This is a genomic window from Microbulbifer sp. SH-1 (genome assembly GCF_011326135.1).
Taxonomy (GTDB): Bacteria; Pseudomonadota; Gammaproteobacteria; order Pseudomonadales; family Cellvibrionaceae; genus Microbulbifer; species Microbulbifer harenosus.
Window position 1 is genome coordinate 2,239,765 of record NZ_CP046948.1, and the last position, 57,671, is coordinate 2,297,435.

Sequence of the window (57,671 nt, forward strand, 5' to 3'; positions counted from 1 at the left end):
GTTGGTCAGGGTTACCGTGAACTCGACAAGTTCATTCGGCTCGAGCACCGCGTCGCCATTGGCGGCCGTGCCTGCAATGGCCAGCGCCACCTCCGGCTGCAACAGCTCGATAGTTTCCGCGGTGGTAACGCTGGCGCTGCCGGCGGCAGTCTCGAATACATACTCCGCGTTGTTGGTGAGCGGCATGCTGTTGGCCGGCCATGGGTGCACATCCCGGTTGAGAACGCGCGCCAGATAGTGAATCACGAACACATCGTTCGCCGCGTCGTTGTCACCCTGGTTGATCAGGTCATCGAGCGGCCAGCTGACCGTGGTGGGACCGGCGGCGGGATCACCGGACTGCACTGGCTCCATTACCTCGCTGTGGCTGAACGGTGCCACCGCAGCAAACGGCGCACTGGTATCGCCGTTAATGGAAACGGTGCGCTCGAACACCATGCCCTGCGGCAGGGTATCGGTAACCACGGCGTTGGGGTGGGCACCTTCCTGCAGGTTCACCCGCAGTTCAAACTCCACCAGGTCGCCCACGCGCAACTGTTTATCGGCTGCGTTGTAGCTGTCACCAATATGCCGTTTTTCCAGCGTGGTGGTGTTTGCGGTTACCAGTGCGGCGGTGGTGCCATCGATAAAGTAATCGTTGAGGCCACCGCTGCCGTTGCGCTCGTAAACACTGCTGTTGTCGTCGTCGAGACTCGTCCACTCCACACGGCTGACCGCGGAAAGATCTGCGCCCGCCAGCACGGTTTCCAGCACGCGAACATCAAATACCAGCGCTGCGCTACTGCCAAAGGCGATGTCGAGATTGGTAGTAGCCACATCCCAGCGCAGCGCCTGCGCCGCTGTCTGCCCGTCGCCGCTGATCACCGGATCGACAATGGTCGCGCCGGCAAAGGTCGCGCTTCCCGGCACGAACGCGAGGCCGAGGGACAGCTGCTCTTGCAGCAGCAGGTCGAAGGCGTCCGCACTACTATTGGCGATGCCGGCCTCGGTGAGACCCAGGGTAAAGCGCAACACGTCACCCGCAGCGGGCTCGGTACCCGGCGCAGTCTGGTTGACGACGGTTTTACCCGCGCTCAACTGCGGCTCAATCACCGTCAGTGTGGCTGCCGTTCCGGCACCACCGTCGATCTGGGTTCCACCATCGGTTTCCGCGTAGGTAAAGCTCGCCACGTTGTCGAAGTTGTGGCTTTCCTGCGCGCTTGCGTTGTTGGCGACACGCGCGCGAATTTCGATCTGCGCGCGGCTGCCCGCTGGCAACAGATCCAGCGCCAGCGCGATATTGTTGCCACTGGAATTGTCGGTAACCGGCAGCCCGCCCAGTTCCTGGATACTGATGATTTCCAGGCTCGGGTCGAGCACATCGCTGATGGTCAGGTCGTAAATGGCGGAACTGGTGTTGGTGGCCGGCACCAGCAACTGGTACACCACTTCTTCACCCACAGCCGCAGTGCCATCGGCCGGTGCCAGCAACAGTTTCTGCAGCGGGTCGAGACTGACCGGCGCCGTGGACATGAGGTACGGCGAAGGCAGAGTAACCGGAGCATATTTCTGCGCGTCATTCGGCGGCAGTGACCAGTACTCATCGATAACAAAGCTGTTCTGCCAGTTCCGGTCGCCACCCACATCGGCGTGGAAGCCGATATCGTAATTCACGGTGACACACAGCCCCGGATCCACCGGCACGTTCAGCGCGAACACCATATTGCCGTCGCGCGCTGCGGCGGGCGTGTAGGTGTAATCGCTGTCCGCCAGTACCGCGCCGTCGATGCTGACCTCGACATTCTGGATCGAAGTCTCATCCATCTCCCAGGCGAGATCATCGGTGAGCTGCATGCCGTATGCCGGTGCCGCACCGCTGTTGCACGCCTGCAAGCTGAAGAGCATGACGGTATTGGCGAGATCCGTGATCAGGTCCGGGCTGGCGCGGCCACCGCGATCCGCTTTGGTCAGGCTGCCGATCACCGGCTGCAGGACCGTCACGCTGGCCGCACTTTCCAGTCGCGCCAGCACCGCAGGATCGGTCGGCGGATTGCCGCTGCCATCGGTGTAGGTGAGATTTGCCGTGTTATCGAGCGCCGTGCTCGCCACATGGGGAATACCTCGGTCTTCGGTCACCCGCGCCACATATTCGATGATCAGTGGCGCGGCGGTACCCAACTCACGGGTCACATCGCCGAGGCTCCAGCTCAGCGAGGTATCGCCGGCCGCGGGCTGGCTCACCGGTGTGAATACGTAGCCGCCGGCGGCGTCGTCAATACTGAAGGATTCCAGTACCAGACCGGTATCCATGGTGTCGGTGACGACCACATTATTCGTGGTACCCGGCTGAACATTGAGTTCGAGGCGGTAGGTGACGGTATCACCCACGCGCACGGCGCTGTCGGCCGGGTCGGCGTAGCTGTCGCTCACCACCAGTTTCTGCAGACCGCTGTTGTCTTCGGTATTGATCGCCGCCTGCGCCGGTCCCGAACAGTAATTGTTGGGATCGGTAAAGGTTGGGCAGCCGAGGCCGTGGCGCTGGTAAATATCCTGGCCGATGACGTCATCATTGAGCGAGGACCAGTCCACGTAGGCTTCGTTCAGTACTGGCTGGCCGAACACCGACACCACATTGGCGCGGTAGGTGATTTCCAGCGTCTGCCCCAGCGGCAGATCCAGTCCGTTGTCACCGTTCTCCCGGCCCCATACCAACTGGTTCGACGCCGGCGTTGCGGGTGCCGCAACAAAACCGGCTACGGCCGAACCATTGACGGTGGCCGTCGGTGCGAAAGAGGATTCGAAGCGCACTTCCGGCGGCAGAATATCCAGCACATTCAGGTCGAAGGCATCGACTGTCGAGGCACCGGTGTGGCGGATGGTCAGTACATATTCAAGTACATCGCCGCCCTGGGCGAGGCCGGCGGATCCGGTGGTGTTGGTGACCGCCTTCAGGATTTCCAGATCCGGTTCCACCGCGGTAATTGCAGCGGTGGTGTCGGTGATTGCTTCTTCCGCACTGGTTTCGCCATTGCTGTAATTCAGCGTGGCATCGTTGCGCAGGCTATTGCCGTTCTGGGTCTCGACAATTTCATTATCGATACGGGCAAAGTAAGTGATGGTGATGGTCGGCACTACAGGGGCAACACCCGCATCGTCCTCACTCACGGTATCCACGGTGCCGATGTCCCACACCACATCGCCGGTCGCATCGGCGGCGGGAACGCCGTTGAAATTACATGCGCCATCGACCGGTGCGGCGCCGTTGATCAGCTCGATGCCGACATAAGTACAGCGGATATCGTAATTGGCATCGCGGGCCAACACATAACTGGTACCCCCCGCTGCCAGGCGGTCGGTGATCCGCACATTGTTGCTGACACCATCGGGCAGTACGACATCCAGCTGGAACTCGCGGTGTGCACCAATGGTGCGGTTCTCCGCCGCGGCGCCGTTTGCGGTGATGTCCTGTTTGGTGAATGCGAGCGCGGCCAACACGGTATCCACCGAATTGCTGCTCGCCTCGTAATCGTTGATGCCGTCACTGGCGTGGGGCAACTCGCCGATACGCTGGCCGTCCAGGGCGCCGTCGATACCGATCTCGCCGGTGGGGTTGAGCGCGGTGCTCTGTCCCGGCAGAGAGGTCCAGGCGGCATGGGCAATATTGCTCAGCTGCTGCAGTGGCTGGGCGGTGTCGTCGATGCGGACCTGGAAGCTGAACTCGCGGCTGGCACCGGGTGCCAGCGGGTTTTCCGGGTTCCACACAAATACCGGGCGATTCGCCCCGAAGGTGGTGATATCCACACTGTCCGGCACCGCGGCGCCGGTAACGCTGGTGTCGACGAACGTCATTTCGCTGTCGAGCAGATCGTCCCAGATGCGCAGGTTGTAGGCGTTGGCGGAGCCGTTGTTGGTCGCGGTCAGGGTGATGGTGATGAGATCACCGGCATCCATATCCGCCACGGCATTCCAGCTCTTTGTCAGCGCAACGAGCGGCTCGGTCACCTGCACTTCCACCTGGCCGTAATCCAGGCTGTGATCACTACCGCTTTCATCGCGCCACTCCAGAGTCGCGATGGTGGCTGGCTGGCCGTTGATCAGCGCCGTGCCGTCATTGTTTGCCGCACTGTTCTGAACGCGGGCAACGAACTTGAGTTCGAAGGTGAAGCGGTTCGGGTCGCGATCCGACGAGGGATTGGTAAGCACCACATCGCCGAAGGACCACTGCACCTGACTGTCGCTACAGACAGGCGCAACATCGCCCACATTCGAGAGATCCGGGCGTTTGAATCCGGCCGCGCTCCACGGCGCATCGGTACTCAGGTCGATGGTGGGTGCATCCGCACACACCAGGCCCGCAGGCAATTGGTCGGTAACCGTGAGGTTGCGCAACTGCGCCACCGGCAATTCGGCAGTAAGCGTGTATTCGATTTCCTCGCCGATTTTCACCGGCTGAACGCCACTTCCTGCCAGCGGCGTTTCCGACAGGCCGGTAATGGTTTTCGGCTCGGTGGTCGGCTCACTGAACGTCAGCGATGCTTCCGCTTCGGTGTTGACATCGGCCGCCGCGGGATAGGTGCGTGCGCCACCCAGTTCGCCGCTGTCGGACATAACGACGGTCTGGTTGCCGTGCTCATTGCCACTGCCTTCCAGCGAATCGTAATAGGTCACGACGACGGTGTTGGTGAGGACTTCCGACGGTGCAATGCGATCGTCCGGGTCTACCCGGTAATACATATATGCGCTGGCGCCCGACTCCAGGCGGCGCAGACCGGTACCGTCCACACCCTGGGTGTGCGAGAAAGTAATGGTGGTGCCGTTGCCGTCGTTCATGACGTTGCCGACGATGCTGCCTTCACCATCGGTATCGGCACCATCCACCAGGCCATCGCCATCGTTGTCGATGCCATCGGCATTCAGATCTTCGATGAACAGTAAATCCGGCAGCGTGTCTTCTACGGTCAGGTCGTATACCGGCGGCCGCGGATGGCCGTCAGCCGTGGCTTCACTGTTGACGGTCAGGCGGTAGATGTAGTCGTTGGTGGTCACAGCGCCCTGGTAATCATCCGTCCAGCCGGCGCCACAGGCCCCGCTTGCCGCGTTGAAATCAGAAGCCGCACAGATTTCCTTCACCACACTGATCAGCGGTTCGGTAACCACAACGTCCACGCGGCGGATGGGTTCCTTGGGGTAGCCCACGGTCTCACCGCCGCCATAGCTGCCGAACTCGTACTCTTCCCAGATACCGGTGTTGTTGTTAAAGAAAACTCCCTTAAAAGAAGAGTCCAGCACGTTGGCGCTGTCGCTGCCGTGCGCGTTGGGCGCGGCACGGTCGTTCAAGGTTTTGTTCAGCAACCGGCTCGTATTATTGATCGTGAACCACTGATCGATATCGATCACGTAGTCTGCGTTCGGTGCACCAGTGAACCCGGAAGGCTCGGTACCGGTAAAGCGCCAACCAAACGGGCTGGCCTCACCCAGTGCCGTTGTACTCGGATCATTCGGTGCCTGGGTGGCGCCGGCAATCTGCGGCGTCACCAGCGGCGCGGTGCTGGAGATATAGCTCTGGCCATTCGGGATCAGGTCCAGCACCTGGATATCGCGCACACCGATAAAGTTGAAGCCGCGGGAGTCGAAACCGAACCAGCCGCCGGTCTGGATGCGCACAGTACATTCCTCACCGATCTGCACATGCTCAGCGGGTTTGGTCTGGCCGGGAAAGGTGTTGGCCGGCGCGCGCGTGACGGCCGCGGTGTTTTCGTTACACACACCGAGATCCGGCAGGCCACCGAAATTGCCGGACGCGGTATCACCGGCAGTTACCTGGTCTTTTTTCAGGTTGAAGCCGATACCGCGGGACCAGTGCGCGTCCAGGGAGTAGAGGTTGCCGCGATCCACTTCGCCATCGGTGCGGCTGTTGCCGGCACTGCCCGGAGCCGGGAACCACAGCGGATGGCCATTGGTAATCCCGGTGGGATTATTGACGGTGATATTGGAAATGCTGCGGTTACCGCCATTGGTAACCTGATTTACATTGACGGTGTCGTAATTGATCTGCGCCGGCGTGATGGCGAAGTCGCTGAGAGTGAAGATTTCACCCACCACATCTGCGCGGAAGGTCAGGTCGTCGGCGGCAATACCCGCGGGGCTGGTGGTTTTGTTCACCTCGAACTCGAAGGTGGCGCTGGCGCCCGCGGCCAGTGCAGCATTGAACGGCGAGCCGTCCGGCTGACACTGGTACACGGTGCCATTGGTCGGCAGCAGCATATGCATTTTGTCGACCTGATCCGGCGCCGGGTTTACCGCCCAAACCTTATAGGGATCGGGATGTCCCATGGGGCGGCCGTTGCCATCCACACTGGTCTGCGCAATCGGTACCGCCGCACAGCTGAAGCCCATAGGCGGTGTATCGTTGACCACGTTGATAGTGGCACCGAAGCTGATAAACACTCGGAAGTCACGCGCCTCGTCGCCACCGCGATTGGTCACGGTGACGGACAGCGGCGTGGTCTGGCTGCGGTCGTCGGTGATGATGAACGTGGGCTGGTCGATATTGACGTCCAGCTCCTCCGGCGAGAACTGCACCGGGGTGCCGGCGCTGTTTGCGGCGAAGGTATCGTTCAGTCCATTGCCGGTCATGCGGGATTGCAATGTGCCCTGGGTGTTACACAGGGTTTTGATCTGCATTTCGACAATATTGTCGAAACCATTGAAGCCACTCAGGTCAGGGTCCGTACGCTCTCCGGGGCGCTTGAACAGGGCAACTGCCGGGTCTTCCTCCAATACATCCAGATCTGCCGCGCGGTCGAAATACTCCGCCGCTTTCATCACCACGGCAAAACGGATCACCACCACATCGCCGTGGCGCATCAGGCCGGTGCTTTCCTGGGCCTGGTCGGCATCGGTATCCGTGGTGGTACTGGTGAGCTTGAACTGCGGCTCCGAGTTGTTCAGGTAGCTGGTGCTATCACCGGTATTGCCGGGGATTGCACCCTGGGCGTTAACCCAGTCCAACGTGTCCACACGACCGGGGTAGGCGCCGTAAAGCGAGTTCTGGGTTTCGATTCTGGGCGCGTAGCTGGGGTCTACCACGTATTCATCCGGCAGCTCGTCGCGCAGATGCCAGGCCATGGAAGGATCAAACCAGACAGTGCCACGCCCTTCGTTGCGCAGGGTGATGGTCATCAGGCCGCGCATGCCGACGGGGCCTGTGCCGGTGATGCCGGTCAGTTGCCGTTCTACGCGCAGGGCATTCTGGTTTCCGCCGAGACCGTAATAGGTATCGAGACGCGCGGTCTCTGATTGATTGGAGTCGATACCACCGGGCGGCGACTGCACCGCGCAGCCGAATTCCACATCGTTGAAAGTATTGGTCAGTTGCCCCGCGACACAGGAGCCGTTATTGCGGATTTTGCCGACCACATACAGGTTGATGGACTGCCCAGCGCGAATATCAATGGCATCGCTGGAAGTACCGGAGGTCACCGCATTCACGGTATTCGCATAGGGATTGGGGATGTCGTCATTGTGGCCAAAGGGGGCATCCACATCCCAGTCGGCAAGTACCAATCCCGTGGTTGCATCGGTAGCCACGCAGTTCGAGCCACCAGGTAACACCCCGTTATTTGCGGCAACCGCATCGGCAGCATCCGCGGAAGGACAGACGTAGTTTGCCGTCATCACATCCGCGCGGCTCAGCAAATCGTCGATACGCAGATCCTGCAGCGGTGCGTCGCCGGTATTGCGGACATTGATTCGCCAGACGATATCGTCGTCGTTGTGACCAAACACCTGGTCACTGCGGGTATCCCGACGCTGGCCGCTGTCGTAGTTCCAGCCCTGTTTGTTCAGTGCAATACCCGGCTGCTGAATATAGACATTGCCGGTGTGTTGGCTGTCAGGGCGGTTGTAGTTCTGCCAGAAGTCGGTGGGATAATTATCAGGATCCTCCCATGGCGCACAGCTGTTGCCACCACAGCCGTCGTACCAGGTATTGTCATTGCGAAAATTCTCACGCAGGCCCGGGTTATCGTTACAACTGTCCGCCATCGTGTAGTTGATGGTGGCGGTGGCCTGGGGATTTGTGCCGTAAAGGGACTCAGGGCTGTTGGTGGGCCGGCGGTGCACCGGGATACGCAACGTCCGGGTCTCGCCTGGTGGCAGATCCGCCATATTGTTAACGGAAATGGTTGTGGTACCGCTGAGAGTTCCGCCCAACGGCAGCGATGCTGCAGCCCCCGTATACAGTTCCAGACCGTTGTTCAGGTCAATAGTCAAACCGCCGGAATTACTGAAGTTCAGGGAGGGGTTTGAGGAGCCGTAGTCGTTATTGCGACGGGTCTGGGTTCTGGTATCGCCAAAAATGGTAACGACGCGCGTTTCATAGGGCTGGTTGCCATCGGCGGCATTGGTGCCCCTTCGATAAGGGTTGGTGATCCGAACCTCGACATAGCCGTAACTACAGAATTCACAGTAACTGTTCTGGACCGTCACCAGTCTGCTAGGCGCGCTCTCCTGGCCAACCACACACATATTGGTGTACGCAGCCAATGCTTGCCCCGAACTCAACAACAGCGCAGCAGAGAGCAACCACCGCACGGAATGTCTCAGTGTCGCCAGTGCATTTCTGAAAGATTTTCGCCCAGTTACTTCAGACTTCATCGCGTTCCGCTGCCAGTCAATTTGGAATTTCGAGAACTGCCGCACAGGCGACAGCACCGGGGAAGGGGCCGGTCGCGGAACTTTATTGGAAGGGGGTAGTCGGCACCGTGAAGCAAGTCAAACTTGTTGCGCCGTGGAGGGAACTTTTTTCCGATTTGCCAAGTGGTTCTCGGGGAAAGTTGAGGTGAATTCTTAAGTCCACTTGCGAAATTCGCCATTCCCGCGACTAGACAGGGCCGCGAAACTCACGCGGGAATCCAGAACCCCAAGGTTACTGGACCCCCGCCTTCGCGGGGGTGACGGAAAACGAATTTTTGCCGGCCCCGCTCCTCTGTACGGGTTAGCAACCAGAAAGAGCGTTCAAAAAGCGGCCAACTCAACCGCGTTACGTGAAATGCCGGCAAACAAGCAGACCATTTAATTTTTGTAGCGATCTTTCCTGTATTCGAGAATCGTCAGGCCATCTTTGTCTACATCCGCAGGCCACTTGAATGGTTGGCATTCCGGGGAAACTGAATAATCACCGGTACAGGCCTCCTTTGCGTGATCGATTTCGGTCTGCAGCTCCGGCGAGGGGGTCAGGCGGATGCTTGAAATGATGTTCTGGATCAGATCCAGCATGGGTTTGGGACTGATTTTTGCGTCCTTGTCCTTCCAGTTGCCCGCGCAGCTCTGCCCATAGTCAAACTGAATAGTTAGCAACCGATCTCTGGATACAGGTATGAATACATAGCGTAGATGTCTGCCATAGGTTGACACCTCCTCTACGTCCAACTGGACTGCAGGTACAGGGAGCTGCTTAAGCGGCGTCCAATTAAGCGGTCCCTTGAGATAAGGAGTCAACTTATCTTCATCATAAACCTCATGCCCATGATATGCCGTCAAAAAACCCTGGATCGCGGATTCCAGCGCGACCGGGTACAAAAAATTTACCTTGGGATTTGCTTTCTCGGTGCTCACGACATCCATCGAAAAGCTGATATCTCCCATATAACCAGTAAACCAGGGACCGTAAAATGCCCAATTTCTTGAGCAAATTACAGCCTCCTCCCAGCTTCCACTGGGCATAAAAAGACTCCCAATGGAGGAAGTGCGCTCAAGGGTATAGCTTGTCCGCGCCCTACGTTGCTCTATTCCATACAGGCGCCGAGGATTATGACGCGGGGCCCGGAATTCCACGGTGCATTGCGGCAACCGCACCACCTCCACTTTGGCGCGCCTAAAAGAGGGACCACTGGGTATACACTGTCCTTCGTTCTCTCTGAATCGCAAAGATGAGTATTTGATAATATCCAGCATCAGAATTTGCTCGCGATTTCACTGTATTTTTTCGGTGCCCAAGCCTTCATAGCCTGTTGTCCCAGTTTTCCCGCAGTCGCCGCGGTAGCCACCGCACCGCCGAGAGCCGTCAAGAAAGCCCCCGCGGCCGGAGCACCCATTGAAAGTCCGGCGAGACCGGCGGCCCCCACCACAAAACCCAATGCATTGTGCAGCGTCACACCAGCGCGCACGGTGTCGGTAGCCCGATGTAACGCACTATAGCTTTCTCCTTCACGTTTACAGCGCTCACTGATTATCCGCAGATTATCCCGATTGCCGATATAATCCAGGGCGTTGGATTCCTTGAAGTTACGATCCAACTCAAGTCCTTCTACGGCGTGCATCGCCTTCTGTGCTTCGTGGGGAGAGGTGCTTGGGCGGTACAAAAAAGCCGTATGGCTTTTCAGCTTGACCTTTCGATCCGCAAGTATCCGCAACGCCTGGGTCAGCACCCCGGAACCGCCAAATTCCGCAATCCAACACACACCCTCAATATCTCGGGCCATATATATGGAGCGCGCCAGCAGAAGGGCCGATTCATGCAAGCGCCCATCATTTAGGGGGTTCACCGCATTCCTGTAATTTTCGAATCCTCCTATACGCTTTTTGCCAGGGGTAAAGTGCAGATCAAAACCACCCCCATCACCTGGCGATTTGATGATGCGTCCGCCCGCCATACCCGCTACAGCACCACCACCAGAAATGTATTCTCCTACTCTACGGGCTGCATCGAGATGATCAACATATCCGCTATCACTGATCGCAACCGTGCGCTGTGTTCTCTTTTCAATCCTTCCATCTCGTCTGGGAGTGGCGCGCCAGCGTTTTTTGTGGTGCTTCACCTCATAAAGCCCCGGCGCCTGCCCCTGCTCAATCAACTCTCCATAATTCAGATCTGCCTGAAAATGCAGCAGTTTATAACTATCATCGGGTAGTTTTTCCGCCGTCACTCGACATCCGGGCAATATCACCACGAACTCTTCTGTACCCCGCGCGGTGGGCCGGCCCCGGTTTGACAAAGATATTTTTCTGGCTGAGGCGGCCTGCCGCCAGCTGTTTGATGCCGTTCACACTCATCTGGGCCCAGTAATTGCCCTGATTAGCGAGCTTTACCAGTTCATTCCAGATGGGTTCGGCCTGGGGGGTAATGGTGATGCGTTTGCCGAAATGGCGTCCAGCGATGAGCTTGTCCGTGCTTGCGGGGGTGTAGTTGAACATTCGACTGAATCCCTTTAGTTCCGTGTTACACATTCTCCACACCAATCATTGGTGTGGTTACGGAATTCTACTTTGTGAAATCTGGCATTCCTATAAAACAGGCGTACCTATTAGCAGCGATTAGCCATGACTATCGCGGTATCCGGCCGAATCACTATTGAAGCTCGCCGCCTCTTCCCCCGAGAGGGAAAGAGGCGGCGTCAATGCGGTTACGCCGCGGGGAGGAAGTCGATCGGGTAGAGGATGGTAATGGTCGGCACGCCGGCTTTTTCGCCGAAGTTGAACCGCTTCACCCTCGCTACGATCTGCGAGTTGAGCGCGGGCGAATCCATATCGCTGCTCTCAACTTTGGCTGCGGATACCGAACCGTCTGGCTCGATGGTAATACGCAGTACCATCTTGCCCTGCAGCGCCGGGTTGTTGCGCAGCTCGCGATTGTAGATCCGGTAGAGTGCCGCTTTGTAGCGATCGAAGACGATCTGGATCTCTTCGTCGGTACGAGACGGACCTACGCCATCGCTGAGCGGTCGCTCTTCGCCGGCAAAGTCGCCCTCGGTGCCAATACCGCTGGATACCCGCGAGAAGCTGACACCGTCCAGTGCCGTACCGACACCACCGGCATTGCGGCTAAGCGCGGCCGTATTGATCCCGTCGGAACCGGATTTCGCCGCGGCGGTAATCAGGGAGCGCTGGCTGCGGCTCTCCTGCTTGCCGGCGGTGCTGAGCTGGGTCTGTTGGCCGAGGCGCTTGTCGAGATCGTCCTGGATCAGGTCCTGGAAGTTGTCCTTGAACGCCAGCACGCCGGCGCGCTCGACTTTCTTGCTCACCTGTTTCTTCTCAACATTGGATGGCTTGGGTTCTTCCTTCGCCACTTCCTGTTTCGGTTTCTCAGGTTCCGGCTTCTTCTCTTCCGGTTTCTGCACTACCTGTTCGGGCGGTGGCTTTGGCTTGGTTTTCTTTTCCAGAACCAACTTGGCCAGACGCTCGGGCACTTCTACCACTTCGTTTTCATCAGGCTCCGGCAACTGCCACACGTGGATACCGAAGCCGAGGAAGAACGCCAGCAGCAGACATGCGAGCAAGCTGATACGGAAGCGGCGCTCGTCTTCGCCGTTGGTATTCCACGGCATAATGGCGTTGCGGAAGGCGGAGTCGCCCAACTCGCGCGTGACTTCATATTCGTAATGGACATCTTCTTCGGCCTGGCGAATCTCTCGGAATTCTGCATCCAGGTCGAACAGGTCATCACGGCAGTCTTCTATCTGGTCCTGCAGCTTGCGCTTGCGCTCGTGCAGCAGATTCAGATTGGCCTGATAGATACTTACGGTTTTCTGCAGCCGATGAATCAGCGCCTTGGATGCGTCCTGCTTATAGTGCTCCGCCCAGAACAGGTCACCGGCACCAGCCTCTTCAAGCTTGCCAAGGCGATCGGAAATCTCGTCCAGCAACTGATGCTTGGCTTCATCCCGGCGCAGCGTATCCAGCTTGCCATCCACCTGACCGTACTCGCTTTCGAGCGCGGCCAACTGCTGGCGAACCGCTTCCTGCTTCGCTGTCAGTGCCTGTCTTTGTTGATGAAAATTATTCACAAACGCTCACTAACTCTGAGATGCTTTTTGAATGACCGCCAGGGAAATACGCGTGTATCCGGCATTGGTGCAGCTGGACATGACTTTTTTCAGCACGCTGAATGGCACACCGCGGTCCGCCAGAATGTTCACTTCCGGTGGTTCTTCCAGCAGTTCCGCGGCTTCTGCGGTGACGTCTTCACCGGCGGCGGCGCGCTCTGCCAGTTTGGCCTTGGCTTCTTCCAATTCAGTACCGGCCATGGTCATGGCCTTGCCCACTTCCTGGATCATCGCCTGCTGAATGGCTTCGATTACCAGCTCTTCGCTCTGGAACAGTTCCTCGGTGGTCATCACCGGCTTAGCTTCGATCAGCACTTCGTCGTGGGTGACCATCAGGGTGACGGTTTCCCGCGGCTTGGATTCCACCACCGAGTCCGGCAGGGTGATGACCTTGGGCGCTTCGATGGCCTCGTTGCTGGAACTGTTGGTGAGCAGGAAGAACACCAGAATGGTAAACACGTCCATCAGCGAGGTGAGGTTCATGCCCGGCGTTTTGCGCTTGCGGCTGCGCGCCATGCGCTTCATACGTCTGCTTTCACGTTTCACGGCGCGTCTCCCAGGGATATATCGGGAAAGAGTTCCATTGTTTCAGCCTTCGCGTCCGGATCTGGTACTGCGCCCTCTTCCGGTGTCGGCATGACCTGCGCACTGCGCACGGTATCCATGACGCCCACAAGGTGCTCATAAGCCACTTCCGGCTCCATCAGCAGTGTGGAATCGGTTTTGTCCGGATAGGTCTGCTTGATGCGGATCAGCTGCTCGCGCAGCTTCGCCAGGTCGTACACTTCTTCGGTGGGTGGAACAATGGGCAAGCCGTGTTCGTCCACGGGCGTTTCCGCCTGTGCCGCTTCATCTTCGCCCTCACCCGCTGCGGTTTGCCCCTGGTTCAGGTTGGGAAAACGCGCAATGACTTTGGAGCCATCGCTGATTTCCAGTACGTCTTTGCGCACCACCACTTCCAGGGTCACGCCGGGGTCGTCGGCTCCGCCACCGGCGCCGGTGGGCATATTGAGCTCGAGAATGGTGACCCTCGAAAACACTGCGGATACCAGCAGGAAGGGCACCAGCACCACCATCAGATTGAGGAAGGCGGTGATGTCCAGCTCCGGCGCTTCTTTGGATCTGCTGTGACGCCTGTTTCTCATTACGCGGATTCCGGTTTGGAATTTTTGTCGGCGCCGGCGTCAGCCGCGGCGGCGTTCTGCTGCGCTTTCTGGGTCTGCTCAATGTCGCGGTTGACGGGTTTTGCCGTCGGCGCTTTTTCTTCGGCGGACGCTTCGCTGCGGCGGCGGGTGCCGGAGGACATGATGTTGAGTGCTTTGACGGAGACCATTTCGAGGCTGTCGACGATCTGGCCGGTTAGGGAGTTGAGTAGTGCGTGCACGATGAGCAGCGCGATACCGACCATCAGGCCGAAGGCGGTGGTGTTCATGGCCACGGAGATACTGGCGGACAGGAGGTCGGCTTTTTCTGCGGGGTTGGCATTGGCTACGGCGGTGAAGGCTTCGATGAGGCCCATGATGGTGCCGAGCAGGCCGAGGAGAGTGGCGATGTTGGAGCCGAGCGCGACGTAGGGGGTGCGCTTTTCCAGCTGTGGGATGGTCTCCATGATGCTTTCTTCCATGGCGATTTCGATGTCTTCGCGGCGGCGTACGGCGCCTTGACGTTCGAGGCCCATGGCGAGCAGTCGGCCTACGCCGGTGTTGTCGTCTTTGACGAGGTTGCGCGCGCGGTCAAAGTCGCCGGTGTTGAGTACCGGTTGGAGCTTTTCCCAGGTGGCGCGGTTGGTGTGGCGTTCGTAGACGAGGCGGACGTATCGTTCGATCGCTACTGCGGCGCCGAGTGCGAATACCACCAGAATGGGGTACATGAATGCACCACCGGTCTGGAAAAACGCGACTACGCTGTTCAAGAAATCCATCATTTGCCCCTCTTGGTTTTCTTTCTCGGGTCCGCGGTTTGGTTCCGCTTTGCCTTGGTTTGACCTGTTGTGGTCGATTTTTGGTTAATTACTTCGTAGCTTTTCATTGAGCTCTGGTTAGGGCTCGGTGGCGGCGGGCCACCGGGGACGAGTTTTCAAAACCGCTGTGAATACATCCCTGTACGCTGCGTCGGCAACATCCCTGTTGCCGACGCTTTTGAAAACTCGCCCCCGATGTCCCTCCTTCAATTCGTATCATTGTGCTTCGTAAGCACTAATGGCTGCTCTTACTCATCCGTGAGGCTGAGTTGATAGAACTCGAGCTCTCTTGAAAATACTTCTTTGTCCAACGGCTGCAGCCTCGGGTCTAACAGACTGGAGTTGAGGCCGCTTTCAACGCCGACTTCCGAGCTCTTCCACGGCACGATGTAAAGAGACTTCGGAGCTTCTTTGTTGCCGATGATGGAGATGCCGGAGAGTTCCTTCACCTCCTTGTCGACTTTCGCTTCGCTTTCTTTCTGCTCTTCCTGTGCATTCACCGAAATCACGGTGAGCAGCAGGAAAACGGTGGCAATCGTCTGCAATGCGTTTTTCATCAGTTGGCTCTCCGCTTGAGGTCGGTTACCCAGATGGCGACTTTGGGATCTTCAGGCTGATACTTCAGGTACTGCTCGAATTGTGCGAGTGCACAATTCACATCCTGGAGATACAGGTCGCAGAGGATGCCGAGATTTTTGATGAGCGGCAGGTTTTCCGGGTGCAGCTGCAACGAATCACTGTAGGTTTTTTTGGCTTCTTCGAAGCGCCCCTGGCGGCGGTACAGCACGGCCAATTCGTTACTGGCTACCGGGTCCAGCGGGGCGGCGCGCAGGGCCTGGAGGAAGGATTCTTCCGCGTGCTTTTCGTCGCCGGTTCTGTAGTAGGCGATGCCGAGGTTGACGTAGGGGGCGGAAAGGCGTTGTTCGCGCTCGACGACGCTCTGTAGCAGTTCGATGGCTTCGGGGTAGCGCTCGCCCTGCAGGTATTCCACGGCCTGCAGGAAGTCGCGGTTGACGCTGCCGGAGACGCTGACGTTCATGGGGTCAACCGGGCGGCTGGAGGTTTGCGGGCCGCTGGCGCAGGCGCTTAACAGCAGTACTATTGCGCAGAGGGCGAGGCGCGGGATGTATGTGAATGGCATTAGCCCTGCTCCTCCTCGGTTGCGTTTTCGGCAATGACGGCCGGTGTAGTGCTTTCGCTTTCTTGCGGTTGCTCGGGTGCCGCATGCTCTGGAGCGGGTTCTTCCACAACCGGCTCCCCTGCCGCGGCCTCTTCCGCAACTTTGGGCACAGGCACAATGGTCATGACGATATTGCCGACGTCTTCCGGGCGCTCGTAGCGCGCGGGCATGAGGCCGGCGAGCTGGTCGATACTTTTGGCGACCCAGTTGTTGTAGATGCCCGCAGCCATCAGGTCGATGTTTTTCTCGTGTACAGATATGGCGCGTTCTTCGAACGGGTAGATCTGTTCTTCCAGCGCCAGTTCGTAATCCTCCAGCTCCATCGCGTCGAGATTGGTGGGCCGCTCGGAGTCTTTGAGGGCGCGGCTGAAGTGCAGATAGATTTCGCCGAGATAGAAGGTCGCCGCGGCGGTGACGTCGGCTACCTGGTAGTCGATCAGAGCGGTAAAGGCGCTGGTGGCGGCCTTCATGCGCGCGCGTTTGGTATTGAGATTCTGCTCCAGCGGTGCGACCAGCGCGATTTCCGCAAAGGATTCGAATTTGGGCTCCGCGAGTTTTAGCGCGGCGTTGCCCGCAAGATAGCGGGTGCGGTCATTGCGCTCGTCACCACCGCGCGCTTCAAGGCGCACCATGTCATCGAGGGTGTTGAAGTACGCTTTCTGATTGCCGCTGTTCTGGTAGATGTCCGCAATTTTCTGGCGGGTTTCCAGTGCTGGCTCCATGGGGCGCGGGAAGAGTTTGACGTAGCGGTTGAGAGCCGCCAGCGCCTTGTCGTAGCTCTTGGCCGCACTGTACAGGTCCGCAGCTTGGGTAAGCGCTTCGCGACGCACGTCTTCGTCTTCGGATTCGCGCTCGATGCGCTCGAACTCCGCGGCAGCGAGCAACAGCTGCCCGCTTTCCTGATACACCACCGCGAGCTTTTTGGTGACTTCTTTCTGCAGCTCGTGTTGCGGGTGGTTGTTGCGGAATGCTTTCAGTACATCCGCTGCGCGGGTCCAGTTTTCCAATTGGATCAGGGAGGCGGCGGCATCGTACTCGGCGGTAGCCAGGATGCTGGCGCCCGGTGCAGCATTGCGGATACGCAGGAAATGCTCCGCGGCCGCCAGGTGGTCTTCGGCTTTGCGCGCCTGATCGCCCTGCTGGTATATCGCGCCGGCGAGGTTGTCCACCAAATCCCCGCGGTCTTTGGCGTCGGCGGCGGTCAGGCCCAGCGCCTGGCGGTAGCCTGCTTCCGCATCGGCGTAGAGTTCGGTATCGAAGGAGGCGTGGGCCACCAACAGCCAGGCGGAACGGCGGATCTCGCGGTCTGCTGCGGGGAATTTTTCCAGCAACAGGCGGCCGTTCTGGATCGTTTCCGGGAAGCTCTTCAGCTTGTACAGATCGTCCACCGCGCCCAGCAGAATCTGGGGCGCCTTGTCGTGCTGCGGGAAGGTTTCCGCAAAGGTGAGGGACGAGCGGATGATTTCTTTCTGTACGCCGGTCTTCTGCGCGGTGCTGCCGTTGGCAAGATCGTTTTTCAGGTGTTCGCGGTAAGCGAACACGGCGGCATAACCCGCTTCGCTGGCGTTCTTATTTTCACTGTGTGCGCTGTACTGATACGCGGTGCGCTCATATTCCACCGCGGCGTTGAGGAAATCCTTGTTCTCCAGCATCAGGCCGGCGAGCTGGTAGTTGATTTCCGGCGCCTTGGGTTTATCCGCGAAGGACCCGAGGTAGCGGCGATACCAGTGGATGGCCTCGAGATAGTTCTCGCTGCGCTTCTTGGCGAATTCCTGATCCGTGGTTTTCACGTTCTGGTAGGCGGCGTGGTAGTGACTGGCCAGGTCGATCAGGTTGGTCTGCAGGAATTCCACCACGGTGGCGTATTCCTGAATATCGAATACGGTCCAGTACTGCGCATCCAGCGCGTAGGTATTGGCGAAGGCTTTTTTCGCATCCAGCACCAAACGGGGGAAGCCGCCCTTCTGGTAAATCTCGATCACGCGGATGGAAAAGTCGGGGGCCACCTTGTGCAGCGGGTTGCGCTCCACGAAGGCATTATAGGATTCCGCCGCATCCTGATAGCGACGCTTGTCGAGGTAGTACTCACCCAGGTGGCTGTAGACGTAGGACTCGTAATCCCGCGCGCCTTTGCGGGTGAAGTAATCCACGATGGATTCCGCACCCCCGAGATAGGAGAAGCTCAGGCTGATAACGCGGAAGGTATCCTCGATGTGCTTGCGCTCGGTCTCGTTGGTCTGCTGTTCGAAGTCGTAGCCCTGGGCCACTTTGTAGTCGAGCATGCGCACGAAGTCGTCGAGCGCCATCTCGTACATGTCCTGTTTGAACAGGGCCCAGCCGCGCTTGTACATGGCCAGTTCGTAGAAGCTGGATACCTCGCCCATGTCGATCACACGGCCGTAGGACTCTTCTGCGTCGAGGTATTTTTTGCGGGTGAAATAGTATTCGCCAAGGCGGAAATAGGCTTCATCCAGATGGCGGGAGGCCGGGTACTTGGCCACTAGCTGACGCAGGATAGCGACGGCCTCTTCGATTTCACCGGTTTCCTCGTAGGCCCGGGAGAGCTGGTACATGACCTGGTCGTTGCGCTCATACAGCGGATACTGCACCAGCAGTTTCTTGTACAGGGCAATCGCCTCGCGGGCGTTGGCGGCGAGCAGCGCATCCGCATTGTCGCCGGGCACGGTGACATCCGCACCGCTCTGCATTCCACTCAGATCCACGGCACCACTGGCGCGGGACTCGAAGTCGGACTGACTCTCGTCCTGGATATTGGCAACGCTATCCAGTGCAGCCTCGGATGCGGTTGCGCTGGAGGCTACACCAGCCACTTCCGGTGCATCCAGTTCCGCACGCGCCGCTACGGCCTTTTTGCTCGCGAGCTGGTTCGCCGCGGCAACATCTTCTTCCGACAGGATACGGGTTTCGGTACTGCTCGGCAGAATGCCCTCTTCCGCGCGGTGCGCCTGCTTGATCTTCAGGTCGGCAATACGGCGAATGGCCTCCGGCGTGAGTGCGGTTTCCGGAGTTTCCTGCAGGTATTTCTGGTAACTGGCGAGCGCCTTTTCCAGGCTGCCATCGATATGGGTTTCCTGGATCTTGATATCGACCTTCTGCAGGCTGCCGATGGTCTGGCCGCTGTTGCTGGCACAGGCGCTGAGCAACAGCGCGACGGAAGCGGCAGTGACGAGGCCGAAGGTATTGATCGCCGCGGAGAGCTGAGTTTTATTCATCGGCATCTCCCGTTTCGCGCTCCGGAGCCTCGAGTTCTGGAGGATTGTCCGTGGGCAGCGGTTCGCCATCGGGATTTGCGGCCGGCTCCGATGGCGGAACGTCGGGCTGAGCAGGTGCGGACTGTTTGAGTTCTTCCATCCGCTGCTCGTACTCCTCGATCTTGCGCTGATCCGCGCGCTGTTCCTGCAGCTCGTTGGCGCGGTCGTAGCTGTCGGCCAAGGCAAAGCGGGCCTTGATCTGGTAGCTCTCCAGCTGCGCGCGACGCTGGTCCAGTTCGTTGATCGCCAGCTGCTCCAGCATACGACCCTGGCGCGCCATCAGCAGCTCGATGCGATCCTGGGCGCGATTGAGCCCGGCGCGCAGGCTGGTGATCTGGTCGGTATAACCCTCGTAACTGTGGGTGGCAGCCTGGCGGGTGCGCACGTAACGCTGGTAGGTTTCCTGCAAGGTGGCGATGACTGCATCAAGTTCCTGCAGGTGTTTGTAGGCTTCGGTCAGGCGCTCATCGAATTCACGGGACAGGCGGAATTTCAGTACACCTTCGAGACGTGCGATGCGCGCTTCGGTTTCCTCGCTGTTGAGGCTGGGGTTGTAGGCGAGGATGTCGCGGATGCGCTCCAGAAGCAGGCGGGATTCGGTTTCGTCACTTTTCGCCAGCAGCTCGGGGCGGCGATTGACCAGCAGATTTTCGATACGTGCAGCGAGGTGCTGGCGCTGCTCCAGGCGCATCTTGATGCGGGCATCGACCTGGCGGAACTGCACATCCAGCCCCGGCAGGATCGGCTCGTAGTAGCCACGGCGCAGCGCAATGATTTCCTCAAACGCGTCCAGGCTCTGCAGCCAGTCCTTGTTGCGCTCCAGCAGGTCGTTCAGATCCTGATAGTTGCGCAGGAATTCCTGATAGTCGTTGGACGCCATCAGGTCCAGCAGGTAATGGGTTTCCGGGGCATCCGGCAGTTTGCGCAGCTCCACCACCCAGTTCTTCACCTGGCTCGCCTCTTTGCGGCGCAGCGCTTCCAGCAGCTTGCCCTCGCGGATGCTGCGAATGGAGCGGGTGAGCACATCCACCTGATTGCCGAACAGGTCCAGCGCCTGGCCGTAATTCACCGCCGCGGTGCTGTGTACATCCAGCTTGCCGTAGGCGTAGGGCACCGCGAGCATGGCCTCCTGCACCGCCGCATTGGTGGACTGGCGCTGGGTGAGCAGTTGCCACGGCACCAGCGCGCGATCGAAGCGGCCCGCGTTGGCCTCTACCCAGCCGGCGCCCAGCAGTGCCTGATTGGAAAAGGGGCCGGAAAGCTGCACGCGATCGAAATAGGTGCGCGCGCGCTCATATTCTTTGGCTTCCATCAGCTGGTAGCCGAGCAGCAGGTTGGTTTTGTCTTGCAATGCGCTTTTGGCATCGCCGCTGCCGGCGTTGCGTCCGAGGCCATCGAGTTCCAGTACACCTTTTTCGGTTTCGCCCGCTTTCAGCAGAGCGATCCCCAGGTTGTACTCCACAAACCCGGACAGGGATTTCTCGCCCTTCAGGTCTTTCAGCAGCACCACCGCCTCTTCGAAGCGGCCCAGCTGCATGTACACCCGCGCGCGCAGGAACTGCTCTTCCGCGCGCACGCGCTCGGGCACCCGCCCCTGGATCAGCTCCAGCGCGTGCAGGGCGTTGGCAAACTGCTGCTTGTGATAGTGAATCTTTGCCAAGCGGTAGGCGGCTTCGTTCTTGATGGGCTGCGGCACATCGCCGTTCAGCACCTGCTCCATGGCACGGCCGGCTTCCCGGTGCATGCGATAGGAAAGCTCGAGGTCACCCACCGCAAATTCCGCCTGACCAAAGTGCAGGCTGAATGGGTCCAGTTCCGGGTCGTCCAGCAGGCGAAACTGCTTGAGCTCCGTATCCAGGCCCGTGATCGCGTCGAAATAGTTGTCCTGATACGCGTCGAACAGCGCTTCGCCGAAAAACAGATCGCGCAGCGTCTTGGTCTGCAACGCGCTCGGATCGGAATCGACGGGGGCTTTGGCCTGCGCAGGCACGGCGCACAGCGCGGCGAGCGCAGCACCAGCGATCGCACTGGCCAGACGGGAGTTCATGCTTACCAGTCCTTGAAGTTGATGGCGGACTGGTTACCGGCGATCTGGATCTCAACGAATTTTGGACCTACCGCCTTCTCCACGCTGTAACTGGCGGTCGCGCGGTACTCCTTGCCGGACTTGGACTTGCCGAAATAAGTCACCTCCAGCGGGTGCGCACCGGTCTGCACGTTGGCGGTGTGAATACGCTGCACCCCGCCCTGCTGCAGGGCTTCGATTTCGCGGTAGGTGTAGAGGTGGTGGGCGACGATCTGGTTGTCGAGCTTTACTTCGACGGATTCCAGACTGAACTCCTTACTATCAGGCAGGGAGACAAACAGGGCAACCTGGGTGTTGGAGGGGAAGAGCAGTTTTTCTTCAAGACGGTTGAGCTCAGACGTGAGACCGATCACATCCTTCTTCACATCCTGGATCTGCTCATCGAGGCCACGGATTTCTTCCCGGCTGACTTCTTGCGCATTGGTCGCAACCGCCAGTATCAGCACGGCGGCTGCCATCAGAATTCTGTACATATCCCTTTTACCTCGAACCCCAACCCTGAATTGGATTTCGCTCGCCATAAATGTCAGGCAAGAGCGATTTGCGGTGGAATTGTATGGCAAGGGGGGCGCAGGGATATGTGAGGCGCTTCAAAACTCGCGCAGAGAGTTGGATAAGAATTTTTTCTTAAAATTCAAAGCACAAGAGAAAAAAGCTCGATTATGTGACAGGTTTCACGAGCGTTGCGCAAAGTACCCTTGTGCGCGCGGTCACGTTTTTGGATGCAACGGCGGAACCAAATCAAATTTCGTGCGGATAAATAGCGAGCACTTCAAATATTTCAGGGTCAAGCGCAAAAGCGAGTGCTCACTTCTGGCTGTGGAGAATTCGCTACCATTTTTTCAGGGCATCCTCGTCACTGTGGCGTGCCTGCACCCAGTGACCACTCTCTGCGCCTTGCCCGATCTCCTTTTTCCAGAAAGGTGCACGACTTTTCAGAAAGTCCATGATAAATGCACAGGCATCCAGTGCGGCCTGGCGATGGGCGGAGCTGGTGCCCACAAACACGATCTCCTCTCCAGCCCGCAACTGCCCGAAGCGATGTATCACCCGCACGCGCCCGAGCGGCCAGCGTTGGGCAGCCTGCCGTGCAATGTCAGTAAGCGCCGACTCCGCCATGCCGGGGTAATGCTCCAGCTCGAGTACTGCAACCGAATTGCCCTTACTGTTTTCGACTGGGGAGCCTACGGGCTCTATTGGCGAAAAGTCCCGCACGTTGCCCACAAACATGGCAGTGGCGCCGTCGGCGAAATTTTCGCTGCGCAGAGACCGGTATTCCTCGCCCGGATCGAATCCCTCGACCTGTACGGAAACGGAAATTATTGCGGCCACCTCAGCCTCCCGTGACCGGCGGAAAGAAGGCGACTTCGTCGCCGTCCTTGACGTCGGCGTGCATGTTAGCGAGTTGCTGGTTCACGGCCACCTGCAATTGTTCGCTGGCAAGAGCGGACTGCCATGCAGCGTCTTTTCCGGCGAGTCGGCTGCGCAGTTCGGCGATGCTGGCGATGTCCGCCGTATCCACGTCCAGTGCGTCGCAGCCGAGCTGCTCCCGCAGGCCGGCAAAGAACAGTACCTTGATCACGTGTTGGTCTCCGTATTTTCCGGTGTCCAGTGGCCGCGCTTGCCACCGGTTTTTTCCTGCAGTTTGGTGGGACCGATGACCATGGCCGGGTCGACGGCTTTGCACATGTCGTAAATGGTGAGCGCGGCCACGCTGGCGGCGGTGAGTGCCTCCATTTCCACGCCGGTGCGACCGGCGAGGCGGCAGAAGCTGGAAATATTCACGGTGCGGTTTGCTTCATCCAGTTCGAAATCCACCTGTACTTTGGTGAGGGCGAGCGGGTGGCACAGGGGAATGAGATCGGCGGTTTTCTTGGCGGCCTGGATGCCGGCGATGCGTGCGGTGGCGAGCACATCGCCTTTCTTGTTGTTGCCGGCTTGGAGCTGCGCAAAGGCGTCTGCGGACATGGCGACGGCGGATTGGGCGCGTGCGGAGCGGTCGGTGATGTCTTTGTCGGTGACATCGACCATGCTGGCTTCGCCTTTCTGGTTCAGGTGTGTGAGGGTCATGGTGTTGATTACTTAGTCAGATAGCCTACGAAGTTGCAGGGGGTGTGGCTGGCGGTGAGTTGTTCTCTTAGCAGTTTGGTCCAGCCGGTTTTGCAGGCGCCGGTGGAGCCGGGGAGGCAGGCGACGAGGGTGCGGTTGGCGATGCCGGCGAGCGCTCTGGACTGGATGGTGGAGGAGCCGATTTCTTCATAGCTGATGGAGCGGAACATTTCGCCGAAGCCGTCGATGTGTTTGTCGAGTAGCGGGGCGATGGCTTCGGGGGTGGAGTCGCGGCCGGCGAAGCCGGTGCCGCCGGTGGAGATGATGACGTGAATCTCTGGGTCGGCGATCCAGGCGGAGACTTTGGCGCGCAGGAGATATTTGTCGTCGATGACGATGGCTTTGTCGGCGAGGGTGTGGCCGTCTTCCTGCAGGGCTTCTACCAGGTATTTTCCTGAGGTGTCGTTTTCTTCGGTTCTTGTGTCGGACACTGTGAGGATTGCGATATTGAGTTTCTGGTTTTTATTTATAGGGGCATGAGACATTTTGGTTTTGTGCTCCGTAGCCTGTTGGTGCTCTGTTCTGGGTTCGTGGCGACCGGTCACCGGGTGTGGGTTTTCAGGACCGCTGTGAACCCATCCCTGGGCGCTTCGGCGCAAACATCCTGTTTGCGACGATCCTGAAAACCCACACCCGGCACCCGATCTTCAATTCAAATTTTTGTGCTTCGTAAGCCTTGAAAATATTGTGGTCAACCGCCGATTATCGAGAGATTCTGGGTTGCCCCCGTATTTCCCTGCTGCAGGTAGTGGCTGACTTCTTTGTTGCCGATCAGTGCTCTCACCTTTTCTGCCAGTGCGTCGGCGTCGCCGGTGCGGATGGTTTCTCTCAGGTCGAGGCCGGTGTCGGAAAACAGGCAGAGATGCAGTTTGCCCTGGGCGGAAACGCGCAGGCGGTTGCAGGTATTGCAGAAGTCTTTGCTGTAGGGGGTGATGAGGCCGATGCGACCGGCGTAGTCCGGGTGGACGTATTCCCGTGCGGGGCCGGCGTCGAGCGGGCGTGGTAGTAGTTGCCAGCCGGTTTCGATGAGCTGTTGTTCGATGTCGGTGCCGCGCAGGTGGTTGCTGGCGAAGTAGTCGCGGTTGTCGCCGGTCTGCATGAGTTCGATGAAGCGGAGGGTGACCGGGGTGGTTTTGAGCCAGGCCAGGAACTGGTGTAGGCGGGTGTGCGCACCATCGTTGAGCAGTACGGCGTTTACTTTGGTTGCAATGCCCAGTTCCAGTGCGCGGTCGATGCCGGTGAGGATTTTGGGCAGGCAGTCGTGGCCGGTGATGTGGGCGAATTCTTTCCGGTCGAGGCTGTCGATGCTGATGTTGAGCTGGTCGAGGCCGTTGTGGTGCCAGCGGTCGATGACGGCGGGGAGTTTGTAGCCGTTGCTGGTGACGGCGACGCGCTTTATGCCGGGGGTGGTTTTGGCGCTGTGGATAAGTTCCGGCAGGTCTTTGCGCAGTGAGGGTTCACCGCCGCTTAAGCGCACTTTTCTGGTGCCGAGCTGGGCGAAGGCGCGCATGACGGTGCTGGCTTCGGCGACGCTGAGGTCGGGCTGCTGGTGCCGGGCCTGGTAGCCGTGGGGCAGGCAGTAGTCGCAACGGAAGTTGCAGACGTCTGTCACGGACAGGCGCAAATAGTAGAAGCGACGGCCGTGGCCGTCTTGCAGTATGTCGTTCTGTTTCATCACCTTTCCAAATGCGGGAGGCCGTTCGGTTTCCCTTGCGACCCTGGCGGGCTGGCGTTGCCGCCCGCGGCCATCCGCGCGTATCCGGGATCGGATCCCGGGACTTAGCGCGGCTGGCTCGGTGTAATTCGACCATTAGCGGCCGGGTTTGGTTTATTCGGTCAGTCTAGTGGTCCTTTGAACAATGTTGGCCTTTGACTGGCATCGGCTGTAGACGGTCATCTATACCGGCTTCGGCCGCTTGCTGCAAATGTTCTCGTGCAGGTTTTCCCTATGCAAAATTTCAGCCATAACGCACCAGGGGCTACTCCACATCCAGGATCTTCAGGGTATTGGTGCCACCATGGGACTGCATCAGGTCGCCCCGGATCAGTATGACCTTGTCGCCACTAGAGACGATGCCGCGGTCTTTCAGCACTTCCAGCGCGCGCAGGTTCAGCTCGCGGTCGCCCTCCCCTTCACCTGGCACAAACAGTATCGATGTCACTCCGCGGTACAGCGCCATGCGCCGCTGGGCGAGCGGGTCGTGGGCGAGGCCGACAATGGGGAGGCCGGAGCGGATGCGCGAGGCGATGAGGGGGGTGTAGCCGGTCTGGGTCATGCAGGCGATGGCGGTGACGCCCTCCAGGTGATTGGCGGCGTACATGGCGGAGAGCGAAATGGTCTCGTCGATACGGGTGAAGCCCTGGTGCATGCGGTGGCCGGATTCCTGCGCGGAGCGCTCACGCTCGGCACCGAGGCAGAGTCGGTGCATGGCCTGTACCGCTTCCACCGGGAAGTTGCCGGCGGCGGTTTCGGCGGACAGCATCACGGCGTCGGTGCCATCGAGCACTGCGTTGGCCACGTCGAACACTTCGGCGCGGGTGGGCAGTGGTGCGGTGATCATGGTCTCGAGCATCTGGGTGGCGGTGATTACCGCGCGGTTGAGCTGGCGGGCGCGTTTGATCATGCGTTTCTGCACGCCGATCAACGCGGCATCGCCGATCTCCACCCCCAGGTCGCCGCGGGCCACCATCACCGCTTCTGACGCGCAGATGATATCGTCCAAAGTCTGTTCGTCCGCCACCGCTTCCGCGCGCTCCACCTTGGCGACTAGGCCGATATGCCGGCCCGCCTCACCCAGCAGTGTGCGCGCCTCCTGCATGTCCGCGGCGTGGCGGGGAAAGGACACGGCGAGGTAGTCCACACCGATCTCCACGGCGGTTTTCAGGTCTGCCCTGTCTTTGTCGGTGAGCGCCGCGGCGGAGAGGCCGCCGCCCTGCTTGTTGATGCCCTTGTTGTTGGAGAGGCGGCCACCCACGGTTACGGTGGTGTGCACCTCGGTGTCGCTGACCGCATCTACCGTCAGTACCACGCGGCCGTCGTCCAGCAGCAACACGTCGCCGGCGGCCACATCTGCCACCAGCTCCTTGTAATCGCAACCCACGCGCTTTTCGTCGCCCTCGTTGGTATCCAGCGCCATATCAAGCACGAAATTGTCCCCCTCGTGCAGGGTCACGGCGTTGTCCTTGAAGCGGGCAATGCGGATCTTGGGGCCCTGCAGGTCACCGAGGGCGGCGACGGTCTTACCCAGGCGCTCGGCAATTTCCCGCACTTTCTGCAGGCGGCTGCGGTGGTCTTCCGCCGTGCCGTGGGAGAAGTTCAGCCGCACCACATCCACACCGGCCTTCAGCATTCGCTCCAATACGCCGGGCTTGTCGCTGGCGGGGCCGAGGGTGGCGACAATCTTGGTACGACGCAGGGGGCTGGCGGTGCGCTGACCGCCGGGCAGTTGAGACATGAACACCTCTTAGATTCTATTTATCAGGCAGCACCAGAATAGCGCGAAAGTCGTTGACGTTGGTCCTTGTGGGGCCGGTGACGATCAGATTGCCGAGTTCCGCGAAAAAACTGTAGGCGTCGTTGTTGGAAAGATAGTTCTCGGGGCTCAGCCCCTGTGCGCGCGCTTTCTGCCAGTCTTCCGGTGAGAAACATGCGCCGGCATTGTCTTCGGAACCGTCGATACCGTCAGTGTCGATGGCGAGCCCGTAAATGCCCGGAGCGCCTTCGAGCGCGTTGAACAGACCCAGCAGGTATTCCACATTGCGCCCGCCTCGGCCATTGCCCGTCACCGTCACGCTGGTCTCGCCGCCGGAGAGAATCAGCAGCGGTTGCGCAGCCTGCTGCTGGCTCAGGAGTGCCAATGCCGCGTGAGAAGCCCCCAGCTCCCGCGCCTCGCCTTCGAGATTGTCGCCCAGCACGCGCACCTCAACGCCCACTGCCGCTGCCACATCGCGCGCGGCCTCGAGCGCATCCGCGGCCTTTGCCAGCATTACCGCCCTGTCACCGGAAAATTCCGCATCCGCCGGATCGGGTGCCGTGTTCGCGGCCTGCAGGTGTGCGCGCACTGGCGCGGGAATGTCGATGCCGTAGTGCTCGAGTATCGCCAGCGCGTCTGCCGGGGTTGAGGTGTCCGGCAGGGTTGGGCCGGAGGCGATCAGGGTGGGTTCGTCGCCGGGCACATCGGAAATCAGGTAAGTGATAACCCGCGCGGGATGTGCGGCGGCGGCGAGACGCCCGCCCTTGATGGCGGACAGATGGCGGCGCACGGTATTGATATCGCGAATAGGCGCGCCGCTGCGCAGCAGCGCGCGGTTGATGGACTGCTTCTGCTCTAGTGTCAGGCCCGGTGCCGGCAGGCTCATCAGTGCGGAGCCGCCGCCGGAAATGAGCGCGATCACCAGATCGTCTTCGGTGAGCCCTGCCACCGCATCCAGCATCCGCACGGCGGCCTGTTCACCCAGTTTGTCCGGCATCGGGTGGGCCGCTTCCAGCACCTCGATATGTGCGCAATGTGCGCCGTGCCCGTAGCGCGTCACCACCAGCCCTTCGATATCCGCACCGGGGTTGCACTCCAACCACGCGCGCTCCAGCGCCGCCGCCATCGCCGCACTGGCCTTGCCGGCACCGACCACCAGGGTTCTGCGCCCGGGCTCAGGCAGAGCTGCGGGAACGAGGGCGGGCATCAGGTTGTCCGGGTGCACCGCAGCGACGGCGAGTTCCGCCAGGTTGCACAGCCACTGGTTCAGGCTGGGGGCGTCCATATCGGCAGTGAGAGGCGGTAGCGGCTTCATTTTTATGTCTCCCTGATTGTCGTGCGGTTCTGCATTTCCACACCCCTGCAAAAATGGTTCCGCCCCCGGCAAGGCTCCACGACGGGTGTTACAGAAACGCGAACCTGGCGAGGAAAATCGCACTCAGAATATACAGGCTGGGGGAGATCTGCCGGTACTGGCCGGTAAACAGTTTGAGTACGGTATAGGTCAGGAAGCCCAGTGCGATGCCATTGGCGATGGAAAACGTCAGCGGCATCATGATCATCGTCACCAGCGCGGGGATAGCGTCGGTCAGCTCCTCCCAGTCCACCCTGGCGATCCCCCCCATCATCAGCATCGCCACATAAATCAGCGCGCCCGCGGTGGCGTAGGTAGGAATCATCGCCGCCAGTGGGGCAAAGAATATACACAGCACAAACAGCACACCGACGGTGACCGCGGTCAGCCCGGTGCGCCCACCGGCCGCCACCCCGGCGGCACTCTCCACAAAGCTCGTCACCGGCGGGCAGCCGAGGAACGCCCCCAGCACGCTGGAGGTACTGTCGGCCTTCAGCGCCCGGGGCAGCTTTTCGATACGACCATCCGGCTGGATCAGGTCGGCGCGGTGGGCAACGCCCATCAGGGTACCCGCGGTATCGAAAATATTAATGAACAGGAAGGCGAGCACCACGCTGATCATGCTGAGATCCAGCGCCCCGCGGATGTCCATCGCCATCCAGGTCGGCGCCAGGCTCGGCGGCGACGACACCAGTCCCTCGTATTGCACAAGACCTATACCAAAGCCGATGGCAGTGACCACAAGAATGCTTATCAGGATGGCGCCAAATACCCTCCAAAAACTGAGTACCCCGATCAATAGAAAGCACAGTCCTCCCAGTAGCGGCTGCGGCTCGCGGAAGGAGCCCAGCGTCAGCAGCGTGGCCTCACTGGGTACAACGATACCGGCGGACTTGAGCCCGATCAGCCCCAGAAACAGCCCCACCCCGGCACCCATGGAATAGCGCAGGCACATGGGAATGCTGTTCATGATCCACTCCCGCACCCGCGACAGGCTCATGAGCACAAACAGCACGCCGGCAATAAACACCGCGCCCAGCGCCACCTGCCAGCTGTAGCCCATCTCCCCGACTACCGTGTAGGCGAAAAAGGCCGTCAGCCCGATGCCCGGTGCCAGCCCCACCGGCCAATTGGCGTAAAAGCCCATCAGGAAACAGGCGATGGCGCTGCCAAGGCAGGTGGCGACAAAGATCGCACCGTGGTCCATCCCCGTGCCGGCGAGCATGTTCGGGGTCACAAACACCACGTAAGCCATGGTTACAAACGTGGTCAGCCCCGCCAGCAGCTCGCGGCGCGCCGTGGTGTGATGCGCGCGCAGGGCAAACAGGCGCTCAAAAACAGTGTTCGACAACGATTGCACTGACGACTCCGGCAATAATTTCGGGATTGGAGGGGGCAAGACTTACCCAATATTGTGGTCAATATCCACAAACCTGCCCAAACCCCGCCGCGCCCGGCCAGCCCTGGCGCACGTAATGGCTTCTCATCCCCCGGCCCGCCAGTAAAATTGCCGGCTTTCAATAATTCTTACTGATATCCAGCGATACCGGAGCACCCCATGGGCAGAGCCTACCAGAACCGCAAAGAGTCAATGGCCAAGACCTCGAACATGAAAGCCAGGGTCTACAGCCGTTACGGCCGCGAGATCTACATGACCGCGAAGTCTGGAGGCCTCGACCCCAACGGCAACCTGGCCCTGCGCAGCCTGATCGACCGCGCCAAGAAGGACCAGGTCCCCACCCACGTGATCGAAAAGGCCATCGAAAAAGCCAAGGGCGGCGCCGGCGAAGATTTCGCCCGCGCCCGCTACGAAGGCTTCGGCCCCGGCGGCTGCATGGCCATCATCGAATGTCTCACCGACAACCCCAACCGCACCTACGGCGACGTGCGCCAGGCCTTCACCAAGACCAAAACCAAGATCGGAACGGAAGGCTCCGTAAGCCACAGCTTCGATCACCTGGCGATCCTCGTGTTCAAACACGACGACGAAGAAGCCGTGCTGGAAGCGCTGATGGAAGCAGATGTGGATGTGACCGACATCGAGAACGAAGACGGCAAACTCTCGGTCTTCGCCCCGCACACCGATTACTTCAAAGCCAAGCAGGCGCTGATTGAAGCCTTTGGTGATATCGACTTTGAAGTGGATGAAATCCAGTTTGTGCCGCAAACCTATACCGAGATCAGCGGTGATGACGTGGCGCTGTTTGAGAAGTTTATGAATATGCTGAACGATTTGGAGGATGTTCAGGCGGTTTATCACAATGTGGAAAATGCAAATTCATAAGGCGCCGCAGACCATTTGCACTTTCGTGGGAAATACCCCGCGGAAGTGCCGCTAATGCGCGCTGATGCACTGGATACTCAATTCCTCGTCCGCTCCCCCGCGGTAAGAATCCAGGAAATAACAATTCCCCAGATTGACGACCGTTGGCACAAAGGTGTGTCCCATATACACGGCATCGATTCCCCGAACCTGAAATGGACGAACCAGCGCCGGCTCCGGAGCCAGCAGCCTGGACTTGCGATCCTCGAACGCCCTCTTATCCTCGGACACCGTTCTATTGCCGGAACCCAGCCCCAATACTTTCTGGTACAGGCGGGTAACCAGGGTTCTCTGCCACATCAACGGCCGCGTAACAAGCGCCAGGCGCTCATCGGAAAGCGGTGCGCCCGCTGACCAGGCCTGGCTGATATCGCCAAGCAGCTTCTTTACGAGTTCCCAGTCACTGCCGGGAACATCCGCATGCACCAGCCCAATCCGCTGCTCGCCCACTCCAATATCCAGAGCCCAGGGCCACTCCCTCACCTGCTCGACGATCGCCCGCTGCCGGCTCCGCGGCAACGCATAGAACCACGCCCCGCCATTGGCTTGATGTAATTCTACTAAGCCGGGGTCCTCGAAGCCCGCAATCAGCATCGCCTCGTGATTGCCAAGAATGCTGATATAGGTGCGCTGATCAATCATCTCCACAAGACCAGCGCTATCCGGCCCCCGATCCACGATATCACCCACAAAGAAAAGGCGATCAGCGCCGGGGTTAAACTCGAGGGCGTCCAACTGGGCTTGCAGTTGCGCCTTGTGTCCGTGCACATCCCCAACAACAAAATCCCGACCTCGGGAATTGCACTCGACACTCCAATAGGTACTCATCCCTGCCATTCTCAAAATGCTTGATTGCACAAGGGTAGCAAACCAAATGGCGAGCCCCGAGCAACGTCGAGAGTCGATTTGATGCCATCGAGGGAGAAAAATAATCAGATAGATATGAACGCCGCTTTGCTGATGTCGGGCTACCGAAAAGATACGGAAGGTCCAGAAATACAAAAGCCCCGCATTGCGGGGCTTTTGTAAGGATACCGGACTCATGAAAAATCCGGCTTTCAATGTGGTGTCCAGGGCGGGATATGAAACAGACTCTAAGCGATTGATTTACAAGGCCTAAAACTCGCCCGGAAAATCGGTACCCCCACAGGTTGGCTGTACCGCGGGTTCAAGTGACACACCCGATTTATCCACAGATTTCGGCTAAATATCACTCACTTTCGCCGCGTTTAGATCCTTCTCCCTTGTGAACTTTAAAGTGCTCACGGCGCTCTTCAGGAGTGTATTCCTCGATTTCATCGGGAAAGAGCTCCGCATCGCTCTTGTCCAGGCTGCCCGCATCACCGAAGATCGCTCCGCCGGTCTCGAAATCGGCAGGCTGGTGATCATCCCCGAGGATGTCATCCACGTGTCCCTTGGACTTCTTCTTCAGCCACTCCTTGAACTCAGGGGAGTCAATAGGAGGGCGCTTGTGATCGCTCATCTCACAGGTCCCTGTAGCAGAAGTTGCCGCGCTCATTGAAAGCGAAGCCGGGCTTGCTCAAATAGTGATCTTTCACTGCGGTGTTGACCGGATTCATGATTCGGAGCTGAGTCGCACCTATGGCATTGGCGTAGACCATGCCGGCCGCGACACTGATGTCTGTGACCAGACCATCAAGCGGAGTTCCCATTGGGTGAGACTCGATATAGTCAAGCCTCAGCTTTCCGCCGCTCCATGTGGGGCGGCCTATGCTCGCTCCGCCCAGCTCCAGCCCCTTGAACCAGATGGAAAGCTCGAACCGCTTGGGATGGGTGCGGTAGCTCTTTGATACTGCCTCCCAGTCCCAGGCCACTCTCCGCAGGCCGGATCGCTCCCAGCTTTTGAGCTTGCGCTGGGCTTCGAAGGTAAAGCCGTCGATGCCAATGTTTCCTCGGAGGATGGCCTGACCGAGTCTGTTCTTCAAAACCGGCGCCAACTGCTCGTAGGTTACCTCCCGAGAAATCTCGCGGACCTTTTCGAATTTCTCTTTTACTTCTTTGTACGATGGTTTCAACTGACCGGCCACATTCTGTTCCTTTGAATATTGACGAAGCCGACTATTTAAACATCTATCACCGCAGCCCTTGCGAAAACATCTGCCAGAATTGCCACGCCTCCACTACCAGAAAGCGAATACGCAATTTACCCCTTGACTATTCACGCTGGGCCTCCACCACTTGTCCCGAGTCCCAGGACACGGGACAGTCAGAACAAGATATTCCGGAGAATTCAATCCCGACTCCTAATAACTCTCGGCTCCCCATTTCCCTTCGAATTATCGAGGAACACTACAGATGCGATCCTCGGATAATTAAACCGACACCTCTACAACGGCCTCAATTAGGCTCTCAACCGACGTGTAAATATCAATATTTTCATCAGGGGTATCAATACTCACAACGAGGCTATACCGCACCTCATTCTTCCAGCGATCCAGCGCTGTGCGGTACTTCCACCAGCCACCGACCGGGTAAACAGCAATCGTGTGCATATCTGCAAGCGCCGCTGCAGGGCCAATCCAAGTATCGGAATGCAATGAGCCTCTCGAACGAAGGGCAGAACCTAAACGCCATCCGTCGCTGTCGCCCTCGGGGCCGGTATAATCCTCCATCGCTTCGTTTGCCACTTTGTTGATTGAAGCGCGGAAGTTCTCAAGCGATTGACCAGGGCGAATGACGTCGAACCGCAACCCATGAGATGGGTAGGTATACCGGCTTCTATAGCCGCGGCGTCCCGGGTTCGGCTCGATAAAATATGACAGGGTCACACGAAGCTGCACTTCGAGCTCAGGAGGTAATTGTTGTAGCGCATGGATTGGCCACGGTAATTCGTGCAGTCTCATTTCGTTCAGCTTCGGATCCGCTGAAGCCGACGCATTGCTAACGTTAACAAACGGTTGCAATTCACCTTGCGCAAGCAAGGTAAGAGTATGATTCGCGCTATAGCGCGCCCGCTCCAGATTCGGCACCCCGAATCCAAACGTTCGCAGCATGGTCTCTTTCGCGATTTTCGGGCTATGACTTTTATTAAGCAGTCCGAATCGCTCCCGCATCTTGGGGGTCCACTCGGCAGAATGGACAAGTAATGCGCGGATGGACTCAGGCCAAAAATCCGGATACTCCGCCATCAAAATAGCAGCATGCCCCGATACCTGAGCACAAGCTGCGCTTGTATCCGCAGATACTTCGAACAACTGCCCACTACTTCGGCCGGATGTCGTGAGCAGAGAGACGGTGTCAGCATCGGTAACTTCAGTTTTATCTGGCGAGAGCAGTCGATTTCCACCCTCTGCAACCAATTCAGGCTTAAAGGGGGCAAACTTTCTCCACTCCCAATTTACCGAGGAGCGTGAAGCGGGCGCTATATCACCGGAAACCGCCAACGGCGACCAGCCATCGAAATCGGGGTCATCATTTGTGGTACGCTCTGTATAAGCGCCAATCGTCAATGCGTTCCAGGATTGTGCGGGATCCTCTATCTCGGCCAGCTGAACTTGTTCCCAATAATCCAGATTTGCGGCTATAGAACGGTTGTTACCGGCCGAAATCACAAACAATCTCAGCTTTCCATCCTCAAACCCTGCAGAAAACTGGTCGAGCTCTGAGGACCAGGAGGATGGTAGACCACCTATAGAATCAGGCTCGGCAGTTACCGACAGAGAAAAGACCCGGTTAATATCTGGGGCGTCGATTTCCAGCTTTGAGGCTGTCCCTACCGTGATATCCCCGTACAGCTCCGGCTCGTTATTACCGCTTGGAGGCAGAATTCTGGCAGACTCGATGCAGTGATTGAGCTCGATGGTCTCCGTGCTTACCAATGCGGAGTGTAAATCCCCGAAGACCGCAAGCCCTGCCTGCCTGGTTCCATGATCATTGAAACCGAGAACGCCATAAGTATCGAAATGTGGCCAGTCAGGATCCCAGCAATCTGCCCGCTCGCTTGAACAAACCAACTGAATTAACGGGTGATTGTAGTTAACACCGGCATCAAGAATAGTTACCGCTGTGGACACATCTTCGCTGATTTGGACGCGCTCGCTCAGATTAGCAACCCATTCCTGCTGCTCTTTTGGTGATGACTCAACCAACACCGTCGGAGTTTCTTTTGCCCGTCTTAATTCTTGCAGGTTCGAGATCAATTCCGGGGCAGATTTCAGCTGAGTGGCAGACGCTCGGATGAGTACCACAACGCTATCAAAAAAGCTGAGCGAGGTATTTCCTAAACAGCCCTCAATGCGCTGCGCCAGTTGGTGCGCGATACCGAGGGGATCCTCCTCTTCCGGCCGCCTTTTTAACCAAAGCTCCCACCAGACAGCTTGTTGCTCGTTTTCCGGAAACAGAGGAATATCATCAGTCCAGAACGAACGGAGATCAGCGAGCTTGACCTCAGATATGCTGCCTATCAGCTTGTGGTTACTGGGCACACCGCTCTTGTTATCTTCCTCTGGATCCAGATACAGCTCCAACTTTTTTTGGAATACATTTCTGCGATTCTCAGGAATAAATACGACGGCCACTTCTCGATTATCGACTTTCCGGCAGGATCTGAGCTTAAAGTCGCGGTTATCTAAGCTCTCCAGCGTTAGTGGGCAGTTAGGCATGCCGATTATCTCGACATAAATTCCGATATCTTCAGTGATTGGCTCAGGCGCAGCCTTTCGCTGGCTGTCATAGCCGCTCTGAATCGCGGCATACTGTTGGGTCAATGCTTGACCGTGAGAGGCTCGGTTTTGGAGTGGGACTTTCGCACCACGCCCCGTACGGCGGGACTGAAAGTCTTCGTTCTGAACAAATCCGTTCAATAATATATGGGGTTTCCTTTCCGCCATTAATTCTTCTACTTATATATTTCCAGATTGCCGACGTTTTATCGCCTTTAGCAGTAATGCCGTAGTAATTCGGGCATCGTGGTGAAGCACCGCGTCTTTGGCGGCATCTTCGCAGGCTCTCGCAACCTCTGCTGAGCTCAGCCCAACAGCAGCTGAAGAAATCTTCGGCCAATCCATTGACTCTGTATCAAATAAATTTAGCCGATTTTCAATAATTTTCCTGACTTGCTCTTCGCCCGGTTTTTCAAACGGAATGATGTCATCAAAGCGGCGATGGAGAGCCTTATCAAGCAATTCCGGGTGGTTGGTTGCCGCAACGATGACGCTTTCAGATGCATCCTGCTCTACAAATAGCAAAAATGAATTCAATACTCGACGGATTTCGCCGACGTCGTTCTGTGCACCGCGCTGCGTACCAATCGCGTCGAACTCATCAAACAAGTAAACCGCGCGAGCTTGCCGGATATGATCAAAGATCAATCTGAGCTTGGCCGCGGTCTCGCCCATAAAACGGGTGATCAGGTTATCCAATACAATGGTATACATCGGTAGCCGCAGTTCAGTCGCCAAGACCGCTGCGGACATCGTCTTTCCCGTTCCAGGAGGGCCGGTAAACAGAAGTTTACGCCGGGGCAGGAGACCAAATTTAGCGAGCCGATCCTTTTGACGCTGTTCTAGCAAGACTTGGTTGAGCCGATCCTTGACCTCGGGTGAAAGGACCAACTCACCACTTCTCACTGAAGGATGGGTGAGCTCAAGCAGGCCTTTCAGGTCACCTTTGGGTTGCTGTACCAATGGGGTCGGCTTAACGGAAGAGAGGCTCGACTCTTTCTTCTCACGCTGAGATTTCTCAATCAGAGCTTTTATATCGCTAGCCAGCTTATGATGCCCCAGCCTAGCCTCCTTTGCGGCCACCTGTAGGGCAATAGAATAGAACCGCTGGTCATCATGATCAGCGTGGCTCTTCAATAGCGCCTTTATCTGTTCTGCGGTAGCCATAGTATGTTCACTCCCGTGGAGCGCAATGATAGCGAGGTTTGTCCGCTGAATGAAATTAAGCAACTCTATCGAAGATTAATGCAAAAGTATGACTGAAAATCCGGCTATAGTCACAACACTGCGGCTGCTACCGATACCCGGCCTACCCAATGTGAATCCCCGGCAGCTGCAGCTATGCCTCAAGATCATCCAGAAATTCAGACATCGGATCGACCCCACTCACCAACAAGTGATTCCGAGCTCTGGTACAGGCTACGTATAAGAGGTGTCGTTCGGTATCGTAGACCTCCTCCAGCTCCACCTGATCTGACACGGTCTCGATTCTGGTTTGCTAAGGAATGACTTCGTCATCACAGGCCAAAACGAAAAAGCCCCGCAATGCGGGGCTTTCCGGGTTGCTTCAGACACCTGAAGACTTTGATGTGGTGCCCAGGGCGGGACTTGAACCCGCACGACCGAAGCCACTACCCCCTCAAGATAGCGTGTCTACCAATTCCACCACCTGGGCAAAAACTTTTCAGTTTTTGATTTAAGCCTTGCGGCTTACTGAGGCTGTTCCTCAGTTTTCTGCTCTTCCGCTCCGGCTTCCGGCAGTTCCGCCTGAGGGGCTTCTTCTGCTGCGGGCAGGTCACCTGCCGCCGGGGCTGCATCCTGAACTTCAGGAACATCGCTTTCGATTACTGCCGGTACGTCGTCCTGCTGTTCGCGGGATTCGATCGCCGCCGGAACTTGCGGAACACCGTCCAGATCCGGGGCTTCGTCGCGGCTGGCCAACACTGCCAGGCCGAAGCTGGTGGCGAAGAATACAGTGGCCAGAATTGCAGTCAAGCGGGAAAAGAAATTTCCGCTGCCCTGGCTGCCAAAAACGGTCTGGGAAGCACCCGCACCGAAGGAGGCACCCGCTTCCGCACCTTTACCCTGCTGCAGCAAAATCAGGCCGATAATACCCAACGCAGTGAGGATGTGAACCACTAAAACCAGTTTTTCCATTGTCCAGAAAACCTGTTATGGGCATGCGCCCTTGCTCAAAAATTTTCGACCGGTTGCGCTAGTCAGCAGCGCGACAGATCTGGATAAATTCGTTTGCCTCGAGTGAAGCTCCGCCCACCAGGGCGCCGTCGATGTCGTCCATGGCAAACAGTTCGGCAGCATTTGCCGCCTTGACGCTACCCCCGTAGAGGATCTGCGTGTCCGCTCCCGCGTCGCCCAGTTGCTGGCGAATGAACTGGTGCACTTTCTGCGCCTGTTCCGGGGTGGCGGTCTTGCCGGTGCCGATGGCCCAGACGGGCTCATAGGCCACCACGGCATTGTGCCAGGTACCTGCCAGGCCCAGGTCGACAACGGCCTGAATCTGCCCGGCGATCACGTCCAGCGTTTTGCCCGCCTCGCGCTCCTGCAGCGATTCACCTACACAGAGGATCGGCGTCAGGCCTGCGCTTTTGGCGGCGGCAAACTTGGCCGCGACCAGCTCGCTGCTTTCGCCATAGAGGCTGCGGCGCTCGGAGTGACCGACGATCACGTAGCGCACGCCGCAATCCAGCAGCATATCTGCAGAGACTTCCCCGGTGAAAGCACCGGCGGGCTGCTCGCTGAGGTTCTGTGCCCCCAGAGCCAGCTGCTCTACATTCTCTGCCGCCGCACCCACTACCCCGAGGTAGGGAAAAGGCGGGCAGATAACCACTTCGGCGGAGCACTCGCCGGACTCCAGTCCGCTGTTCAGCTCGGCCAACAGTTGTTCGGCAAACGCTTTGCTACCGTGCATTTTCCAGTTGGCAGCTACCAGTGTTTTTCGCATCGGTGCTCCTCCAAGGGGCGCAAATCTTAGCGGTATTGCCGGGAACATACAACCAGGGTTTCCGGATATTTATTGATTTTTCAATGGCTTCCGGAGTCCGCTGGCCGATTCAGGCATTGCCGACCTGCTCCACCACCTTGGCGATTTCCCCCGCCAGACGTTCCACCAGCGCGGCGTCTTTACCCTCGACCATTACCCGAATCAGGGGCTCGGTGCCGGACGGGCGCAGCAGCACACGGCCGTCGTTGGCGAGGGTGGACTCCGCGTGGGATACAGCGGCCTGCACATCGCCGTGCTCCAGCACGCCATCGCGACGCGCCAGGCGCACATTGATCATGTGCTGCGGCAACATCTGCATCTTCTCGCTGAGCTGATCCAGGGATTCGCCGAAGTCGCTCACCGCACGCAGTACCTGCAGGGCGGAGATAATGCCGTCGCCGGTGGTAGTCACGTCGGTGCACACGATATGCCCGGAGGATTCACCACCCAGGGACCAGCCGTTTTTGTACATCATTTCCAGCACATAGCGGTCCCCCACCTTGGCGCGGGCGAAGGGGATCTTGCGCTCTTTCAGCGCCAGTTCGAAACCGTAGTTACTCATCAGCGTACCGACCACGCCACTGCAGCCGCCGAGGAACTGCTGGCGATGGATGGCAATGAGGAACAGCAGCTGGTCGCCGTCGATCAGATTGCCGTGGCGGTCCACAAACATGACGCGGTCGCCGTCGCCGTCAAACGCGATACCGAGGTCAGCCCCGCGCTCCATCACTGCTTTCTGCAGCTGCTGGGGCTTGGTGGAGCCACAGTCCAGGTTGATGTTGAGGCCGTCCGGCTGCACACCGATGGCGTGCACCTCGGCACCCAGCTCGCGGAATACCTTGGGGGCGATGTGGTAGGTGGCGCCGTTGGCGCAGTCGAGCACGATATTGAGCCCCTGCAGGGAGTAGCGCCAGGGGGTGCTCGCCTTGCAGAACTCGATATAGCGGCCGACGGCGTCATCGATGCGCCAGGCCTTGCCGAGGTCACTGGCGGTTTCCATGGGCAGGTCCAGCGCCGCCTCAATCTCCAGCTCCACCTCGTCCGGGAGCTTGCTGCCATCGGTGCTGAAGAACTTGATGCCGTTGTCGTGATAGGGGTTGTGGGAGGCGCTGATGACAATCCCGGCCTGGGCGTGGAAGGTGCGGGTGAGATAGGCGATGGCCGGGGTGGGCATGGGGCCCAGCAGGCCGACATCGACGCCGGCGTTGATCAGGCCCGCCTCAAGGGCCGCCTCGAACATGTAGCCGGATACGCGGGTGTCCTTGCCGATCAGGATACGGCTGCGGCCCTTACCCTGGCGATTGGCGCCGAGCACCTTGCCGGCGGCGTAGCCCAGGCGCAGCATGAAATCCGGGGTGATGGCGCCCTCGCCTACCTGGCCGCGGATGCCGTCGGTGCCGAAGTATTTTCTTGTCATCTTGTAACTCTCACATCTAGGTGTCGTATCGGGCACACTGTGCTGGGCCCAACCTACGGTCAAATTTCTTTGTTCCCCCTGTAGGAGCCTGCCTGCAGGCGAACGGGCTCGGGGGTGGTTCGCCTGCAAGCAGGCTCCTACAAGGTCTCACCCTACAAGTGGTTCGCCTGCAGGCAGGCTCCTACAGGGCTCAGCTTGCAAGCTGCAGTAATTTCAGCACATCTGCGGTTGCGGCCACGTCGTGGACGCGGATGATATGGGCGCCGCGCTGGGCGGACAGCATGGCCAGCGCCAGGCTGCCGGCAAGGCGCTCGTCTACCGCGCGGTCCAGCAGGCGGCCGATCATGGATTTGCGCGACAGTCCCACCAGCAGAGGCTGGTCCGGCGGCGCCAGCTCCGGCAGGCGCCGCAGCAGTTCCAGGTTGTGCTGGTCGTTTTTGCCGAAGCCGAAACCGGGGTCGTAGATTACCTTTTCCCGGGCGATGCCCGCAGCCACGCAGGCGGCGAGGCGCTCGTCGAGATATGCTCGCACTTCCCTCACCACATCGCGGTAGTCCGGGTTCGCCTGCATGGAGCCGGGCTCGCCCTGCATGTGCATGACACACACCGGCAGACCGGTGGCGGCGGCGGCTTCAAGGGCGCCGTCGCGCGTGAGTGCGCGCACATCGTTGATGATGCCGGCGCCCGCGGCGGCGGATTCTCGCATTACCGAGGGGGTGCTGGTGTCGACGGAGATCACAACATCGAACCGCTGGTGAATCGCTTCTACGGCTGGTACCACGCGATCCAGCTCCTGCTGCTCGGTCACCACCGCGGCGCCCGGGCGGGTGGATTCGCCGCCGATATCCACAATAGTGCCGCCCTCACGGCAGATCTGTTCTGCGCGGTGCAACACCAGATCAAGATCCAGCCCACCATCGGCGTAGTAGCTGCCGCCGTCGGAGAAGGAGTCCGGCGTGGTATTGAGAATACCCATCACCTGGGGACGGGAGAGGTCGAGAGTGTGCTTGCCGCAGTTCAACTTCATAGAATCGTTATCAGGTCGTAAATACAAAAACGGGCCCGGAGGCCCGTTTTTTGATCGGTGTTTGTTTATTGCACCGGAAAGCGCCAGCTAAACAGTCAGTGGCCGTTGACCGGTCCACCGACTGGGTTTTCGCCTTCATCGGGTTTGGTCTCGGGCTTTTGCACATCGTCGGCGGAACCGCCGCCGGTGTAGTCATTGTCGTGCCAGTCGCGCGGCGGACGCACCTTGCGGCGGGCCATCAGGTCGTTGACCTGTTCGGCATCCAGGGTCTCATACTCCATCAGCGCGTCTTTCATCGCCTCGAGAATATCGCGGTTCTCCTCCAGCAGCTTCTGCGCGCGGGCGTAGCAGGTGTCGATGATACGACGCACTTCCTCGTCGATCTCGTTGGAGGTCTTGCCGGAAATCGGATTGCCGTGGCCGGGCTGGCGACTGTCGTCTTCACCGTAGTGCAGCGGGCCGAGCTTCTCGGACAGGCCCCACTTGGTGACCATGTTGCGGGCGATGTCGGTAGCGCGCTCGATATCGTTGGAGGCACCGGTGGTGACACCGTCGATGCCCAAGGTCATTTCTTCCGCAATACGGCCGCCGAACAGGGAGCACAGCTGGGACTCCAGCGCGCGCTTGGACAGGCTGTACTTGTCCTCTTCCGGCAGGAACTGGGTCACGCCCAGCGCGCGGCCGCGGGGGATGATGGTGACCTTGTGCACCGGGTCGTGCTCCGGCACCAGGCGGCCAATGATGGCGTGGCCGGCCTCGTGGTAGGCGGTGTTGGTCTTTTCCTTCTCGTTCATCACCATGGATTTGCGCTCGGCACCCATCATGATCTTGTCGCGGGCGCGCTCAAACTCGTCCATGGTCACCATGCGCTTGTTGGCGCGGGCGGCGAACAGCGCGGCCTCGTTCACCAGGTTGGCGAGGTCGGCACCGGAAAAGCCGGGGGTGCCGCGGGCAATGGTCTGCGGGTCGACACGCTCATCCAGCGGTACCTTGCGCATATGCACTTTCAGGATCTGTTCGCGGCCGCGGATATCCGGCAGGCCGACAAACACCTGGCGGTCGAAACGGCCCGGGCGCAGCAGCGCGGAGTCGAGCACGTCGGGACGGTTGGTGGCGGCGATAACGATCACGCCCTCGTTGCCTTCAAAGCCGTCCATCTCAACCAAGAGCTGGTTCAGGGTCTGCTCGCGCTCGTCGTGACCGCCGCCCACACCGGCACCGCGGTGACGGCCGACGGCGTCGATCTCGTCGATGAAGATGATGCACGGGGCCTGTTTCTTGGCCTGCTCGAACATATCGCGCACGCGGGACGCACCCACACCCACGAACATTTCCACGAAGTCGGAACCGGAGATGGAGAAGAATGGCACCTTGGCCTCGCCGGCGATGGCCTTGGCCAACAGGGTTTTACCGGTACCGGGAGGGCCCGCCATCAGCACGCCGCGGGGGATGGCGCCGCCGAGGCGCTGGAATTTGGACGGGTCGCGCAGGAACTCGACCAGCTCCTGGACATCTTCTTTCGCCTCATCCACACCCGCCACATCGGCGAAGGTGGTTTTGATCTGGTCTTCACCTAAAAGACGCGCCTTGCTCTTGCCAAACGCCATGGGGCCGGAGCGGCCACCGGCGCCGCCCTGCATCTGGCGCATGAAAAACATAAACACGGCGATGATGATCAGGATCGGGAAGCTGGCCACCAGCAGCTGCTGCCAGATGCTCGGGGACTCCGGCTCGCGGCCGTTAAACTGCACGCCGCCGCGCACCATTTCATTGGTGAGCTCGTCGTCGATGATCTGCGGCTGGATGGTCTTGAAGCGGCTGCCGTCGGCCTTTTCACCGGTGATCACCAGGCCATCTACCATCACGCTCTTCACCTGGCCGGACTGCACGTCCTGCACAAACTGGGAATAGCTGAGGGATTCGTCCCTGGACTGCGGCTTGAAGTTCTGGAAGACCATCAGCAGCACCGCAGCGATGATCAGCCACAACACCAGATTCTTTGCCATATCGTTCAAAGGGTATGCCCTCTTGCCTTAGCTTCGGCGTTTGCCTCAGCCGGTAATTCCATTCCACCCAGTATAGGCGGCGAAAATCGTAATTCTGTCGCTCCGGTCACCCGCCCGCCACCGGCGGCGGGCAATCGCGGAGATTTGGCGCTTGATCCTTTTACCACACCGGGTCGCCCGCGCCAAAACACCGGCCCGTATCGGCATCCGCGCTTGAAACCGCGAGTCAGCCCTTAAAGCCGCGGGCAACTACGTAGACCTCGCGGGAACGCGGACGGGATGCACCGGGTTTGCGGGTGACCACCGTCTGGTACTGACTGCGCAGGTCGCGGATCAGTTCATCAAACCCTTCGCCCTGAAACACCTTCGCCACAAAGGCACCGCCGGGCTTCAGGGTCTGGCGCGCCATATCCACGGCCAGTTCCACCAGATACATGGCGGCGGGCTGGTCTGCGGCGCGTATCCCACTCATATTGGGGGCCATGTCGGAAATCACAAGGTCTGCGCGCTCTTCGCCCAGCCTTTCCAGCAGCTCGTCGAACACCTTTTCCTCGGTGAAGTCCCCCTGTACGAAGTCCACCCCGGCGAGGGCATCCATCGGCAGAATGTCGGAGGCCAGCACCCGGCCCTTATGACCAACAAGTTCTGCCGCCACCTGGGACCAGCCACCGGGGGCCGCCCCCAGGTCCACCACCGTCATGCCGGGCTTGAACAGGCGGTCTTTTTCCTGCAGTTCCTGCAGTTTGTAGGACGCCCGCGAGCGGTAGCCGTCCTTCTGGGACTGCTTGACGTAGGGGTCGTTGAAGTGTTCGCGCAGCCAGCGGTGGCTGCTCTTTGATCGGGCCATCAGTTACAATACATCGCTGAAATCCGGGCGCTACCGCAATCAATGCGTGGCAGGCCGGGATCGGGGTTGATAGAGGCGAGCACATGCAACGCTGCTGCTGACCACACTTTCGTATGACAGCAGGCTTTGTTCCTCTACGCTCACATATATAGACAGCGTAGGGAATTGCACTGCCTGCCCACAGCGGCAGCCTCTGCCGCATTTAAGGATGGAGTATTGTATGCCTTTAACCGCCGACCGCAAAAAAGCCTTGCGCACTATCGGTCATAATCTCAAGCCCGTGGTCACGCTTGCCGAGAAAGGCCTGACCGAGGGAGTGGCGGAAGAACTGAATCGCGCCCTCAATGACCACGAGCTCATCAAGGTAAAACTGGCCGTGAACGACCGCGACGCGCGCCGTGAGCTGATCGCGGAGCTGTGCCAGCAGAGCGGCGCGGAGCTGGTGCAGGAAATCGGCAAGATCGCGCTGATCTTCCGCAAGGCGGACAAGCCCAACGCCAAGCTGTCCAACCTGCTGCGCTGATCGGCCTGCCTTGACGCCCTCGGGCCGGTTCCCGGAACCGGCCCACTGCCACAACCGCTATCGTCGCCCTCCCCTGCCTCAAGACGCTCCCGACAACTCGGATACATCCTGACCGGCCAGACTGATTCTCAGTATTTCAGCGCCAGATGCTTCGGGTCCGCGTTGCGCAGACGCTTGGCCAGAGGGTGCTCGCGCTTGCGCAGTTCCGCCAGCACCAGTTGCGCCACTTCACGCGCACCGAGGTTGTTCAGGTGAGTATCGTCGCGCACCCCCACCGGGTAATTCGGGTGAAGGTCCGGGGCGATGTGCATAAAGCGCAGCGCGCTGTCCCGGTCGCCCATGGCCTGGAAGTACTCGCGGGTGACCACTTCCATATCGATGAACTCTACTTTTTCCTCAGCAGCCACTTCCCGTACCAGCGGTGCGTAGGGGTGGGTGTGCTTGATTTTGTGCTCACCCTCGAAATAACGGCGGGTGATGGGCGACATCAAGATGGGCTCGGCCTTGGCCTTGCGCACATCGTTGATGAAACGGGACAGGTTGGTTTTGTACTGTTCCGGGGTGGTGTAGCGGTCTTTCTTGCTTTCCGACTCGTCGTTGTGACCGAATTGTATGATTACATAATCGCCCGCCTTGAGTTCATCCATGATGCCGGCCCAGCGCCCTTCTTCAATAAAGGTCCGGGTGCTGCGACCGTTCATTGCGCGGTTGTCGACATTGACGGAATCCTCGAAAAATACCGCGAAAGGTACACCCCAGCCGGTCTCCGGGTAATCCTTGATTTCCTTGATAGCCATGGTTGAGTCGCCGGCCATGAAGACGGTGGTTTCTGAATCCGCCGCGCACGTTGCGCCGGCTGCAAGCAGTGCACTCACAGTGAATAGCTGTTTCAAAATTTTCATAACACCTCTCATCATTACTCTGTGATTCATTATTCAGTCGAAGTAAACATTGCCGTTCAGAAACGTGTCGGAGGCAGGAAACTACGCGGCAACTCCGTGGGCATAGGGATCGCTCCACTGGGTTGCGGCGCAGCGAAACGCAGCAGGCCGGACTGGCCTTCGCATGCGGGGTTCAGGTTTTGCCCCCAGCCTTCGCCAGAGCAAAGCGCCACCGGAATCAGGGATTGCAGGTGCGCATCCGCACTGGCCCAGGCTTCCGGCAACAGCCACTGCACCGCGGTGCTGGCGCGGGCGCGGATACGCCCGGCACCGATGCGACCGCGCTGGCCCTGGTAAACGACGAAATCATCCGCCGACGTCGGGTTCGTCGGACTGTTGGTGACGGCTACATCGCGCTCGATACCAAAGCGGAGACTCATCATGGTCTCCTCAAACAGCATCGCGGTGTCTTCCCAGGGTGTGACGTAGGCATAGAAGTCGGTTGCGGTATCAGGGAAAAAGAATCCGGCAACATCCTGGGGAGAGTAGGTTCTCTGCTCCAGCGTGGCCGGTTCGCCGCGGTAGCGTACCTCCGCCAGCGCAAAGAGCTGTTCCGACTGCAGTCCGTTCACCGCGCTGACGGATTTGTTGACAACAGATCCGCTCTGAGCCTGATTGAAGAAAATATCCTGGCGGTCCAGGCCGCGGTTGATTTTCGCCTGCGACATCGCATCGTTGGCATGGGCCAGTTCGTGGTACAGCAAGGAGCCCAGATCCGCCTCAAGGTCGCTGAAGGGGCGACTGTTACGATCCGCCGGGTAATAGCTTGTAAAGGCGTAGTTATTGTTTTTTATGTAGCGCCACGGTGTAACAAATCGCAGCTCCGATCCGAATCCACTGCGATAATCCGGCTGCTCGTTGATCACGTCCCGCTCCTCCGGCGTAAGCCAAAGACTCTCCGGATCGAGATAGATGGCACCGGTGAGCGACCAGTAAAACGATGGGCGAATATCGCTGGAAATGACGATGGCCGTGGTCGCACGCAGCAGATTGGCGAAATCCCCATAGGGATCCAATTCCTTCAGGAAACGTTCGAACCGCGCTCCCATCCAGTCGTGCGACACCAGCACGTGATCCATAATCAAGTCCACACTCGGTGCACTGTTTTCCATGCCTATTACCGGCAACTGGCCGAGCGTACAGAAATTGTCATCCCCTAATTGATTTGAGTAAACGCACGCCGCCAACCGATCGCCATACGGGCTGTCGGCACGATAACTGTATACCGGGTTTAGGGGACTACTCGTTGCGCAGTAATCGCCAGTACCGTCACAAAAGTATTCGCTGGTCACTTCCGGACGGTCCTGCACAACCACATAAGCCACATCGGAAAAAGAACCGGCGGTGGTTTCCAGGGTACCGCGGAATGTCAGCACCTGATCCCCGGTGACTTTGGGCGCGGTCACAAAAATTACCCGCTGCCCCGAATCGTCTTCATTCAGCGTGGCCCGAGGTCCGGAAATCTGTTCGAAACGCCAGGAAATAATATCGCCGCTGACCAGTTTGGCGCCCAGGCGCAAGGAGATGTCCGCTCCTTCTGTCACCGCGCGGTCCGCTCTGAGTTGTACACGGGAACCAGAATTTCCCGCATCCACATTGATATCAAACGTATCCACCAGATCCCCGCCAGTAGGGCTGCTGGCGGTCAGGCGAAAACTGTATGTGCCACTATAGGGAGCGTTAAAGCTGATACCCGCGGTGCCGTTACCTGCGAGGTTACCGAGCGCGGGGCCAGACAGCTGCTCCCATCGAAAACGGTTGTAACCCCGCTCGGAAACACTCGCCACCACACCTACCGAGTCGCCCACTTCGGCGCTGGTGTCGCCACTCAGAACAAGTACCGCGGGCGCCGGGACGATCGGCGGTTGATTGTCGTCGCCGCTGCTGCCGGAGCCGCCACCGGATCCCCCACCGCCACAGGCGGAAAGCACCGCCATCAGAGCGGCAACCAGGGAACCACGCAGGGTCTGTTTCAGAGAATCGGGGAAAAAATGCGTTTCAGCCGGCATAGGGAAATCTTTTTATTGTCGGGTCGTTTTGTGGTTGTTAGACAGGCGCCATAGGTTACCACCGGCCTGACCAATGATCGAGACCAGTGAAACCGGCTGAAACACACAAAGAAAAAGCGGCCACCTCGCGGGGCCGCTTCACAAAGGATGCCGAATTACCCTTTAAGTAATCAGGCCGGGTTCAGCTTACCCAGTACGCTCTGCAGGCTCTCTTTCGCATCGCCAAACAGCATGCGCGAGTTTTCTTTGTAGAACAGCGGGTTGGCGACGCCGGCGTAGCCGGAAGCCATGGAGCGCTTCAGCACCACCACTTTGCCGGCCTTCCACACTTCCAGCACCGGCATACCGGCGATGGGAGATCCGGGTTTTTCCACCGCATCCGGGTTGACGGTGTCGTTGGCACCGATGACCAGGACCAGATCGGTTTTCGGCAGGTCGTCGTTGATCTCTTCCATTTCCAGCACGATGTCGTAGGGCACGTTGGCTTCCGCCAGCAGTACGTTCATGTGCCCGGGCAGGCGGCCCGCCACCGGGTGGATGCCGAAGCGCACGGTTTTGCCGGCCTTGCGCAGTTTGTCGGTGAGGTCGCTCACCGCCTGCTGGGCGTGGGCCACGGCCATACCGAAGCCGGGTACGATCACGATGCTCTCGGCGTTGCGCAGGTCTTCCGCCAGCTCGTCGTGTGAGGTGGCAACCACTTCGCCTTCCACTTCGCCGTCACCGCCGGCGACTTCACCGTCGGAGCCGAAGCCACCCAGGATCACGCTGATAAAGGAGCGGTTCATGCCGCGGCACATGATGTAACTGAGGATGGCACCAGAGGAGCCCACCAGCGCGCCGATCACGATCAGCAGGTCGTTACTCAGCATGAAGCCAGTGGCAGCGGCGGCCCAACCGGAGTAGCTGTTCAACATGGAGATCACCACCGGCATATCCGCACCGCCAATCGCGGCGATCAGGTGGATACCCAGCAGCAGCGCGATGGAGGTCATCACCAGCAGATAGACGATGGTGGTGGGGCCCACATCCGCCGGAATAAACCAGGCACCCAGCAGCACGCATACCAGAATCGCGATCAGGTTCAGCCAGTGGCGCGCCGGCAGCATCAGCGGTTTGCCGGAGATCAGTCCCTGCAGTTTGCCGAAGGCGACGATGGAACCGGTCAGAGTGATGGCACCGATGAACACACCGATGAAGATCTCGGTGTTGTGCACGATATGGGCCGCACCCACCAGGTTCACACGCGGGTCGAGGTAACCACCCCAACCGATCAGCACCGCCGCCAGGCCGACAAAGCTGTGCAGCAGGGCAACCAGCTGCGGCATTGCGGTCATCTCGACCTTGCGCGCCAAGTGGATACCCACCACCGCGCCCACGCCCATGGCGATGGCCACTGGCAGGTAGGCGCCGGAGGTGATGCCGGCCACGGTGGCGATGATGGCAACCGCCATCCCCACCATGCCGTAGTAGTTTCCGCGTCTTGCGGTCTCGTGTGTGGACAGTCCGCCGAGGCTCAGGATGAACATCACCGCGGAGAACAGATAGGCCATGGATATAACACTGTTCATGTCTGTTTCTCCTTATCGACGGAACATTTTCAGCATACGGTGGGTTACGAAGAAGCCACCGAAGATGTTGATACTGGCAAACAGTACCCCCACGAAGGCCAGCACGGTCACCAGCAGGGAACCGGTGGCGCCCACCTGCAGCAGCGCACCGATGATGACGATACCGGAGATGGCGTTGGTCACACTCATCAGCGGCGTGTGCAGGGCGTGGGACACGTTCCAGATCACCTGCCAGCCGATAAAGATCGACAGCACGAATACGGTGAAGTGGGCGACGAAGTCCGCCGGCGCGGATTTACCCAGCGCCAGCAACAGCGCGCCGGCCACGGCCCAGAAGGCCACCAGTGACAGCGGAGAAGTCTTCTTCTCCGGCTTCGGTTCCACCTTGATTTGCGGCGCGGTCTCTTTCGGTTTCTGCGGCGCAGCGGACAGTTTCGGCGGGGGCGGCGGCCAGGTGATCGAGCCTTCCTTCACCACGGTGGCACCGCGGATCGCCTCATCGTCGAAGTTGATATTGATCTCGCCATTCTTCTCCGGAGTCATGTCCGTCAGCAGGTGGCAGAGGTTGGTGGCGTACAGGGTAGAGGACTGGGTGGCCGCACGGCTCGCCAGGTTGGTGTAACCGAGAATGGTCACGCCGCTCTTCACCACTTTCTTGTCCGCTTCGGTGTAGTCGCAGTTGCCGCCCATTTCCGCGGCCAGATCCACCACCACAGAGCCATCGGCCATGGTATCGACCATGTCCGCCAGCCACAGCTTCGGCGCCGGCTTACCAGGAATCAGTGCGGTAGTGATAACAATGTCCACTTCCTTGGCCTGCTCGCGGAACAGGGCCATCTCGGCATCGATGAATTCTTTCGACATCTGCTTGGCGTAACCGCCGGTGCCGGAACCGTCTTCCTCAATCTCCACGGTGAGGAATTCCGCTCCCATGGATTCCACCTGCTCGCGCACTTCCGGGCGGGTGTCGAAGGCCCGCACGATGGCGCCCATGCTCTTGGCGGTACCGATGGCGGAAAGGCCCGCCACACCGGCGCCGATCACCAGCACCTTGGCCGGCGGGATCTTGCCAGCGGCGGTGATCTGGCCGGTGAAGAAGCGACCGAACTCGTGGGCTGCCTCAATCACCGCGCGGTAACCGGCGATGTTCGCCATGGAACTCAGCGCGTCCATCTTCTGCGCGCGGGAAATACGCGGAATAGATTCCACCGCCAGCGCGTTGATGTTTCTGTCCGCCAGTTTCTGCAGCAGCTCGCCGTTCTGCGCGGGCTTCAGGAAGGAAATCAGCGTGGCGCCGCTGGGGATCAGCTCCAGCTCCGCGTCGGTCGGCCCCTGTACTTTCAGAACCAGACCGGCCTGGCTCAGGCAGTCGGCCGCGTTGGCGCAGATTTTGGCACCCGCTTTTTCATATTCCGCATCGGGGAAGTTTGCGGCCTCCCCGGCGCCCTGCTCAATCACAACATCAAAGCCCAGCGATTGCAGTCGCAGTACGCTGGCTGGCGTTGCCGCGACCCGCGCCTCGCCCGGCGCCGTCTCCTTTGGAATGGCAATAATCACCGTTTGTGCTCCCGTTCATTAATCGTCGTTGTTATATAACCCGTGAATCCGGGCTTGCCCTGAATGGGCATTTTGAGTACCGCTGAATTTATTTCCGGATATTTATTTCCTGTATAGCGCCGATCTCAGGGCACCCGACGACAGAGCGAAGACGGGCGCCCCCGGGGAAATAAATTCTTCCAGGAAATTAAAACCTTTTCGGTAGACCGGTGCATTAAAGAAAATAAAATTCGGCGACGGAAATAGAGGTTTCTTATTAGGCTCGCAATAGAATTCTATTGAAAACGCACAAAAAACAGTCTTTCCGAGCGCAAAACAGACTGGAAACAACTGAAAAATAGTGACTTTAATGCCAATCAGGCCAATCTATCGACGAACGGTACTTGGCCGCAGAATTAAATCAAATTTCCGCCAATCGCCAATATCCGTTCATATAAAGGAATATTTAATCAACTATTCCAAACGGTTTAAAAAAATAATAACCCTTTGAAATAGATATCAGTCAGTAATGGAATAGGTATCAAATAAAACCAATCGTTGGCGCGAATAAAAACGGATTTATCTGAAACCTTTTCAACGGTAACCGTTTGCGGCGGCGCACCATTCCGCTTTACTCGAAATTCGTCACCCGTGCCCCGTCAGGTGACATCACCTTATCCGGGCTATCGCCGGTTCCGGCAATCGCGAGGTAGCCAAGGGATTCCAGGCGCGCCTGCACCGGTGGGGACTGCAGATATTGCAACAACTGTATGGCGCGGCTGCGCTCGCGGGTGTTGCGGAGTATCACCAGCTGATGGTGAATGGGTGGGTGGAAATGTGTGGGGATACGCATGTACTGCCCGCCCCTGCCGGAAGCCAGCGCCTGCCCGTAGGGGATCACCCCCATCTCCCCCTCCCCCTGGTGTAGCAGGATCTGGGCATGGCCGGCGTGGCCCGCGTATACCATGCGGTTCTTCAGGCGCGGCCACAGGCGGAGCTTTTTCAGCATTTTCACCGCCGCATCTCCATCGGGTGCCAATTGTGGGTCGGCAATCACCAGGCGGTGCTTGCCCTTCCCCAGTAACAGGATCAACTGCCTCGGCGTAAGCTCGGTGCGATTGCTGGCGAGTTCGGCGTTCAATGTGGAAAACCCCGAGGTTTTTTTCGCGGGAAGCTGCCGGCTCACCCACAGCGCCAGTTGCCCGCGGGCATACTCCTGACGGCTGGCGGGCACGATAAAACCCGCCTTTTCCAGCAGCACCGGGCGCGCCATGTCGCCTGAAAGGAAAACGTCGAATGGCTCTCCGCCGCGGATCTGGCTGTATAGCAGGCCGCTGGAGCCGGCAGTCACCCTGAGCAAACAGTTGCACTGTGCCTCGAAATCCCCACGCAACGCTTCCATCGCTGGCTGGAATCCTGCATCGACAGCGACCCTGAGTTCAGGGCGGTCGCGATGGCAGCCCGCCAGTAACAGCAGCAGTGAGCACAACAGAAACCGTTTGAGCATAAGCCTGAACCTCCCGTGTTCATTGCCCGCAACACCACCCGCCAAGCGGTCACAGAGAGACGCGGCCCCATACACCGCTACAGGTTCAGGCGCGCGAAATCCTGCGGGCGGTTGACGTTGAGATGCCAGTCGCCTTCCGGCACCGCCAACTGCATGCAGCCGACATAGCCGAACAGTGCGCGCATAGAGGCAACCGCGTTGCCCATGGCCGCGGCGTCGAGATAGTGGCGACAGCGCGGGGTCAACGGCAGCCAGCAGGGTAGATAAAAGTCGCCAAAGCACACCGCCTGTTCTACCTCCCGCCCCGCCAAGCACAGCTGCCGCAGTAGCGCCGGGCTGAGCAGCGGCATGTCCACCGGGATCACCAGCATGGCATCACAGGAGGAGCCGCCATCCTGCTCCTCCTCTGTGAGAAGCCGGGCGATAGCCTGCAGCCCGCCGAGCGGCCCTGCACGGGACACACGGTCCGGAATACCACCCGTGCGATTACCGCTGATCAGAACTGGGGAGAAACGAACGCCAACTGGCGGCTCCAATCTCTCCAGCAAGGTCTGCGACCGTGACAATAATGTCTCGCCATCTGGTAATTTTAGCAGCGCCTTATCGCGCCCCATGCGACTGGAGAGTCCACCTGCCAAAACCACTGGGCAGACATTTCTGGTGACCATCTGGGAATTGACGCCCCCCTGACCGATGTATGCTGGTGAAATGTTCATCTTGCGGTTGTTGCATCCTTTTGAGCGATCTCATGCCATCTCCCCGCGGTGGCCATCGCTCGGTAGACAGCCCTTGCGCATTTTACGGCAACGGGGAAGAAGCCCTGTTCCGAGCCTCTGTCGCCAGCAATACCGCTAAGTGCAAAGTCTGCTCAATATCCGTCATGGTGTCGATAACGAAGGTCGAATCAGGGGCTGGCGCGAGCTGTTCACAATAGCGTGAAGGAAGGGGGATCAGATTCTTGGCCCCGAAGTCGCCATCAACTGCGATCTGGCTCCCTGCGGGCCACAACTCAGAAACGCCATACAACCAGCGCCTGTACGGCGCTTTCATCGATTTCGTTTCCCAGTTTATTGCGCCAGTACTGGTACTCGATACCAATAAATAGTTGTTTGGGACTCCTGAACAGGGCCTTTCCAAGGTCCCAGCGAAACTGGGGTTGCGCAAGTACCCAGCTTTTCACGTCGCCGAATTCACTGGTGCGGTTATGGATGTATTCAATATGCCCCTCGATACTGAAATCCTGATTGCCGATACTGAACGGAAAGGCACCATTGAAGTCGATCATATAGCTGTCGCCTTCTTTTGGTGCGCCGTCGCCATAGCCGATATCCTGAAAGCCCGTAATATCAGTATTCAGGAACGCCTCTCCAGGCATGGCCCAGGCAATACGGATACCCGGCAGGAACTTTTCCACATTGGCGTCCGCGGAGTAATTGAACCCCGCCACCAGGCCAAAATCTTTCACCGGCCCGAAACTCAGATCGCACCGGGTGATCTTCCCCAGGCTGAAGCTTGCATACCACTCGGCGTACACATCGGTGTCATTGAAGCCATCGCGCACGCCATCATTGATAAAGTCCACGAAGAAGAAATTATCTCCATACTTCCAGCCGCTCGCGTGCTGAAGGGTGAGAATGGTGGTATCCGTGGCCCCTCCCGCAAATGGATTGTCCAGCCGGCCGTACTGCAGCTGCGCCTCTGTTGCTGACCAGTCCGCAGCCTGAGTCGGCAGCAGGTAACACATCCCCAAGAGTAATGTAGAGAGCCTCGCCATACGACCGCTTATGCTCATTCCACCGCACCGAGGTAACCATGTTCCCGCAGTTGGCGGCGAATTTCTGCCACATCTTCCACCGTTACGGGGTTCTCAGCCCCTCCCCATGCGGTGCGCATGTAATTCACCAGATCGGCCACTCGGACATCGTCCAGTTCGCGATGGAATCCGGGCATGCCGGCCCGGGCATTGGTGCGATCCATACGCTGCGCCGCCAAGCCGCGCAAAATGACTGCGATTGTGTTGTAGGGGTTATCGCCGCGAACAGCGGCGTTGCGATCCATTGGCGGCGCGAATGAAAGTGTTACCCCACGGCCTTCACGACCGTGACAGGCAGCGCAGTATGCGACAAAGTCCGCACGCCCCTGTGTGTATCGCTTTTCGGCAGCTTGTGGGTTACCGGCGTTTCCGGCCATCTTCTCGCTGTCATCCAGCAGATAGGTAATGATCGCATTGATGTCATTATCGGAAAGATGACGCAGGCTGTACTTCACCACGCTGAACATTTCTCCAAATGCGGTCCCATGCTCGCTGGCGCCGGTGGTAAACAGCAACCGCAGTCGTTCTCTGTTCCATCCCTGGCGACGAAGTGCTGCGGGTCGGATATCGACCGCGTCCCATCCCTCAAGTATGTTGCCCGAAAATTTTTCATCGTTTTTCATGGCAAACGCGAAGTTGCGCGGTGTGTGGCACTCACCGCAATGGCCCAGTGCATTGACCAGATAATTACCGCGTTGCCAATCCGGGCTTTTATCTGCAGGCTGCGAGAGTGGCGCCTTGTCGAAGAAAATCCGGTTCCAGACACTCAGCCCAAATCTCAGGTTGGCTGGAAAAAGCAGGTCGTTGTCGGGCGCCACATATTCCACCGGCGGCAACTGCATGAAATATGCATACAGCGACGCGATATCCTCATCGGGGATCAGGTAATAAGAGGTATAAGGCATGGCCGGATAAAGATTGCCGTGGGCACCCTTGCCCCGACGCATGGCCGCCGTAAAATCCTCCAGAGTGTAGTTGCCGATGCCGGTTTTCTTATCCGGTGTGATATTGGTGGAGTAGAGAATACCGAATGGCGTATGGAAGGGCCGGCCACCAATAAATGGACGGCCATTGGTTGCCGTGTGGCACGCGACACAGTCGCCAGCGGCCGCCAGATAGCGGCCCTTTTCCACCGGTGACTGCTTTGCTGATGCCTGCGCATGCGTCAGCTGTGCCGCGACATTCCCCCCTATCACCAGGAAGAAAAAAACGAAAGCAACCTTGCCCATTTAATCTGCTTCCTTCAGTAGCCCGGGCGTCGACTCGATCACTTCCCGCACGGCCCGGTAGTAACGCACATAACCTGTGCAGCGACAGATATGTTCTCCCAGCGCTTCATCGATAACCGCCTCAATGGTATCCGCTGGAACCGGCTCGCGCCTTAGGTGGTCGATCAGCGCCGTGGCGGCATTCACAAAGCCCGGGGTGCACCACCCACACTGAAACGAAAAATTGCGCAGAAATGCCTGCTGTATCGGCGACAGCGCCACGATATCGCCCTCGCTGTTGTACTCGGCCTGCCCTTCAACGGTAGTGACGGTTCCACCGTTAAACCGGCCCACATTGTTGATACAGCTGCGCACCGGCTCCAGGGAACCATCTTCTCGCTCGACCAGGATGGTGCAGGAACGACACACGCCAATTCCACACCCAAGCTTGGTGCCCGTCAGATTCAGGTACTCCTGAAGAAAATCCAGCATCGAGGTATATTCCTCCACCTCAAGCGGTCCGACTTTCTCACCGTTTACAACCATAGCCACCGGAATTTTCGCCATCAGATTCGTCTCCTCACAGTACCTGGGGATTAAGCGCGCGGCGCAGTCTTTCCGGCGTGATGGGAACTTCGTTAAATCGCTTGCCTGTGGCCTGGTAAATCGCCTCTGCCAAGGCGGCCACGATGGGGATCATCACCACTTCGGCAATCCCTTTGTGAGGGTCTTTTTCGGTAGCGGGCGGCAGAATTTCGTGCTGTTGGATCCATACCGGCACATGCTTTGCGAGAGGCACCTGGTAGCGGTTCAAATTCCAGGTGCCATTGCCGGCACCCTCCGCAAGTGGTGGCAAATATTCGTAAAGTGCGTGGCCGATCCCCATGGCCACACCGCCTTCTATTTGCCCCTCCACTAACGGGCGCACAATCGTGCGGCCGCAGTCCATATAGTTCTGCAGTCCGTGGATGCTGACTTCGCCATTCCCCGGATTCACGGCGACTTCCACCAGCGCCGCAGTCGGCGCATAGTAGGTGACCATGGCATTGTTCAACGCGGTTCTCGGATAGCGTACCGCCGAGCGTTTCTCTACCTGATATTCATCGGCGCTAACCTTCTCCGCGCTTCCACCTCGACGCAGCGCGAGGCCATCGATGCTCCCGGTCCATTGCCGGCCATGCAGTTCGAAATCCGCCTCGGCCCACTCCCAGCGATTGAAACTGTGCACCATTACCCCTGTGACATCGCCATTGCGATGGGCGTCTGCCGCCAATTGTTCCAGCGCCAGGGGCGGCAAATTTCCATAATGAAGCTTGCCCTCCCGCCACTGCGTTTGCCCGTTTTCCAGCTCATTTCTTTTCCACAGACGGCGGGCGGCGGGAAGCAATCCCTGCTGGAAGAGTATTTCCGCTGCCTGCTGTGTAGCGTGGCTCTGAAAATAGGAAGACATGGACGCGGCGCTCGCCATGGCCGTCACCGGAGTCCACAGCGGGTTAGCGGACTGCTGGTCCTGGTGTTGCTGACTCATGGTGTAAGGGCTTTCGGTCTGGAACTGCTGCAGGGCATGCCAGGCGTCCACCTCCCCCACCGTGCAGTGATCCGCCGCCCGCCCGAGAACAGTTTCCAGCAGCAGGGATTGGGAGGTGCCGATACCTGTGCCCATTTCCATGAATTCCACGGCCATCGACAACCGGCCCGCCGTATCAAACTGGACCGCCGCACTCGGGGCGGCGGCTCCGGTACCGTAATCCTTGGTAGCAATGGCATAGCCGGTGCCGAACAGGTAGCCGGGATTTTCCTGCTCGAAAGCTCGCTTGCGCTCCATCCGATCGCGCCACATGGGATGTTCCCGGGCGCGCTCCAGCAGTTCCCGGTAGCGCACACCTACCTTCGGAACGGCGCCCTGAGTATTGCGCCAGCCGTCCTGAAAGGCGTTGCGCAGTCGCAGCTCTATGGGATCAATTCCAAGCTCTGCCGCAGCCTGGTTTACCATCATTTCCATGGCTGTCATGGTCTGCAGTGTTCCGTAGCCGCGCATGGAGCCGGAGTCCACATTCATTGACTGATTGGCGACGGAGGAAATATCGTTGCGAGGAAGATAATAGATGCTTTGAATCGCACTGGCGCCCACCATTGAGACGGACGCACTGAAGTTTTGCCGACCGCCACCGTCCACCTGCATCTCGGCAATCAGGGCCTGAAATTTCCCATTCTTTTTGTCGATCGCCAGGGTATTGCGCATGCCGAAAGGGTGGCGCTTCAAACCCGCCTGGAACTGCTCGAATCGGTTGTTGGCCAGCCGCACCGGCGCAGTGCCAAACAGTCCGGCTACCAAACCGTAATAGGGGAAAATAGAGTGGTCTTTGGCACCAAAGCCGCCCCCAACGACCGCGGAGTGCACCACAATATTCTTGATCTCTGCGGCGAACGCACTTTCGGCAATCATGTGCGCCGCCAGTTCCTGGAAATCCTGTGGCGACTGACTGGTGAGGACCAGATGTAATGTTTGCCGTTCACCGTCGAACCAGACGTTAGCAGCCTCCGGCTCCATCATCATCGGATCAACGATCTGAGTTCGATACTCTCCCCGCACAAGGTGCCAGTTACCGGATTCCGCTTCACGCTCGGTTGTAGCGCGAATCTGCTGTGCGTAATACATGCCGCGCTCGCTGACACTTCCCGACAGATTCGCAGCCCTCGGCCACTCTGCTTTGTGATCGCGGTAATTGGGAAAGAAGAGACCATCCTGCATGGGCGAGTACAGGTCTTCATCCTCGGGTCCTTGCGGCCCCTCAACACGAATGATGCGCCAGCTGGCGTAAGGGTCCCGCTCTACAGGAGGCGTTTGCGCGCCATAGCGAATCACTTGCTCATTAAACTGGAGCGCCTGTTTGGCAGTGGCGTATTTCTCAAAGTCATCGAACAAAAGCATGGCCACCGCATGGCCGTAGTAGAGCGGCGATGCACCCTCAGATAGCAGCATTGCCTCGCCGTAGAAGGCGGGCAATTTCAACTTTTTCTCAGCC

At 58.8% G+C, this 57,671-nt stretch carries 44 protein-coding genes, 1 tRNA gene and 1 riboswitch (2 of these 46 only partly in view); of the genes, 2 read left to right on the plus strand and 43 right to left on the minus strand.

What is annotated here, in order from left to right; genetic code table 11:
• From GNX18_RS09560 to GNX18_RS09660, 21 genes are all read right to left on the minus strand, one after another.
• Positions 1-8,574 carry the 5' portion of a DUF11 domain-containing protein gene (locus GNX18_RS09560; RefSeq protein ID WP_205828104.1) on the minus strand. The gene continues 5,187 nt to the left of window position 1, outside the view, so 8,574 of the gene's 13,761 nt are visible here — the first part of the coding sequence; its start codon is at positions 8,572-8,574; the stop codon falls past the left edge of the window.
• A gap of 480 nt (positions 8,575-9,054) precedes the next feature.
• Positions 9,055-9,705: a hypothetical protein gene (locus tag GNX18_RS09565; RefSeq protein WP_166217429.1), complete on the minus strand. Its 651-nt coding sequence runs from the start codon at positions 9,703-9,705 to the stop codon at positions 9,055-9,057.
• A 230-nt stretch (positions 9,706-9,935) separates the two neighbouring features.
• Positions 9,936-10,907, minus strand: a complete 972-nt coding sequence (locus GNX18_RS09570) for a hypothetical protein (RefSeq protein WP_166217432.1) — start codon at positions 10,905-10,907, stop codon at positions 9,936-9,938.
• Positions 10,882-11,175 carry a hypothetical protein gene (locus tag GNX18_RS09575; protein ID WP_166217434.1) on the minus strand — a complete coding sequence of 98 codons (294 nt, stop codon included), beginning with the start codon at positions 11,173-11,175 and terminating at the stop codon, positions 10,882-10,884. Before GNX18_RS09575 ends, GNX18_RS09570 begins: the two co-directional genes overlap by 26 nt.
• A 209-nt stretch (positions 11,176-11,384) precedes the next feature.
• The gene (locus tag GNX18_RS09580; protein ID WP_166217437.1) at positions 11,385-12,764 is read right to left on the minus strand and encodes an AgmX/PglI C-terminal domain-containing protein; all 1,380 of its coding nucleotides are present in this window, start codon (positions 12,762-12,764) and stop codon (positions 11,385-11,387) included.
• Positions 12,765-12,773: 9 nt separating this feature from the next.
• On the minus strand, positions 12,774-13,349 hold the full coding sequence (locus tag GNX18_RS09585; RefSeq protein WP_240914326.1) for a biopolymer transporter ExbD: 576 nt from the start codon (positions 13,347-13,349) through the stop codon (positions 12,774-12,776).
• Positions 13,346-13,948, minus strand: coding sequence for a biopolymer transporter ExbD (locus tag GNX18_RS09590; protein WP_138233777.1), 603 nt, complete (start codon positions 13,946-13,948; stop codon positions 13,346-13,348). Before GNX18_RS09590 ends, GNX18_RS09585 begins: the two co-directional genes overlap by 4 nt.
• Positions 13,948-14,724, minus strand: coding sequence for a MotA/TolQ/ExbB proton channel family protein (locus GNX18_RS09595; RefSeq protein ID WP_138233912.1), 777 nt, complete (start codon positions 14,722-14,724; stop codon positions 13,948-13,950). Before GNX18_RS09595 ends, GNX18_RS09590 begins: the two co-directional genes overlap by 1 nt.
• Positions 14,725-15,011: 287 nt before the next feature.
• Complete coding sequence (locus GNX18_RS09600; protein ID WP_138233776.1) at positions 15,012-15,320, minus strand: hypothetical protein; 309 nt, start codon at positions 15,318-15,320, stop codon at positions 15,012-15,014.
• Positions 15,320-15,904, minus strand: a complete 585-nt coding sequence (locus tag GNX18_RS09605; RefSeq protein ID WP_138233775.1) for a tetratricopeptide repeat protein — start codon at positions 15,902-15,904, stop codon at positions 15,320-15,322. Before GNX18_RS09605 ends, GNX18_RS09600 begins: the two co-directional genes overlap by 1 nt.
• Positions 15,904-19,176, minus strand: a complete 3,273-nt coding sequence (locus GNX18_RS09610) for a tetratricopeptide repeat protein (protein ID WP_240914327.1) — start codon at positions 19,174-19,176, stop codon at positions 15,904-15,906. Before GNX18_RS09610 ends, GNX18_RS09605 begins: the two co-directional genes overlap by 1 nt.
• On the minus strand, positions 19,169-21,262 hold the full coding sequence (locus tag GNX18_RS09615) for a hypothetical protein (protein WP_166217442.1): 2,094 nt from the start codon (positions 21,260-21,262) through the stop codon (positions 19,169-19,171). Before GNX18_RS09615 ends, GNX18_RS09610 begins: the two co-directional genes overlap by 8 nt.
• Positions 21,263-21,264: 2 nt before the next feature.
• Entirely contained in the window at positions 21,265-21,774 is a 510-nt protein-coding gene (locus GNX18_RS09620) for a hypothetical protein (protein ID WP_166217444.1), read from the minus strand.
• A 358-nt stretch (positions 21,775-22,132) separates the two neighbouring features.
• Positions 22,133-22,633 carry a molybdenum cofactor biosynthesis protein MoaE gene (locus tag GNX18_RS09625; protein WP_205828105.1) on the minus strand — a complete coding sequence of 167 codons (501 nt, stop codon included), beginning with the start codon at positions 22,631-22,633 and terminating at the stop codon, positions 22,133-22,135.
• A 1-nt stretch (position 22,634) separates the two neighbouring features.
• Positions 22,635-22,883, minus strand: coding sequence for a molybdopterin synthase sulfur carrier subunit (moaD, locus tag GNX18_RS09630; RefSeq protein ID WP_166217446.1), 249 nt, complete (start codon positions 22,881-22,883; stop codon positions 22,635-22,637).
• A complete protein-coding gene (moaC, locus tag GNX18_RS09635; protein WP_166217449.1) occupies positions 22,880-23,371 on the minus strand; it encodes a cyclic pyranopterin monophosphate synthase MoaC in 492 nt (163 codons plus the stop codon). The genes moaD and moaC overlap by 4 nt, the downstream gene beginning before the upstream one ends.
• Positions 23,372-23,379: 8 nt before the next feature.
• Complete coding sequence (gene moaB, locus GNX18_RS09640; protein WP_166217451.1) at positions 23,380-23,895, minus strand: molybdenum cofactor biosynthesis protein B; 516 nt, start codon at positions 23,893-23,895, stop codon at positions 23,380-23,382.
• A 206-nt stretch (positions 23,896-24,101) separates the two neighbouring features.
• Positions 24,102-25,085 carry a GTP 3',8-cyclase MoaA gene (gene moaA, locus GNX18_RS09645; protein ID WP_205828106.1) on the minus strand — a complete coding sequence of 328 codons (984 nt, stop codon included), beginning with the start codon at positions 25,083-25,085 and terminating at the stop codon, positions 24,102-24,104.
• Positions 25,068-25,221: riboswitch (molybdenum cofactor riboswitch) on the minus strand. Its footprint overlaps the gene before it by 18 nt.
• A gap of 168 nt (positions 25,222-25,389) precedes the next feature.
• On the minus strand, positions 25,390-26,865 hold the full coding sequence (pyk, locus tag GNX18_RS09650) for a pyruvate kinase (RefSeq protein WP_166217454.1): 1,476 nt from the start codon (positions 26,863-26,865) through the stop codon (positions 25,390-25,392).
• A 16-nt stretch (positions 26,866-26,881) separates the two neighbouring features.
• Complete coding sequence (locus GNX18_RS09655; protein WP_166217456.1) at positions 26,882-28,198, minus strand: glycerate kinase; 1,317 nt, start codon at positions 28,196-28,198, stop codon at positions 26,882-26,884.
• Positions 28,199-28,286: 88 nt separating this feature from the next.
• Positions 28,287-29,597, minus strand: a complete 1,311-nt coding sequence (locus GNX18_RS09660) for an NCS2 family permease (protein ID WP_166217459.1) — start codon at positions 29,595-29,597, stop codon at positions 28,287-28,289.
• 198 nt (positions 29,598-29,795) lie between these two features.
• Here GNX18_RS09660 and GNX18_RS09665 point away from each other — a divergent pair, with 198 nt between their 5' ends.
• On the plus strand, positions 29,796-30,521 hold the full coding sequence (locus tag GNX18_RS09665; RefSeq protein WP_138233763.1) for a YebC/PmpR family DNA-binding transcriptional regulator: 726 nt from the start codon (positions 29,796-29,798) through the stop codon (positions 30,519-30,521).
• A 51-nt stretch (positions 30,522-30,572) separates the two neighbouring features.
• On the opposite strand, the gene GNX18_RS09670 is transcribed toward GNX18_RS09665, so the two are convergent.
• The 12 genes from GNX18_RS09670 to rlmE all read right to left on the minus strand — a co-directional run bounded on the left by GNX18_RS09670 (position 30,573) and on the right by rlmE (position 43,540).
• The gene (locus GNX18_RS09670) at positions 30,573-31,604 is read right to left on the minus strand and encodes a metallophosphoesterase (protein WP_166217462.1); all 1,032 of its coding nucleotides are present in this window, start codon (positions 31,602-31,604) and stop codon (positions 30,573-30,575) included.
• 166 nt (positions 31,605-31,770) lie between these two features.
• Entirely contained in the window at positions 31,771-32,043 is a 273-nt protein-coding gene (locus GNX18_RS09675; RefSeq protein WP_205828107.1) for a hypothetical protein, read from the minus strand.
• A 1-nt stretch (position 32,044) separates the two neighbouring features.
• Complete coding sequence (locus GNX18_RS09680; protein WP_166217464.1) at positions 32,045-32,608, minus strand: hypothetical protein; 564 nt, start codon at positions 32,606-32,608, stop codon at positions 32,045-32,047.
• 285 nt (positions 32,609-32,893) lie between these two features.
• Positions 32,894-35,287 (minus strand): S8 family peptidase, encoded by a 2,394-nt coding sequence (locus tag GNX18_RS09685; RefSeq protein ID WP_240914328.1) that lies wholly within the window; start codon positions 35,285-35,287, stop codon positions 32,894-32,896.
• A gap of 135 nt (positions 35,288-35,422) precedes the next feature.
• Positions 35,423-36,409 (minus strand): AAA family ATPase, encoded by a 987-nt coding sequence (locus tag GNX18_RS09690; RefSeq protein ID WP_166217469.1) that lies wholly within the window; start codon positions 36,407-36,409, stop codon positions 35,423-35,425.
• Positions 36,410-36,832: 423 nt separating this feature from the next.
• Positions 36,833-36,917 (minus strand) — tRNA-Leu (locus GNX18_RS09695).
• A 35-nt stretch (positions 36,918-36,952) separates the two neighbouring features.
• A complete protein-coding gene (gene secG, locus GNX18_RS09700) occupies positions 36,953-37,399 on the minus strand; it encodes a preprotein translocase subunit SecG (RefSeq protein ID WP_138233758.1) in 447 nt (148 codons plus the stop codon).
• 58 nt (positions 37,400-37,457) lie between these two features.
• On the minus strand, positions 37,458-38,204 hold the full coding sequence (gene tpiA / locus GNX18_RS09705; protein ID WP_166217472.1) for a triose-phosphate isomerase: 747 nt from the start codon (positions 38,202-38,204) through the stop codon (positions 37,458-37,460).
• Positions 38,205-38,313: 109 nt separating this feature from the next.
• On the minus strand, positions 38,314-39,660 hold the full coding sequence (gene glmM / locus GNX18_RS09710) for a phosphoglucosamine mutase (protein ID WP_166217475.1): 1,347 nt from the start codon (positions 39,658-39,660) through the stop codon (positions 38,314-38,316).
• 190 nt (positions 39,661-39,850) lie between these two features.
• Positions 39,851-40,687 carry a dihydropteroate synthase gene (gene folP, locus GNX18_RS09715; RefSeq protein ID WP_166217478.1) on the minus strand — a complete coding sequence of 279 codons (837 nt, stop codon included), beginning with the start codon at positions 40,685-40,687 and terminating at the stop codon, positions 39,851-39,853.
• A 95-nt stretch (positions 40,688-40,782) separates the two neighbouring features.
• On the minus strand, positions 40,783-42,693 hold the full coding sequence (gene ftsH, locus GNX18_RS09720) for an ATP-dependent zinc metalloprotease FtsH (RefSeq protein WP_138233910.1): 1,911 nt from the start codon (positions 42,691-42,693) through the stop codon (positions 40,783-40,785).
• A gap of 226 nt (positions 42,694-42,919) precedes the next feature.
• Positions 42,920-43,540: a 23S rRNA (uridine(2552)-2'-O)-methyltransferase RlmE gene (gene rlmE, locus GNX18_RS09725; RefSeq protein WP_166217481.1), complete on the minus strand. Its 621-nt coding sequence runs from the start codon at positions 43,538-43,540 to the stop codon at positions 42,920-42,922.
• A gap of 220 nt (positions 43,541-43,760) precedes the next feature.
• Between rlmE and GNX18_RS09730 the strand changes: the two genes are divergently transcribed.
• Positions 43,761-44,063, plus strand: a complete 303-nt coding sequence (locus GNX18_RS09730; RefSeq protein WP_138233754.1) for a YhbY family RNA-binding protein — start codon at positions 43,761-43,763, stop codon at positions 44,061-44,063.
• Positions 44,064-44,191: 128 nt separating this feature from the next.
• Here the strand turns inward: GNX18_RS09730 and GNX18_RS09735 are convergent, their stop codons facing one another.
• The 10 genes from GNX18_RS09735 to GNX18_RS09780 all read right to left on the minus strand — a co-directional run.
• Positions 44,192-44,965, minus strand: a complete 774-nt coding sequence (locus GNX18_RS09735; protein WP_166217484.1) for a rhamnogalacturonan acetylesterase — start codon at positions 44,963-44,965, stop codon at positions 44,192-44,194.
• Between the two features lie 56 nt (positions 44,966-45,021).
• The gene (locus GNX18_RS09740) at positions 45,022-47,013 is read right to left on the minus strand and encodes a hypothetical protein (protein WP_166217487.1); all 1,992 of its coding nucleotides are present in this window, start codon (positions 47,011-47,013) and stop codon (positions 45,022-45,024) included.
• 170 nt (positions 47,014-47,183) lie between these two features.
• The gene (gene pntB / locus GNX18_RS09745; RefSeq protein WP_138233751.1) at positions 47,184-48,581 is read right to left on the minus strand and encodes a Re/Si-specific NAD(P)(+) transhydrogenase subunit beta; all 1,398 of its coding nucleotides are present in this window, start codon (positions 48,579-48,581) and stop codon (positions 47,184-47,186) included.
• A 12-nt stretch (positions 48,582-48,593) separates the two neighbouring features.
• Positions 48,594-50,138, minus strand: a complete 1,545-nt coding sequence (locus GNX18_RS09750; protein WP_138233750.1) for a Re/Si-specific NAD(P)(+) transhydrogenase subunit alpha — start codon at positions 50,136-50,138, stop codon at positions 48,594-48,596.
• Positions 50,139-50,748: 610 nt separating this feature from the next.
• Positions 50,749-51,624, minus strand: coding sequence for a molybdate ABC transporter substrate-binding protein (gene modA / locus GNX18_RS09755; protein WP_166217490.1), 876 nt, complete (start codon positions 51,622-51,624; stop codon positions 50,749-50,751).
• Positions 51,625-51,701: 77 nt separating this feature from the next.
• The gene (locus GNX18_RS09760) at positions 51,702-52,340 is read right to left on the minus strand and encodes a molybdenum cofactor guanylyltransferase (protein WP_166217493.1); all 639 of its coding nucleotides are present in this window, start codon (positions 52,338-52,340) and stop codon (positions 51,702-51,704) included.
• A gap of 293 nt (positions 52,341-52,633) precedes the next feature.
• Positions 52,634-53,416, minus strand: coding sequence for an outer membrane protein OmpK (locus GNX18_RS09765; RefSeq protein WP_205828108.1), 783 nt, complete (start codon positions 53,414-53,416; stop codon positions 52,634-52,636).
• Positions 53,413-54,666: a cytochrome c gene (locus GNX18_RS09770; protein WP_166217496.1), complete on the minus strand. Its 1,254-nt coding sequence runs from the start codon at positions 54,664-54,666 to the stop codon at positions 53,413-53,415. The genes GNX18_RS09765 and GNX18_RS09770 overlap by 4 nt, the downstream gene beginning before the upstream one ends.
• Positions 54,667-55,212, minus strand: coding sequence for a (2Fe-2S)-binding protein (locus tag GNX18_RS09775; RefSeq protein WP_166217498.1), 546 nt, complete (start codon positions 55,210-55,212; stop codon positions 54,667-54,669). It abuts the gene before it with no gap.
• A gap of 13 nt (positions 55,213-55,225) precedes the next feature.
• Positions 55,226-57,671, minus strand: the 3' portion of a protein-coding gene (locus tag GNX18_RS09780; RefSeq protein WP_166217501.1) for a xanthine dehydrogenase family protein molybdopterin-binding subunit. It continues 368 nt past the right edge of the window; 2,446 of the gene's 2,814 nt are visible here — the last part of the coding sequence; its start codon lies off the right edge, out of view; the stop codon is at positions 55,226-55,228.

What these genes read in the sequence shown, in the direction of transcription:
- GNX18_RS09565 (WP_166217429.1), bottom strand. Translation starts at nt 9,705, where the DNA reads ATGCCCAGTGGAAGCTGGGAGGAGGCTGTAATTTGCTCAAGAAATTGG.
- GNX18_RS09575 (WP_166217434.1), bottom strand. Translation starts at nt 11,175, where the DNA reads ATGTTCAACTACACCCCCGCAAGCACGGACAAGCTCATCGCTGGACGC.
- GNX18_RS09590 (WP_138233777.1), bottom strand. Translation starts at nt 13,948, where the DNA reads ATGAGAAACAGGCGTCACAGCAGATCCAAAGAAGCGCCGGAGCTGGAC.
- GNX18_RS09595 (WP_138233912.1), bottom strand. Translation starts at nt 14,724, where the DNA reads ATGGATTTCTTGAACAGCGTAGTCGCGTTTTTCCAGACCGGTGGTGCA.
- GNX18_RS09600 (WP_138233776.1), bottom strand. Translation starts at nt 15,320, where the DNA reads ATGAAAAACGCATTGCAGACGATTGCCACCGTTTTCCTGCTGCTCACC.
- GNX18_RS09605 (WP_138233775.1), bottom strand. Translation starts at nt 15,904, where the DNA reads ATGCCATTCACATACATCCCGCGCCTCGCCCTCTGCGCAATAGTACTG.
- GNX18_RS09610 (WP_240914327.1), bottom strand. Translation starts at nt 19,176, where the DNA reads ATGAATAAAACTCAGCTCTCCGCGGCGATCAATACCTTCGGCCTCGTC.
- GNX18_RS09615 (WP_166217442.1), bottom strand. Translation starts at nt 21,262, where the DNA reads ATGAACTCCCGTCTGGCCAGTGCGATCGCTGGTGCTGCGCTCGCCGCG.
- GNX18_RS09620 (WP_166217444.1), bottom strand. Translation starts at nt 21,774, where the DNA reads ATGTACAGAATTCTGATGGCAGCCGCCGTGCTGATACTGGCGGTTGCG.
- moaC (WP_166217449.1), bottom strand. Translation starts at nt 23,371, where the DNA reads ATGACCCTCACACACCTGAACCAGAAAGGCGAAGCCAGCATGGTCGAT.
- moaB (WP_166217451.1), bottom strand. Translation starts at nt 23,895, where the DNA reads ATGTCTCATGCCCCTATAAATAAAAACCAGAAACTCAATATCGCAATC.
- moaA (WP_205828106.1), bottom strand. Translation starts at nt 25,085, where the DNA reads ATGAAACAGAACGACATACTGCAAGACGGCCACGGCCGTCGCTTCTAC.
- pyk (WP_166217454.1), bottom strand. Translation starts at nt 26,865, where the DNA reads ATGTCTCAACTGCCCGGCGGTCAGCGCACCGCCAGCCCCCTGCGTCGT.
- GNX18_RS09655 (WP_166217456.1), bottom strand. Translation starts at nt 28,198, where the DNA reads ATGAAGCCGCTACCGCCTCTCACTGCCGATATGGACGCCCCCAGCCTG.
- GNX18_RS09665 (WP_138233763.1), top strand. Translation starts at nt 29,796, where the DNA reads ATGGGCAGAGCCTACCAGAACCGCAAAGAGTCAATGGCCAAGACCTCG.
- GNX18_RS09670 (WP_166217462.1), bottom strand. Translation starts at nt 31,604, where the DNA reads ATGAGTCCGGTATCCTTACAAAAGCCCCGCAATGCGGGGCTTTTGTAT.
- GNX18_RS09675 (WP_205828107.1), bottom strand. Translation starts at nt 32,043, where the DNA reads ATGAGCGATCACAAGCGCCCTCCTATTGACTCCCCTGAGTTCAAGGAG.
- GNX18_RS09690 (WP_166217469.1), bottom strand. Translation starts at nt 36,409, where the DNA reads ATGGCTACCGCAGAACAGATAAAGGCGCTATTGAAGAGCCACGCTGAT.
- secG (WP_138233758.1), bottom strand. Translation starts at nt 37,399, where the DNA reads ATGGAAAAACTGGTTTTAGTGGTTCACATCCTCACTGCGTTGGGTATT.
- tpiA (WP_166217472.1), bottom strand. Translation starts at nt 38,204, where the DNA reads ATGCGAAAAACACTGGTAGCTGCCAACTGGAAAATGCACGGTAGCAAA.
- glmM (WP_166217475.1), bottom strand. Translation starts at nt 39,660, where the DNA reads ATGACAAGAAAATACTTCGGCACCGACGGCATCCGCGGCCAGGTAGGC.
- folP (WP_166217478.1), bottom strand. Translation starts at nt 40,687, where the DNA reads ATGAAGTTGAACTGCGGCAAGCACACTCTCGACCTCTCCCGTCCCCAG.
- ftsH (WP_138233910.1), bottom strand. Translation starts at nt 42,693, where the DNA reads ATGGCAAAGAATCTGGTGTTGTGGCTGATCATCGCTGCGGTGCTGCTG.
- rlmE (WP_166217481.1), bottom strand. Translation starts at nt 43,540, where the DNA reads ATGGCCCGATCAAAGAGCAGCCACCGCTGGCTGCGCGAACACTTCAAC.
- GNX18_RS09730 (WP_138233754.1), top strand. Translation starts at nt 43,761, where the DNA reads ATGCCTTTAACCGCCGACCGCAAAAAAGCCTTGCGCACTATCGGTCAT.
- GNX18_RS09735 (WP_166217484.1), bottom strand. Translation starts at nt 44,965, where the DNA reads ATGAAAATTTTGAAACAGCTATTCACTGTGAGTGCACTGCTTGCAGCC.
- GNX18_RS09740 (WP_166217487.1), bottom strand. Translation starts at nt 47,013, where the DNA reads ATGCCGGCTGAAACGCATTTTTTCCCCGATTCTCTGAAACAGACCCTG.
- pntB (WP_138233751.1), bottom strand. Translation starts at nt 48,581, where the DNA reads ATGAACAGTGTTATATCCATGGCCTATCTGTTCTCCGCGGTGATGTTC.
- modA (WP_166217490.1), bottom strand. Translation starts at nt 51,624, where the DNA reads ATGCTCAAACGGTTTCTGTTGTGCTCACTGCTGCTGTTACTGGCGGGC.
- GNX18_RS09760 (WP_166217493.1), bottom strand. Translation starts at nt 52,340, where the DNA reads ATGAACATTTCACCAGCATACATCGGTCAGGGGGGCGTCAATTCCCAG.
- GNX18_RS09765 (WP_205828108.1), bottom strand. Translation starts at nt 53,416, where the DNA reads ATGAGCATAAGCGGTCGTATGGCGAGGCTCTCTACATTACTCTTGGGG.
- GNX18_RS09770 (WP_166217496.1), bottom strand. Translation starts at nt 54,666, where the DNA reads ATGGGCAAGGTTGCTTTCGTTTTTTTCTTCCTGGTGATAGGGGGGAAT.
- GNX18_RS09775 (WP_166217498.1), bottom strand. Translation starts at nt 55,212, where the DNA reads ATGGCGAAAATTCCGGTGGCTATGGTTGTAAACGGTGAGAAAGTCGGA.